This is a genomic window from Cellvibrio sp. BR (genome assembly GCF_000263355.1).
Classification (GTDB): domain Bacteria; phylum Pseudomonadota; class Gammaproteobacteria; order Pseudomonadales; family Cellvibrionaceae; genus Cellvibrio.
In genome coordinates this window covers 230,687-288,357 of record NZ_JH668200.1, presented here as the reverse complement: position 1 = coordinate 288,357, position 57,671 = coordinate 230,687, and the positions used below count along the sequence as shown (strand labels likewise).

51 protein-coding genes (1 of these 51 cut by a window edge) are annotated in these 57,671 nt (G+C 53.8%); 17 read left to right on the top strand and 34 right to left on the bottom strand.

Going from position 1 to position 57,671, the window contains the following annotated elements; all coding sequences use genetic code 11:
• The 3 genes from O59_RS01215 to prlC form a co-directional block, all read right to left on the bottom strand.
• Nucleotides 1-585 carry the 5' portion of a TonB-dependent receptor gene (locus tag O59_RS01215; RefSeq protein ID WP_007638664.1) on the bottom strand. The gene continues 2,496 nt to the left of window position 1, outside the view, so the window shows 585 of its 3,081 coding nt (coding positions 1-585); it begins with the start codon at nt 583-585; its stop codon lies off the left edge, out of view.
• 332 nt (nt 586-917) lie between these two features.
• On the bottom strand, nt 918-1,172 hold the full coding sequence (locus O59_RS01210; RefSeq protein ID WP_007638662.1) for a YheV family putative zinc ribbon protein: 255 nt from the start codon (nt 1,170-1,172) through the stop codon (nt 918-920).
• A complete protein-coding gene (gene prlC, locus O59_RS01205; RefSeq protein WP_007638660.1) occupies nt 1,172-3,244 on the bottom strand; it encodes an oligopeptidase A in 2,073 nt (690 codons plus the stop codon). The genes O59_RS01210 and prlC overlap by 1 nt, the downstream gene beginning before the upstream one ends.
• A gap of 82 nt (nt 3,245-3,326) precedes the next feature.
• Between prlC and O59_RS01200 the strand changes: the two genes are divergently transcribed.
• The 3 genes from O59_RS01200 to O59_RS01190 are packed head-to-tail and all read left to right on the top strand — an operon-like array spanning nt 3,327 to nt 6,394.
• Nucleotides 3,327-3,863 (top strand): gamma carbonic anhydrase family protein, encoded by a 537-nt coding sequence (locus O59_RS01200; RefSeq protein WP_007638658.1) that lies wholly within the window; start codon nt 3,327-3,329, stop codon nt 3,861-3,863.
• Between the two features lie 12 nt (nt 3,864-3,875).
• Nucleotides 3,876-5,702, top strand: coding sequence for a diguanylate cyclase domain-containing protein (locus O59_RS01195; protein WP_007638656.1), 1,827 nt, complete (start codon nt 3,876-3,878; stop codon nt 5,700-5,702).
• 2 nt (nt 5,703-5,704) lie between these two features.
• Nucleotides 5,705-6,394 carry a fumarylacetoacetate hydrolase family protein gene (locus tag O59_RS01190; protein ID WP_007638654.1) on the top strand — a complete coding sequence of 230 codons (690 nt, stop codon included), beginning with the start codon at nt 5,705-5,707 and terminating at the stop codon, nt 6,392-6,394.
• Here the strand turns inward: O59_RS01190 and O59_RS01185 are convergent.
• From O59_RS01185 to O59_RS01145, 9 genes are all read right to left on the bottom strand, one after another.
• A complete protein-coding gene (locus tag O59_RS01185) occupies nt 6,391-7,083 on the bottom strand; it encodes a pirin family protein (RefSeq protein WP_007638652.1) in 693 nt (230 codons plus the stop codon). The two genes, O59_RS01190 and O59_RS01185, sit on opposite strands and share 4 nt — an antisense overlap.
• A 90-nt stretch (nt 7,084-7,173) precedes the next feature.
• On the bottom strand, nt 7,174-7,608 hold the full coding sequence (locus O59_RS01180; RefSeq protein ID WP_007638650.1) for a DoxX family protein: 435 nt from the start codon (nt 7,606-7,608) through the stop codon (nt 7,174-7,176).
• A 168-nt stretch (nt 7,609-7,776) separates the two neighbouring features.
• Nucleotides 7,777-8,199, bottom strand: coding sequence for a YqaA family protein (locus O59_RS01175; RefSeq protein ID WP_007638648.1), 423 nt, complete (start codon nt 8,197-8,199; stop codon nt 7,777-7,779).
• Nucleotides 8,200-8,223: 24 nt separating this feature from the next.
• Nucleotides 8,224-9,153 carry an ABC transporter substrate-binding protein gene (locus O59_RS20795; RefSeq protein ID WP_050976921.1) on the bottom strand — a complete coding sequence of 310 codons (930 nt, stop codon included), beginning with the start codon at nt 9,151-9,153 and terminating at the stop codon, nt 8,224-8,226.
• 37 nt (nt 9,154-9,190) lie between these two features.
• Nucleotides 9,191-10,021 (bottom strand): shikimate dehydrogenase, encoded by an 831-nt coding sequence (aroE, locus tag O59_RS01165; RefSeq protein WP_007638642.1) that lies wholly within the window; start codon nt 10,019-10,021, stop codon nt 9,191-9,193.
• 46 nt (nt 10,022-10,067) lie between these two features.
• Nucleotides 10,068-10,988 carry an oxygen-dependent coproporphyrinogen oxidase gene (gene hemF, locus O59_RS01160; RefSeq protein WP_007638640.1) on the bottom strand — a complete coding sequence of 307 codons (921 nt, stop codon included), beginning with the start codon at nt 10,986-10,988 and terminating at the stop codon, nt 10,068-10,070.
• Nucleotides 10,989-11,086: 98 nt separating this feature from the next.
• On the bottom strand, nt 11,087-11,656 hold the full coding sequence (locus O59_RS01155) for a Sua5/YciO/YrdC/YwlC family protein (RefSeq protein WP_007638639.1): 570 nt from the start codon (nt 11,654-11,656) through the stop codon (nt 11,087-11,089).
• A 103-nt stretch (nt 11,657-11,759) separates the two neighbouring features.
• Complete coding sequence (dprA, locus tag O59_RS01150) at nt 11,760-12,947, bottom strand: DNA-processing protein DprA (RefSeq protein WP_007638638.1); 1,188 nt, start codon at nt 12,945-12,947, stop codon at nt 11,760-11,762.
• Nucleotides 12,948-13,001: 54 nt separating this feature from the next.
• Nucleotides 13,002-14,039, bottom strand: a complete 1,038-nt coding sequence (locus O59_RS01145) for a LysM peptidoglycan-binding domain-containing protein (protein WP_007638637.1) — start codon at nt 14,037-14,039, stop codon at nt 13,002-13,004.
• 154 nt (nt 14,040-14,193) lie between these two features.
• Here O59_RS01145 and def point away from each other — a divergent pair, with 154 nt between their 5' ends.
• From def to lpdA, 5 genes are all read left to right on the top strand, one after another.
• On the top strand, nt 14,194-14,703 hold the full coding sequence (gene def / locus O59_RS01140) for a peptide deformylase (protein WP_007638636.1): 510 nt from the start codon (nt 14,194-14,196) through the stop codon (nt 14,701-14,703).
• A gap of 88 nt (nt 14,704-14,791) precedes the next feature.
• Entirely contained in the window at nt 14,792-15,763 is a 972-nt protein-coding gene (gene fmt / locus O59_RS01135) for a methionyl-tRNA formyltransferase (protein WP_007638635.1), read from the top strand.
• Nucleotides 15,757-17,058: a 16S rRNA (cytosine(967)-C(5))-methyltransferase RsmB gene (gene rsmB, locus O59_RS01130; RefSeq protein ID WP_007638634.1), complete on the top strand. Its 1,302-nt coding sequence runs from the start codon at nt 15,757-15,759 to the stop codon at nt 17,056-17,058. Before fmt ends, rsmB begins: the two co-directional genes overlap by 7 nt.
• A gap of 83 nt (nt 17,059-17,141) precedes the next feature.
• On the top strand, nt 17,142-18,527 hold the full coding sequence (gene trkA, locus O59_RS01125) for a Trk system potassium transporter TrkA (RefSeq protein WP_007638633.1): 1,386 nt from the start codon (nt 17,142-17,144) through the stop codon (nt 18,525-18,527).
• A gap of 42 nt (nt 18,528-18,569) precedes the next feature.
• Entirely contained in the window at nt 18,570-19,991 is a 1,422-nt protein-coding gene (gene lpdA / locus O59_RS01120; protein ID WP_007638632.1) for a dihydrolipoyl dehydrogenase, read from the top strand.
• A gap of 73 nt (nt 19,992-20,064) precedes the next feature.
• Here lpdA and O59_RS01115 read toward each other — a convergent pair whose 3' ends face one another.
• The 4 genes from O59_RS01115 to gmk form a co-directional block, all read right to left on the bottom strand.
• Entirely contained in the window at nt 20,065-20,448 is a 384-nt protein-coding gene (locus tag O59_RS01115) for a RidA family protein (protein WP_007638630.1), read from the bottom strand.
• Nucleotides 20,449-20,471: 23 nt separating this feature from the next.
• Entirely contained in the window at nt 20,472-22,586 is a 2,115-nt protein-coding gene (gene spoT / locus O59_RS01110) for a bifunctional GTP diphosphokinase/guanosine-3',5'-bis pyrophosphate 3'-pyrophosphohydrolase (RefSeq protein WP_007638628.1), read from the bottom strand.
• Between the two features lie 60 nt (nt 22,587-22,646).
• Nucleotides 22,647-22,898, bottom strand: a complete 252-nt coding sequence (gene rpoZ, locus O59_RS01105; RefSeq protein ID WP_007638626.1) for a DNA-directed RNA polymerase subunit omega — start codon at nt 22,896-22,898, stop codon at nt 22,647-22,649.
• Nucleotides 22,899-23,031: 133 nt separating this feature from the next.
• The gene (gene gmk / locus O59_RS01100) at nt 23,032-23,649 is read right to left on the bottom strand and encodes a guanylate kinase (protein ID WP_007638624.1); all 618 of its coding nucleotides are present in this window, start codon (nt 23,647-23,649) and stop codon (nt 23,032-23,034) included.
• Between the two features lie 199 nt (nt 23,650-23,848).
• Between gmk and O59_RS01095 the strand changes: the two genes are divergently transcribed.
• Entirely contained in the window at nt 23,849-24,070 is a 222-nt protein-coding gene (locus O59_RS01095) for a hypothetical protein (protein ID WP_007638621.1), read from the top strand.
• A gap of 224 nt (nt 24,071-24,294) precedes the next feature.
• A complete protein-coding gene (locus O59_RS01090) occupies nt 24,295-24,954 on the top strand; it encodes a glutathione S-transferase family protein (protein ID WP_040391013.1) in 660 nt (219 codons plus the stop codon).
• A 33-nt stretch (nt 24,955-24,987) separates the two neighbouring features.
• On the opposite strand, the gene O59_RS01085 is transcribed toward O59_RS01090, so the two are convergent.
• From O59_RS01085 to O59_RS01055, 7 genes are all read right to left on the bottom strand, one after another.
• Nucleotides 24,988-26,139: a TRAP transporter substrate-binding protein gene (locus tag O59_RS01085; RefSeq protein WP_007638617.1), complete on the bottom strand. Its 1,152-nt coding sequence runs from the start codon at nt 26,137-26,139 to the stop codon at nt 24,988-24,990.
• A gap of 104 nt (nt 26,140-26,243) precedes the next feature.
• Entirely contained in the window at nt 26,244-28,466 is a 2,223-nt protein-coding gene (uvrD, locus tag O59_RS01080; RefSeq protein WP_040391012.1) for a DNA helicase II, read from the bottom strand.
• Nucleotides 28,467-28,574: 108 nt separating this feature from the next.
• Nucleotides 28,575-28,973: a hypothetical protein gene (locus O59_RS01075; protein ID WP_007638612.1), complete on the bottom strand. Its 399-nt coding sequence runs from the start codon at nt 28,971-28,973 to the stop codon at nt 28,575-28,577.
• A gap of 385 nt (nt 28,974-29,358) precedes the next feature.
• Nucleotides 29,359-29,943, bottom strand: coding sequence for a hypothetical protein (locus O59_RS01070; protein WP_007638603.1), 585 nt, complete (start codon nt 29,941-29,943; stop codon nt 29,359-29,361).
• A gap of 390 nt (nt 29,944-30,333) precedes the next feature.
• The gene (locus tag O59_RS01065; RefSeq protein WP_007638595.1) at nt 30,334-31,167 is read right to left on the bottom strand and encodes a CPBP family intramembrane glutamic endopeptidase; all 834 of its coding nucleotides are present in this window, start codon (nt 31,165-31,167) and stop codon (nt 30,334-30,336) included.
• 40 nt (nt 31,168-31,207) lie between these two features.
• Nucleotides 31,208-32,767 carry a serine hydrolase gene (locus O59_RS01060; protein ID WP_007638594.1) on the bottom strand — a complete coding sequence of 520 codons (1,560 nt, stop codon included), beginning with the start codon at nt 32,765-32,767 and terminating at the stop codon, nt 31,208-31,210.
• 196 nt (nt 32,768-32,963) lie between these two features.
• Nucleotides 32,964-35,150: a di-heme-cytochrome C peroxidase gene (locus tag O59_RS01055; protein WP_007638592.1), complete on the bottom strand. Its 2,187-nt coding sequence runs from the start codon at nt 35,148-35,150 to the stop codon at nt 32,964-32,966.
• 287 nt (nt 35,151-35,437) lie between these two features.
• On the opposite strand from O59_RS01055, the gene O59_RS01050 reads away from it, so the two are divergent.
• The 3 genes from O59_RS01050 to O59_RS01040 all read left to right on the top strand — a co-directional run bounded on the left by O59_RS01050 (nt 35,438) and on the right by O59_RS01040 (nt 40,909).
• Nucleotides 35,438-35,755, top strand: coding sequence for a DUF4156 domain-containing protein (locus tag O59_RS01050; protein WP_007638588.1), 318 nt, complete (start codon nt 35,438-35,440; stop codon nt 35,753-35,755).
• A gap of 196 nt (nt 35,756-35,951) precedes the next feature.
• A complete protein-coding gene (ppk1, locus tag O59_RS01045) occupies nt 35,952-38,039 on the top strand; it encodes a polyphosphate kinase 1 (RefSeq protein WP_040391010.1) in 2,088 nt (695 codons plus the stop codon).
• 242 nt (nt 38,040-38,281) lie between these two features.
• Nucleotides 38,282-40,909, top strand: a complete 2,628-nt coding sequence (locus O59_RS01040; protein WP_007638584.1) for a cellulose binding domain-containing protein — start codon at nt 38,282-38,284, stop codon at nt 40,907-40,909.
• A 69-nt stretch (nt 40,910-40,978) separates the two neighbouring features.
• Here the strand turns inward: O59_RS01040 and O59_RS01035 are convergent, their stop codons facing one another.
• On the bottom strand, nt 40,979-41,848 hold the full coding sequence (locus O59_RS01035; RefSeq protein ID WP_007638582.1) for a YicC/YloC family endoribonuclease: 870 nt from the start codon (nt 41,846-41,848) through the stop codon (nt 40,979-40,981).
• 164 nt (nt 41,849-42,012) lie between these two features.
• On the opposite strand from O59_RS01035, the gene rph reads away from it, so the two are divergent.
• Both rph and O59_RS01025 read left to right on the top strand, forming a co-directional pair.
• The gene (gene rph / locus O59_RS01030) at nt 42,013-42,735 is read left to right on the top strand and encodes a ribonuclease PH (protein WP_007638580.1); all 723 of its coding nucleotides are present in this window, start codon (nt 42,013-42,015) and stop codon (nt 42,733-42,735) included.
• A gap of 115 nt (nt 42,736-42,850) precedes the next feature.
• Entirely contained in the window at nt 42,851-43,096 is a 246-nt protein-coding gene (locus O59_RS01025; RefSeq protein ID WP_007638578.1) for a DUF2789 domain-containing protein, read from the top strand.
• On the opposite strand, the gene O59_RS01020 is transcribed toward O59_RS01025, so the two are convergent.
• Nucleotides 43,063-43,587: a TIGR02444 family protein gene (locus O59_RS01020; RefSeq protein ID WP_007638577.1), complete on the bottom strand. Its 525-nt coding sequence runs from the start codon at nt 43,585-43,587 to the stop codon at nt 43,063-43,065. The genes O59_RS01025 and O59_RS01020 overlap by 34 nt on opposite strands.
• Nucleotides 43,588-43,637: 50 nt before the next feature.
• Here O59_RS01020 and O59_RS01015 point away from each other — a divergent pair, with 50 nt between their 5' ends.
• Complete coding sequence (locus tag O59_RS01015) at nt 43,638-45,560, top strand: ATP-binding cassette domain-containing protein (protein WP_040391275.1); 1,923 nt, start codon at nt 43,638-43,640, stop codon at nt 45,558-45,560.
• Nucleotides 45,561-45,642: 82 nt separating this feature from the next.
• Here O59_RS01015 and O59_RS01010 read toward each other — a convergent pair whose 3' ends face one another.
• The 3 genes from O59_RS01010 to O59_RS01000 form a co-directional block, all read right to left on the bottom strand.
• Nucleotides 45,643-46,206, bottom strand: coding sequence for a hypothetical protein (locus O59_RS01010; RefSeq protein ID WP_007638575.1), 564 nt, complete (start codon nt 46,204-46,206; stop codon nt 45,643-45,645).
• A gap of 191 nt (nt 46,207-46,397) precedes the next feature.
• On the bottom strand, nt 46,398-47,960 hold the full coding sequence (locus tag O59_RS01005) for a TerC family protein (RefSeq protein ID WP_198284731.1): 1,563 nt from the start codon (nt 47,958-47,960) through the stop codon (nt 46,398-46,400).
• A 25-nt stretch (nt 47,961-47,985) separates the two neighbouring features.
• A complete protein-coding gene (locus tag O59_RS01000; RefSeq protein ID WP_040391008.1) occupies nt 47,986-48,639 on the bottom strand; it encodes an exopolysaccharide biosynthesis protein in 654 nt (217 codons plus the stop codon).
• 144 nt (nt 48,640-48,783) lie between these two features.
• On the opposite strand from O59_RS01000, the gene O59_RS00995 reads away from it, so the two are divergent.
• Complete coding sequence (locus tag O59_RS00995) at nt 48,784-49,956, top strand: GNAT family N-acetyltransferase (protein WP_040391006.1); 1,173 nt, start codon at nt 48,784-48,786, stop codon at nt 49,954-49,956.
• A gap of 32 nt (nt 49,957-49,988) precedes the next feature.
• Here the strand turns inward: O59_RS00995 and O59_RS00990 are convergent, their stop codons facing one another.
• From O59_RS00990 to glnA, 6 genes are all read right to left on the bottom strand, one after another.
• Nucleotides 49,989-51,479: a methyl-accepting chemotaxis protein gene (locus tag O59_RS00990; RefSeq protein WP_007638566.1), complete on the bottom strand. Its 1,491-nt coding sequence runs from the start codon at nt 51,477-51,479 to the stop codon at nt 49,989-49,991.
• Nucleotides 51,480-51,742: 263 nt separating this feature from the next.
• Nucleotides 51,743-53,179, bottom strand: coding sequence for a nitrogen regulation protein NR(I) (gene ntrC, locus O59_RS00985; protein ID WP_007638565.1), 1,437 nt, complete (start codon nt 53,177-53,179; stop codon nt 51,743-51,745).
• Nucleotides 53,166-54,239 (bottom strand): nitrogen regulation protein NR(II), encoded by a 1,074-nt coding sequence (glnL, locus tag O59_RS00980; RefSeq protein ID WP_007638563.1) that lies wholly within the window; start codon nt 54,237-54,239, stop codon nt 53,166-53,168. The genes ntrC and glnL overlap by 14 nt, the downstream gene beginning before the upstream one ends.
• 153 nt (nt 54,240-54,392) lie before the next feature.
• On the bottom strand, nt 54,393-54,929 hold the full coding sequence (locus tag O59_RS00975; RefSeq protein ID WP_007638561.1) for a DUF4124 domain-containing protein: 537 nt from the start codon (nt 54,927-54,929) through the stop codon (nt 54,393-54,395).
• Between the two features lie 72 nt (nt 54,930-55,001).
• On the bottom strand, nt 55,002-55,676 hold the full coding sequence (locus tag O59_RS00970; RefSeq protein WP_198284730.1) for a ferric reductase-like transmembrane domain-containing protein: 675 nt from the start codon (nt 55,674-55,676) through the stop codon (nt 55,002-55,004).
• Between the two features lie 258 nt (nt 55,677-55,934).
• Nucleotides 55,935-57,335 carry a type I glutamate--ammonia ligase gene (gene glnA, locus O59_RS00965; protein WP_007638557.1) on the bottom strand — a complete coding sequence of 467 codons (1,401 nt, stop codon included), beginning with the start codon at nt 57,333-57,335 and terminating at the stop codon, nt 55,935-55,937.
• Between the last annotated feature and the right edge of the window lie 336 nt (nt 57,336-57,671).

Sequence of the window (57,671 nt, the reverse complement as noted above, 5' to 3'; positions counted from 1 at the left end):
AGCTTTGCCACCCACAGTTGCGGTCAAGCCATCAAGCTCCAACGGACGGGTGGTTTTGATGTTTACGGTCGCACCAATACCACCGGCAGCAGCATTAGCTTTACCGGTTTTATATACTTCTACGCCAGAAACAGATTCTGATGCCAGGTTCGCGAAGTCAAACGCACGAGAGTTACCACCACGAGTAGACGCATCTGCACCTGAACTACCGCCATAGGCGCTACCGCCGGGCATGATTCTTCCATTCAGGGTTACCATGTTACTGTCGGGTCCGAAACCACGCACAGTAATACGTGAACCTTCGCCGTTATTGCGGTCGATAGACACACCGGTGATGCGCTGTAAGGATTCAGCCAGGTTAGTGTCAGGGAACTTACCGATATCTTGCGAACTGATTGCATCAACAACGCCTGATGAATTGCGTTTGATATCCATCGAGCGCTCAAGTGACGCGCGAATACCCGTCACCATTACTTCTTCGAGATTGTCGTCTTGCGCTACTGCGTAGCTACCAAAGCCACCGAGCATGGTGGAGGTGATCGCAGTGGCAATGATTTTTTTGTTAAACCGTGCTTTTGTGTTCATGGAGTACAGCTCCTGGGAATTGTTATCGATTATGAAAGACCGAGGATGTAGTCAGCTTTGGCCTTTCCCGTGCCGACGGGGTTGGCCAGAAGCTCTGGTTGGCAACTCATCCTTTTCTCGTGAATAGCCCTTCTGCAGATGATGAGCCAAGGGTAGCTGGCGACATCAAGTCACTAGAATGGTTGGATACAAGTATCATATGTTCAATATGACAACAAGATAAAATGACGTCAGAAGTTGAGAAAAGTGAGGATCTGTTACGGGAATACCCAGCGTGGAAAATTATGGGAGAAAAAATACGCGCGTGTAAAAAAGAGACACGCGCCAAAAAATTATTTATCAGATTTATCTGCAGGGAATGGCAGGATGTTTACCACTTGTACTTCACTTTTTTCATCATCGGTTTGATTAACCCGCGTCTCTAATTCGCGCGTTGCAAATTTAAAACGCATTTCATCCTTGAAGCCGCAGGCGACACATTCGCGATAGTCTTTACCCTCTTCGCTGTACACCACGAGCTTGTCCATTTCCGAACAGCGCGGGCACACGGCGCCCGCTACAAAACGGCGTTTGCTGCTGTAAGCCATTAGGCTGCCTCCCCTGGAATATTGCTGGGTGTAATGCCCGAGTGACGCAACAGCGCCGCTATTTCGGGTTCACGCCCGCGGAATTGTTTGAACAACTCCATCGGCGCTTTGCTGCCACCTTGCTGCAAAATTTCTTGCAGAAAACTGGCGCCAGTTTGCGCATTAAAAATGCCCTCCTCTTCAAAACGCGAGTAGGCATCGGCCGACAACACTTCAGCCCATTTATAGCTGTAATAGCCCGCCGCATAACCACCGGCAAAAATATGGCTGAAACTATTTTCAAAGCGATTAAACGCCGGCGGTTTGATCACCGCGACTTGATCGCGCACCTGGTTTAACACCTCCTGCGCCGATTGCGGTGCAGCAGGGTTGTATTCGGCGTGCAAGCGGAAATCGAACAGCGAAAATTCGATCTGGCGAATCATTTGCAAACCGGATTGGAAATTTTTGGCGGCGAGCATTTTATCCAGCAAGGCTTGTGGCAGTGGTTCACCACTTTCATAGTGGCCGGAAATTAATGGAATCGCCTCCGGTTCCCAGCACCAGTTCTCCATAAATTGGCTTGGTAATTCCACCGCGTCCCAGGCCACACCATTAATGCCACTCACGGCGGCGACATCAATCTGGGTAAGCATGTGATGTAAACCGTGGCCGAACTCATGGAACAGGGTGGTGACTTCATCGTGGGTGAGCAGCGACGGTTTGCTGCCGACTGGTGGCGTAAAGTTGCAGGTTAAAAACGCCACCGGCAATTGCACACCGGTTGCGGTTTTGCGCCGTACGCGGCAATCGGCCATCCAGGCGCCGCCGCGTTTTTTGTCGCGCGCAAACATATCCAAATAAAAACTCGCCACTTGTGTGCCATTTTTTTCGATGTGATAAAAACGCACATCCGGATGATAAGTATCGAACTCGGCGATTTGTTTTACTTCTATGCCAAACAAACGTTTGACGATTTCAAACATACCGGCGATTACTTTTTCCGCCGGAAAATAAGGGCGCAATTCTTCTTGCGATACGGCGTATTTTTCCACGCGCAATTTTTCGCTGTAATAAGTGGTATCCCAGGCCTGTAAATCAGCACAGCCCTGCGCGGCGGCAAAAGCGCGCAACTCGGCGTAATCGCGCTCGGCAAAAGGTTTGGATTTTTGCCCGAGTTCATTTAGAAACTGGATCACCTGTTCAGTGGATTGTGCCATTTTGCTCGCCAGTGAACGCTCCGCATAATTTGCAAATCCGAGCAGTTGCGCCAGTTCGTGGCGCAGCGCCAGAGTCTCGGCAATTAGCGCGCTGTTGTCCCATTCAGCCGCAGAGGAGCCATCGGCTTTTTGGCCAGCAGCGGAGGCGCGGGTGACATAGGCGGTATAAATTTCTTCGCGCAATGCGCGATTGTCCGCATACATAATCACCGCGTAGTAGGACGGAAAATCGAGCGTGATCACATAGCCGCTGAGATTTTTTTGCGCGGCGGTTTGCGCCGCTTGGGCGAGTGCGGATTCAGGTAATCCAGCGAGCGCGTCGGCAGTATCAAATTGTTTAAACCAGGCTTGGGTGGCATCCAAGACGTTGTTGGAAAATTGCGTGGAGAGTTCCGACAGGCGTTTTTGGATCTCGCCAAAACGTTTTTTATCCGCATCATTTAACGCCACACCACCCAGGCGAAAGTCGCGCAGGGCATTGTTGATTGTCTGCTGCTGCGCCTGAGGCAACAGCGCAAATTCTTTGCTGTCCGCCAGCTGTTGGTAGGCGTTATAGAGTGCTTCGTTTTGGCTGAACTCGGTGGAGTATTCGGTGAGCAGCGCCACGCTCTCGGTATAGGCCGCACGCAGCTCATCGCTATTGGCAACCGAATTTAAATGGCTGACCGGCGCCCAGGCCTGGTCCAATTTATCACCTTGTTCTTCCAACGGTGCGACTAAAGTATCCCAACTCGGGTTGGGTAAATCAGCGAGCAATTGCTCCATCTGCGCGCGCCCTTGCGCAATCAATTCGCTAATCGCCGGGGTGACGTGTTCCGCTTTGATGGCGCTGAAGGGCGGCAAGCGGTGGGAAACTAACAGGGGATTGGTCATGCACTGGCTCCGTGAGGCAAATTCGGGCGGGGTTTGGCGTATCATACACCCATTAAAGACGAGCATTTTCAGGAGCATAACTATGGGCGCAATAAGAAGTTTCCAAGGTCAGCGACCGCAATTGGGCGCACGGGTAATGGTGGATGACGCTGCCGTGGTGATTGGCGATGTGGTGCTGGGCGACGATTCTTCCGTCTGGCCCTGTGTGGTGATTCGCGGCGATATGCACAAAATCCGCATCGGCCAGCGCACCAGTGTGCAGGATGGCTCGGTGCTGCACATCACCCACGCCAGTGATTACAACCCCGCCGGTCATCCGCTCATCATTGGCGATGATGTGACCGTGGGCCATTCGGTGTGTTTACACGGTTGCACGATTGGCAATCGCGTCCTGATCGGCATAGGTTCGACTATCCTTGATGGAGCGGTAGTGGAAGATGAGGTGGTGATCGGCGCTGGTTCACTGGTGCCGCCGGGCAAACGCCTTGAGTCAGGTTTTATGTATATGGGCACCCCGGTCAAACAGATTCGCCCGTTGAAAGAAACGGAAAAAAGCTTTTTCCTCTACTCTGCCAATAACTACGTAAAGCTCAAAAATACTTATCTCAGCGAAAGCTAATTGCAGGTCTTTATGTCTGGGTTGTTGAAGGCGGCCGCGAGTGGGCTGTTGCTGCTGGCGCTGAGCGCCACCCTCAGCGCGCAGGAGGCGCCGCCGCAAGTTCCGGCGCCTGTACCACTGCAGGTGGTGCAGGATCATCGCTTGGCGCCCTTTGCCTTTCGCGACCAGCAGGGCAATGCCCAGGGTTTGATTATCGATATCTGGCGGTTGATCGCCGCCAAACAACAGGTGCCGCTGCAGGTAGAGCTGATGGATTGGCCGGATACCATCAGCCGCGTACAAAACACGCCGGGGCTTATCCACGGTGGTTTATTGCTATCGCCCGAGCGGCGCAAAACCCTCGCTTTTTCCGCGCCGTTGTTTGAGCTGCGCACAGCGATTTTTATCCACACCAAGAAACTCGCGGGCGCTATTGATATTGGCGACCTGCAAGCTATGCCGCTGGGTGTGGTGGCGGGCGCCTATGAACAAGAGTATTTGCTCAGCCACTACGAGACCCAACCACTGAAGCTTTATCAAAACAGTGAGCTGCTGGTGCAAGCGGCGATTGCAGGCGAAGTGGACGCTTTTGTCGCTGATTATCCGGTGGGCATGTACTACCTGGATCGCTACACCACACCCGATAAATTCCGCGTGCTGACGGTGCTCTACCGGCGCTCGCTCCACGCTGCGGTAGCGCGCGACAACACCGCGCTATTGGCGAAGATCAATACTGCGATTGGCGCTATCAGCGCGGAGGAAATGACCGCACTGCAACAAAAGTGGGTCAATCACAAAGAAGTGCGGGTGTTCAATTGGAGCGCATTGCTGCTGGTGGCGCTAGTGTTGATCGCTCTCACGGCGGCGGGCTTGCTGTTGCAGACCCGCAGCCTCAATCGCAAAGTTAGCCGCCAGCGGGCGCAACTGCGCGAGCACGAACAGCAAATGGCCCTGCTCACTGACAACATGACCGACTGGGTGTGGAAAATAGACGCCCGCAATCGCTATTCCTACCTCAGCCCTTCCGTGCACAAATTGCTAGGCTACCAGCCACAGGAGCTGCTCGGCCAACCCATGGAGGTTGTGTTGCATGCCAGCGAACGGGAGCGTGCGCTGGCCGAGTTCCAACATGTCATGCGCAACGCCAAACGCTATGGCACCACCGGTGTGCGCGATTCCGTGGCCCGCTATGGCCTGCAACATAAAAACGGTGAGCTGGTGTGGACTGAAGCGGCGGTGCGTATGTTTTTTAATGCCGAGGGCGAGTTTGCGGGTGCCCAGGGCAGCTCGCGCGATATTCGCGAGCGCAAAGAGGCTGAGGACATTATCCGCCAGAGCGTCTCTACCGATGCCCTGACCCGCCTGCCTAATCGCCGCCAGCTGAATGAGCAGCTGCAAAAGGCTATGGCGGCCTGTGGTCGCCATCACCAGTATGCGGCGCTGGTGTTTATCGATATCGACAACTTCCGCTACATCAACGACAACTATGGCCACGATCAGGGCGATTTGCTGCTGCAGGAAATTGCCCAGCGGCTGTTGACCCATTTGCGCCCGGGCGACAGTTTGGCGCGTTTTGGCGGCGATGAATTTGTGCTGGTGGTGGAGCAGTTGGGGCAGGATGCTGGCACCGCCGAGCGTTTGGCGCAGGAGTTTGGCGAGCAGTTATTGGCATTGTTTACGCGGGATTTTGTGCTGATCAACCAGCGCTGCAAAGTCAGCACCAGTATTGGCATAGCGCTATTTAATGGCGAAGAGCGCAGCGCCAGCACCCTGTTAAAATTTGCCGACAGCGCCATGAATCAGGCCAAAGCGGCCGGGCGCAATCGCTGCGTTATTCACTCCACTCACACCAAGGGATAATTATGTCTGTTAGGGTTTATCAGCTGCCGGTGTTGCAGCCTAAGGGCGCATCGTTTGGCGTCAATAAAATTATCTGCATTGGCCGCAATTACGCCGAACACGCGCGGGAAATGGGCCACGACCCGGAGCGGGAACCGCCATTTTTCTTTTTCAAACCGCAGAGTGCGCTGGCGCAAAACCATAGGGATTTTATCTACCCGCATTTTTCGCAACAGGTTGAACACGAGCTGGAATTGGTTATTGCGATTGGCAAATCCGGCGCGCAGATTGCGGCTGCCGATGCCGCCGATTATGTATTTGGTGTTGCCGTCGGTTTGGATATGACCTGTCGCGACCGCCAAAAAGAAGCCAAACAACTGGGCCGCCCCTGGGAGCTGGCCAAGGGTTTTGACGGCTCGGCGCCCTGTACGGCCATCTTACCCATCACCTTCAGCGAGCTTTCGCAGTTCGGCGATTTGGTGCTAACGCGCAATGGCAAAGAAGTGCAGCGCGGCAATTGGCGCAGCATGGTGTGGTCGGTGCCGGAATTGATTGTGGAAGTGTCGCGCTATATAAAACTGGATGCCGGCGATTTGATTTTTACCGGCACCCCCGCCGGTGTGGGGCCGGTGCAACCGGGCGACGAACTGGTCGCCCGGCTGGAGGGGTTTCCCGAAGAACTTAGGCTGCGGGTGGTTGCCGCCCAAGCCTAGGGTAAATCAAACACCAGCGCTTCTACCGCCGTGGCTTGCGCCTGCATCAGCAAGTTGTCGATACGGTTAAGTTTGGCGCCGTCGCCAGCGCTCACCAATTCGCCTTCAATCAACAGCTCGCCTTTAATCACATGCACATAGTAGTTGCGCTGGCGCAGCGCGGGTAATTGCGCCGCGCCCTTTGCGTCCAGCCGCAATTGATACACCCGGGCATCCTGTTTGATCACCAAACTGCCCGCTTCACCGTCCGGGCTGACCGCCAGGGTTAAACCGGGCGTGCTGCCAAATGCCTTTTGCTGGTAGCCGGGCGCTTCGCCGTGCACATTGGGTTCAATCCAGATCTGCAAAAAGTGCAGGGGTTTGCTGTCTGACGGATTAAATTCGCTGTGGCGAATTCCGCTGCCCGCCGACATCAACTGGAATTCACCGGGCGGTAGCGTGGCGACGTTGCCCTCGCTGTCTTTGTGGGCGATTTCACCCTCCAATACATAACTGATGATTTCCATGTCGCGGTGACCGTGAGTCGCAAAACCGGCACCGGGCGTGACGCGGTCGTCGTTGATGACGCGCAGGGCGGAAAACCCCATATGGCGCTCATCGTAATAACTGCCGAATGAAAACGTGTGTTTGCTATCCAGCCAGCCGAAGTTGGCACCACCGCGTTCATGGCTGCGTCGAATACTGATCATAGGTCACCTCATTTTTCTTGCAGCGCCCCCATTGGCGCTGCGAGTTTCTTGCTGTTTCTTACAGAAATACTGTTGTAGCGATTATTGCGCTCAGTGTTTAGCGAGCAGGCGGTCAACACTGGCGCGGCCGCCGCCGGAAATCAGCAGCGAAACTGCACCGGCCAGGAGTGCCAAGCCAAATTCGTAGCCGTTGTTACTCATAAACAGACCGTTGCTGAAGTGCACGGTAAAAATGGCTACCAGCATGGTCACCGCTAATACCAGCGCGGCAGGGCGAGTGAGCAGACCCAAAATCAGCGCCAGGCCGCCAAAAAACTCCGCCGAACCAGACAGTGCGGCCATCAACACACCGGGGCCCAGGCCGATGGATTCCATCCACTGGCCGGTGCCTTGCAGGCCGTAGCCACCAAACCAGCCAAACAGTTTTTGCGCACCATGGGCGGCAAAAATAATGCCCAGTGGCAAGCGCAGTGCGAGCGCGGAAAACGAGTTATTGGTAGCGAGAACTTTGTTGATTGCAGTCATGGTGAACTCCGGGTAATTGGCTAAAGAACATTAAGGGGTGAGGTGCTGCAGAAGTTCTGTCATCGCCTCAGTTGCAACCAGAATAAGGCCTAATAATTAGATTAAAAATAGCTAAAAATAGCTTATTTTTATCGAATTTTTAGATTGTTTTGGTGTGGTCAACCCTGGTTAGAGCAGTTGCAGGCTCAGCCAGATCACCAAGGTATAGCGCAGCGCTTTACCGACGGCCACCAGTGCAACAAACAAGGGGAATTGCACCCGCATCACGCCGGCCAGCAAAGTGAGCGGATCACCGACTATGGGCAGCCAGGCAAATAGCAGGGAGTAAATGCCGTAGCGTTGAAACTGCTGCTGGGCGCGCTGCAGCTGTGCAGGGGAAACCGGAAACCATTTTTTGTGTTGGAAATGCAAGCACTGTCGCCCCAGATACCAATTGATGCAGGAGCCCAGTGTATTGCCGAGTGTGGCGACCAGCCCGAGCAACAGTGGTGAGTAGCCCTGATGCAACAGTGACACCAGCAGCGCTTCGGAGGAGAGGGGAAAAAATGTCGCGGCGATCAGGGCGGTAAAAAATAAGCTGGCATATACCATGACAGTACCGCAGTCATTAAAGAATTAAGGATTGGTTTTATTGGTAATCTGCAATATAAGGCGCTGCGGATCGCGCAACATTTCATAGCCGTATTTGAAGTTGGGCATGCTGAAAAATAATTCATCAAACGAGCCATCTGCTTGCGCCAGGCGCAGCCCGCGCTCAATGCGGTCGGCGAGTGCGTGATTATCTTTATTGACAAAAAAACAGTAGCGCACCGGGCGATCATACTTGAGCAGCAAACGAGGTTCCTGCATCAATCCCAGTGAAGCAAAGGCAATTAAATCACTTTCAATTTCATGCAGCCCGCGCGAAAAAAAATCAAATCTGTGTTTGGCGAGCATTTTAAACAGGCCGCCATAATTGGCACCGTACACCAGCGTAAAACCGTTGTCTTTCATAATGATGCCATCGGTCCAATAGGGACCGGTGCCCGTTTTAAAGCGCCGTAGCTGCGCGAGGCTTGTCACTTTGGAAAATTGTGCTTGTTTGTCTTTGTGAATTAACAGGGCGCGATAGTTGTTCAGATTTTTCAATAAATCCACCTCGACAACACGCAATTTTTCCGCGCGCTCGCGGGTGACCGATGCCCACATAGCGTCAATGCCCACGCCCGCGATCAGCATCGTTCGGTCGCGCTCTATGCCACCACTGTGTTGGTGAAAACCCAATTCAAAATCGCCATCGCTCGCGCGGGTTTTTTCCAGTGCCAAGCGCAACAGGTTTACGTAGTAAAAATAGGGTTCATGGGGCGCGGCTTTACCGCTGCCGGGCACTACCACTTTCAGCGGAGTTGTGCGGGCTTGGTTATGCCCTTCGGTTTTTGGCTCCGCGTGCGCCGCTTGAGTGAAGAAAAAAATTGCGCTCAATAGCAGCGACACACACAACAGTGCACTCTGCGGCACAGGCAGGAAAACCCAGCGGTGTGTGCATAGGCGATTGATCTTTCGCATAACACTCTGGGCTCCCGCTGTTGTTTGCTGCATTGATTTATTTTTTCTCTGCCAACTGGCGGCGCATCGCCGTAATTACCGGTACAACTTCCGGGCGAATTTGTCGCCACAAATAAAAGGCTTCTGCCGCTTGGCCGATCAGCATGCCCAAACCATCGGCAATTTGCACCGCGCCGTGGGTTTTGGCCCAGGTTAAAAAAATAGTTGGCTCGGCGCCGTACATCATATCGTAGCAACAAGCGTTGGCAGCGAGCAGGTCATCTGGCAATGGCGGCAATTCACCTTGCATACTGGCGGAGGTACCGTTAATTACAATATCAAAGTGATCACCGTGTAATTGCGCGAAACTTTTTGCGCAAATGTCACCCAGGTCGAGGAAATTTTTTGCCAGCGTTTCGGCTTTTTCCACTGTGCGATTAGCAATGACTACTTGCGCCGGTTTTTCTTCCAGCAGCGGTTGCAAAATACCGCGCACGGCACCGCCCGCCCCGAGAATTAATACACGTTTGCCTTCCAGTTCCCAGCCGAGGTTGTGCATATCGTGAATCATGCCAATGCCGTCAGTATTATCGCCAAGAATAGTGCCATCGCTCAGACGCGCTAGCGTATTTACAGCGCCGGCACGCTCCGCGCGCGCGGTACGTTTTTGCGCAAAGGCAAAGGCATTTAATTTGAAGGGCACCGTTATGTTTAAACCTTTGCCGCCCTGCGCAAAAAATTCTTGCGCCGCGCTTTCAAATTCGCCTTCGTTGACAAGTTGTTTGTTGTAGTGCATATCCTGCCCGGTTTGTTCGGCAAACTGGCGATGGATATTCGGTGACTTGCTGTGATTAATCGGGTTGCCGAATACGGCGTATAAATCGGTCATGAGTTATCCACTAAATAGTCGCAATGTGATTGACGGTAAATTATTTTTATTTCAACCAATCGCGGTGAGGGAGAAATTTTTCATAAAGTTCAGCTTCAGCACTGCCCGCTTCCGGCTGCCAGTTATATTCCCAGCGCACCAGCGGTGGCAGTGACATTAAAATCGATTCGGTGCGTCCACCGGTTTGCAAACCAAACAGGGTGCCGCGGTCGTACACCAAATTAAATTCCACATAGCGGCCACGGCGATAGAGTTGGAAATCGCGCTCGCGTTCCGTAAATGGCTGATCTTTACGCGCATTAACAATCGGCTGGTAGGCGGGCACATAACTATCGCCGACCGCGCGCATCAGCGCAAAACTGTGCGCAAAACTTTCGGCGTTGTAGTCATCAAAAAATAAACCGCCCACACCGCGTGCTTCGCCGCGATGCTTCAAAAAGAAGTAGTCATCGCACCAACTTTTAAATTTTGGGTAGAGATGTTCGCCGAGCGGATCGCATGCGTTTTTGGCGGTCTGGTGCCAGTGCACTACGTCGGCCTCGTTGCCGTAATAGGGGGTCAAGTCGTAACCACCGCCAAACCACCATACCGGTTCCGCGCCCTCTTTTTCGGCGATAAAAAAGCGCACATTGGCGTGACTGGTAGGCACATAGGGGTTGTGAGGGTGAATCACGAGCGATACGCCCATGGCTTCAAATGCTCGGCCCGCCAATTCGGGGCGGTGTGCCGTCGCCGAGGCAGGCATTTGCGTGCCGTAAACATGGGAGAAGTTCACTCCGCCCTTTTCAATTACCTTGCCGTCGGTAAGCACACGCGAGCGGCCGCCACCGCCCTCGGCGCGGGTCCAGGCGTCTTCAATAAAATCCGCGCCACCATCTTCGGCGGCGAGTGCGGTACAAATGCGGTCTTGCAGATCAAGTAGATAGGCTTTTACCGCGGCCTTATCTGGCCCATGGGAATTGCTCATAGGGGATCCTTGCGAATTGAGTGTCTAGTATAGGCGAGCCTAAAAAGGTCGCCATTCTACGCGGAGCAGTTGCAAAGGGGGGAAATCGCTTACAAAAGCTAACTGGGGCGAACAATATCACCGGTCAATAAATCGCGAATCTCGGAGGGATTTTTGCGTTTGCCAACAGCGCCAGCGGTGATTGCGGCTAATTGGTTGCCAAAGTAGCGGCGCACCTGGTGAATGTCCCGTGCCGGCTCGCGGCCTTGCGGGTTGCAGGAGGTGGAGACTATCGGCCCGCCAAAGGCGCGCGACAGGCCAGCGGCAACCGGGTGGTCGGTGACACGCAGTGCGACGCTGGTGAAGTTGCCGCTGATCCAGTAGGGAATCAACCCATTCGCAGGTACTAACCAGGTGATAGGGCCGGGCCAGCTATTTTTTAGGCGCTGGCGCTGCAGATCGTCCAAATGATCGAGAAACGGGGCAAACATCTGGAAGCTTGCCGCGACCAGGATCAGCCCTTTTTGCACGGGGCGTTCTTTGAGCGCGAGTAATTCCGTCACCGCCAATTCATCGAACGGATTGCAGCCCAAACCCCATACGGCTTCTGTCGGGTAGGCGACTACACCGCCAAAGCGCATTTGACGGGCGGCGTATTGAACGCGGGGATGAATTGACCAATCGAGCATAAGTATTACCTGTGGGCTGACTAAAAACGGGCTGCGGGTGCAGTCTGGCGCGAATCTACCCCAGCCATCGTCCAAGCTCAACCCGCAGGCAGGTTATAGCGATTCAGCAGCGCTGGTAAGACGCGCCAACCTGTTGCACCAAACCTTTGATTTCAAGGCCAATCAGCGCCGCCGACAAGCCTCCCACGTCCTGCCCTATACGCTCGGCAAGCAGATCCAGCGGCAGCGGATCGTAACCCAAGGCGTGCAGCAATTGCTGTTCTTGCTCGCTGAGTGAGGGCGATTCCGTCGGGGTATTTTTTTCATTCGATGGGGACTTGGTGTTGCGGGTGGGTGGAGCGGCGAAAAGCTCTTCCTGCTGCAGGTTATCGCGCAGCTCCTGACGCTTGTAGCTGATTAAACCGGAAAGTTGATCGACTATGTCTTGCGCGGTTTCCACCAGGGTTGCGCCCTGGCGGATGAGTTGATGACAGCCCCGCGCCAGCGGGTTGTGGATGGAGCCGGGAATCGCAAACACCTCACGGTTGTGTTGCAGTGCGTAGGATGCGGTGATTAATGAGCCGCTTTGCACCGCCGCCTCAACCACCAAGGTGCCGCCACTGAGGCCACTGATAATACGGTTGCGCTGGGGAAAATGACTGGCGTGGGATGAAGTACCCAGCGGGAATTCGCTGACCAGCGCGCCACCGCCATCGACAATCGCCTGTGCTAATTGATGGTGGCGCGATGGATAAACCCGGTCTATGCCGGTGCCCATCACCGCAATGGTAATACCACCTGCTGATAGTGCGCCGCGATGAGCAGCGGCATCTATACCCAAAGCCAAACCGCTGGTGATCGCCAAGCCGCAACCGGCCAGATACGCCGCAAAGCGCTCAGCATTTTCATTGCCGCCCCCGCTTGGGCTGCGGCTGCCCACTATCGCCAGCTGCGGCAAACTCAGGCAATCCGGGTTGCCGCGCACAAACAGCAGTGGCGGTGGTTTGGGGATTTCACGCAACAGGCGCGGGTAGCGCGGGTCATCAAATAGTAGGCAATGCAGTGAAGGCTGTTGCTCCAGATAAATCATATCTGCCGCCAACAGGCGGGCTAAATGACTCTGCTGCGGGTTGGCCTGAAAGTCGGCAAGTGCCTCAATGGCCAGCGGCTTGAGGTAGGGCGCGAGGCTGCGAGCCGGAAGGCTCAGTAGTTCCTGAGGGCTGGTAAATTGCTCCATTAACTGCCAGTAGCTGGCGGTTCCGGTATCGGGTAGGCGTAAAAGGAGTAAATGGGCGGCGAGAGGGGAAAGCATTACATCATCCTTGAGCTATGCTGCCCACTGGGGGGCAGCTCTATATATTACAGATTAGGGGTTGCGCACTTTATCCCTGACAGACAGTGGGCGGTCAGATTCCAATACCAATGCAAAACTCATTTTTTCAAAGGTGCGGAATACCATCAGCAAGCCGGCACGTTCATCGGGCAATGTAACTTTGCCGCCGCGCACCCGGTCACTCACTACTTCGCCCGCTTTAAAAATGGCCATTACATTGCCAATTTGCAAGCCTTCGCGCTCACCCTTGTTGATCATAACCACGTTGAACTTGCCCACTTGGGTTACACCGCCTTCAACGGCAATAATTTGGGCTTCAATTTCTGAGTCGGGCGCGCTCGGAAAGAAAATAGAGTCGACTGAACGGTCTTCGCTAGGCAACAGGTTGTCGCCGGGGCGAACTTCTTCGTAGGTGCGCACTACATCCAGCGTCGCTATATCGCCGGTCATTTTATTGACAGCTACTGTGCCTATACCTTGGGCATAAACACCTAGGACTTCTTTGGTGACTGGATCTTTGAAGAGCTGGCCTTTGCGATATACACCGTAGTTGGTGTAGTTGGCATCGAATTGGCCGCGTGCATAGGCGCGATCGCCGGCGCCTACAATCAGGTGTTGCTGCTGACCTGCGAGCATATAAGGTGAGGCTTCCAGCACACCGGGCTCAACAATTCGGCTGCGCGACAGGAAGGCATCAATTTTATCGAGTGGAATAGCGCTGATGGCTTCATCCATCTGCTGAACGCGGATGCTGGGGCTCAATTTGGTTGCGCCGCCGGGAACCATTTTCATAGTGCGTTCCAGCGTCAAACGCGGTTGGCCATCCAGGTAAATCAACTTGATCAGGTCACCCGGGAAAATCAGGTGGGGGTTTTCAATCTGTGGATTAACGTGCCAAATCTCGGGCCACATCCAGGGGCTGTTCAAAAAGGTGCCGGAAATATCCCAGAGGGTATCGCCTTTTTTGACCGTGTATTCGTCGGGGTGACCAGTCTTAAGCAGGGTGTCATCAGCCCAGGAGAAGAAGCTGATCAAAGAGGCGGCCGCAACGGCCAGTAATATTTTTTTCATAGAAACCGATCCTGTTTTATTCGGTCCTGAGGCAGATAGACGTATAATAATAAGTTAAAGTCCATGCTGTTTCCGTGTGCACCGCATAAATCCTGTGCGATCATCATGTTAGCAGCGGTTATTACCTTTTTACTAGAAGTTTGTCACAAACACTATGGCCTTGTTACCTATCCTTGAATTTCCCGACCCACGGCTGCGCACTGTCGCCAAACCCGTCACAGAAGTGGATGATAAAATCCGTCAATTGGTCGACGATATGTTCGAAACCATGTACGACGCGCCCGGCATTGGTCTTGCTGCATCGCAGGTGAATGTGCACAAGCGTGTTGTGGTTATAGACGTGAGTGAAGACAAATCCCAGCCGCTGGTATTTATCAACCCCGAGATTGAGGTGCTTGATCCGGAGTTGAGTGAATACGACGAGGGTTGTTTGTCGGTGCCCGGTTTCTATGAAACTGTGGTGCGCCCCAATCATATCCGTGTCAAGGCGCTGGATCGCGACGGCAAACCTTTTGAGATAACCCCTGAGGGGCTGCTTGCAGTCTGTATCCAGCACGAGCTGGATCACCTCAATGGTAAGCTGTTTGTGGATCACATCTCGCCCTTCAAGCGCACCCGCATCCGCGCCAAGCTGGAGAAAAAACACAAGGCTGAGGCGCGCTAAGCGTGCGCAGCAGATAAAGGCGCTACGGGCGCCTTTTTTATTTTCTATCGTTATCGATTTAAACGCTTTGTAATTCGACAGGTTATTCATGAGCCAAGGTTTACGCATTATCTTCGCAGGCACGCCCGAGTTTGCCGCCGAGCATTTAAAAGCCCTGCTGGGCAGTCGCCATCAGGTGATTGCGGTCTATTCCCAGCCGGATCGCCCGGCCGGGCGCGGCAAAAAACTCAGCGCTAGCCCGGTGAAGGAAGTTGCACTCGCGCACGATATTCCCGTCTACCAACCGCTCAATTTTAAAAGCCCCGAGGCGGTTGAAGCGCTGGCCGCGCTGAATGCCGATTTGATGGTGGTAGTTGCCTACGGATTAATCCTGCCCCAGGCGGTGCTCGCTGCTCCGCGCCTCGGCTGTATTAATGTGCACGCTTCGATCCTGCCACGCTGGCGCGGCGCCGCGCCCATCCAGCGGGCCATCGAAGCGGGTGATACGCAAACCGGCGTGACCATTATGCAAATGGATGTGGGGCTGGATACGGGCGATATGCTGATTAAGGCTTATTGTCCAATTTTGGCTGAAGATACCGGCGGCAGCCTGCACGATAGGCTCATCACCCTGGGTGCCCCGGCGCTGATCGAGGCGCTCGATTTGATTGAGTCCGGAGCCATTAAGCCGGAAAAACAGGACGACAGTTTGAGCAACTACGCGCCCAAACTCAGCAAAGAGGAGGCGGCACTCAACTGGCAATTGTCCGCCGTTGAGCTTGCACGCAAGGTGCGCGCCTTTAATCCCTTCCCCGTGGCGCACACCAAACCCGCAGGTGCGAGCGACGATCAACGTATGCGTGTTTGGGCCGCTAGAGCGTCCAATACCAACGCCAATGCCGCACCCGGCAGTATCACCCAGATCAACTCCGAAGGATTATGGATCGCCTGTAAAGAGGGTCAACTTGTGCTCGAAATGCTGCAATTGCCGGGGAAAAAAGCCATGAGTGTCGGTGAGATACTGCGCGGCCATCCCGATTTGTTTAGCCTTGGCCAACAATTGGAGCAGCCAGTATGTTAAGTGTGCGCGCTGCGGCGGCGCAGGTAATCGCCCAGATACTGCAGGCCAAAGGTTCACTTTCCAGTCTTTTGCCCGCAATTTCCGCGAAAATCCCCGACAATGACCGCGCATTACTGCAAGAGCTGTGTTTTGGCACCTGCCGTTTTTACCCGCAACTGCAGGCCTATACCGAGTGCCTGCTGGACAAACCCCTGCGCACCAAAGACAGTGATGTGCAGGCTCTGCTGCTGCTCGGTCTCTACCAGCTGCTGCACACACGCATCCCCGACCACGCCGCGATTGGTGAAACGGTGGAAGTCACACGCCATATCAAAAAGCCTTGGGCGACCAATCTGGTCAATGGTGTGTTGCGCAGCTTCCAGCGTGATAGTGGCAGGATTACTGAATTTCTTGCTGAAAACCGCGCTTTTCAAAGCAATCACCCAGCCTGGATGGAGGCTATGCTGAGCAAATGCTGGCCCGCGCAATTTGCGCAGTTGATCGCCGCCAACAACCAGCATCCACCGTTTAGCTTGCGTTTGAATACCCACAAGATCAGCCGTGACAACTATTTAGAATTGCTGCGCGAGATCAACATCAGCGCTAAACCCACCCAGTACAGTCCCTACGGCATCACCCTGGAGCAGGCCTGCGACCCGCGCAAACTGCCCTATTTTGCTGAAGGCTGGTTGAGTGTGCAGGACGAAGCAGCGCAATTGAGCGGTGATTTACTTGAATTGTCGCCCAATTTGCGGGTGTTGGATGCCTGCAGTGCCCCTGGTGGCAAAACCGGGCACTTGCTGGAGCTGGAGCCGAGCCTGCATCTGACCGCCCTCGATGCCGATGAGCGGCGCCTGACTCGCGTGCGCGAAAATCTGGCGCGCCTGGGAGTGAGCGCCGAGGTTGTCTGCGGCGATGGCACCACACCTAATGATTGGTGGGATGGCGAACTTTTCGATCGCATCCTGCTCGACGCCCCCTGCTCCGCCACCGGTATTGTGCGCCGCCACCCCGACATCAAAGTGCTGCGCACCCCGGAGGAGCTGGATAAACTCGGGGAGCTGCAGGCCCAGCTGCTGAAAAGCCTCTGGTCACTGCTCAAACCGGGCGGCATTTTGCTCTACGCCACCTGTTCGGTGATGCCCAAGGAAAATACCCGTGTGATTGAAGCATTTATTGCGCGCCAACAAGACGCAATCTGCGACGAGCTGATGGTCGAGTGGGGGCTAAGCCAGCCCTGCGGCAGGCAACTGCTGCCGCAATTGGATGGTCACGATGGTTTTTACTACGCGCGCCTGCGCAAGGCAGATAAATAACTGGATACCCTAGGCAGCTCGCGGCAAAAGTGCGCAGCGAAGGCTAGACTTGGCGACAAATTGAGGCAGGTAACAGGCACTTTATGAAAATTATTATTCTTGGCGCCGGGCAAGTTGGCGGCAGTTTGGCGGAACACCTGGCGAGCGAAGCCAACGACATCACCGTGGTGGATACCGACGAGGCGCGCCTGCGCGAACTGCGTGACCGGCTCGATATCAGCGTGATCACCGGCGAAGCCTCGCACCCCGACATACTCGAACAGGCGGGGTTGGGTGATGCCGATATGCTGGTGGCCGTAACAAGTGACGACGAAATCAATATGATCGCCTGTACGGTTGCCGAACACCTGTTCCACACGCCCACCAAGATTGCGCGGGTGCGCGCTACCTCCTACCTCACCCAGCAAAAGCTGTTTGATTCGGGCGCCATTCCCATCGATGTATTGATCAGCCCCGAGCAGTTGGTATCCGAGTATATTTTCCGCCTGATTGAGCAGCCCGGCGCCCTGCAGGTGCTCGACTTTGCCGAGGGCAAGGTGCAATTGGTGGCGGTTAAGGCTTATCACGGCGGGCCGTTGGTCGGACAAGAGCTGCGCTTTTTGCGCGAACACATGCCCTCGGTGGATACCCGGGTTGCCGCCATTTATCGGCGCAATCGCGCCATAATGCCCACCGGTACCACGGTGATCGAAGCCGATGACGAAGTGTTTTTTATCGCCGCCAAAGCCGATATTCGCGCAGTGATGAGCGAATTGCGCCGCCTTGAACTGGCCTATAAGCGCATCACTATTGCGGGCGGCGGCAATATTGGCCTGCGCCTCGCCAGAATGCTCGAAGGCCGCTACAACGTACGGGTTATCGAGTACAACAAAATGCGCTGCATCCGTCTCTCGGAACAGCTGGAGCGGGCGATTGTGATTCAGGGCAGCGCCTCGGACAAAGACCTGCTAATGGAGGAGAGCATCGAAGATACCGATGTATTCCTCGCACTCACCAACGACGATGAAGCCAACATCATGTCCTCCATGCTCGCCAAACGCCTTGGCGCACGCAAGGTGATGACACTGATCAATAACCCCGCCTATGTGGATGTGGTACAAGGTGGCGATATCGACATTGCCATCTCGCCGCAAACCACCACTATCGGCAGCCTGCTCACCCACGTGCGCCGCGGCGATATAGTGAACGTTCACTCACTGCGCCGCGGGGCGGCTGAGGCGATTGAAATTATCGCCCACGGCGACGCCAAGTCATCCAAGGTGGTCGGCAAGGCGCTGGAAGATATAGATCTGCCCGAAGGTGCCAACATAGGTGCGATTGTGCGCCAAGGGCCGGACGGCGACGAAGTGGTTATCGCCCACGACGATGTGGTGGTGCAATCCGGCGACCACGTCATAGTGTTTCTGTTGCAAAAGAAACATATTCGCGATGTAGAAAAACTCTTTCAGGTGGGTTTCAGTTTCTTTTAAGCTCGCCCTCTTACCTATTTCCCTCGTCCAAAGGAGCAGCACATGACCGTCATTAAAACCCAACTCGTTGTACTCGGCAGCGGCCCCGGCGGTTATTCCGCCGCCTTCCGCGCCGCTGACCTCGGCCTGGAAGTCACCCTGGTCGAGCGCTATTCCAGTCTCGGCGGGGTGTGTTTGAATGTCGGTTGTATTCCCTCCAAGGCACTGCTGCATGTCGCTGAGGTGATGAACGAATCGCGCCATGTCAGCAATCTCGGCCTGACCATGGGTCCGGTAAGTTATGACCTGGACAAGGTGCGCGCCTATAAGGATTCGGTGGTCAGCAAGCTGGTGTCCGGGGTGGGTGCCATGGCCAAAGGCCGCAAGGTGCGGGTGGTAGAAGGTTATGGCAGTTTTACCGGCGCCAATCAATTACAAGTGGTCAAGGGCGATGAAACTACCCTGATCGACTTCGATCACGCCATTATCGCCGCCGGTTCGCGCAGCGTAAAACTGCCCTTTATCCCCGAAGATCCCCGCATTTTTGACTCAACTGGGGCCCTCGAGCTGCGTTCGGTACCGCCGCGCCTGCTGGTGATTGGCGGTGGCATTATCGGTTTGGAAATGGCCACTGTATACGAAGCCCTAGGCAGTAAAGTGACGGTCGTAGAGTTTGCCGACCAACTGGTGCCCGCCGCCGACAAAGACCTGATTGCGGTCTATAACAAATACACCAGCGGCAAATTTGAAGTGCTGCTGTCCACCAAAGTGGAAGCTGTAACCGCTAAGCCTGAGGCGATTGAAGTAGCCTTTAGCGGCGCCAATGCCCCCGCCGAACCCCGTCAGTTTGACGGCGTATTGGTCGCCGTCGGGCGGGTGCCTAACGGTAAATTGATCGGCGCGGAAAAAGCCGGGGTTAATGTGGATGAGCGCGGGTTTATCGCCGTCAACCAATACCTGCAAACCAATGTGCCGCACATTTATGCGATTGGTGACATCATCGGCCAACCCATGCTTGCGCACAAAGCCACCCACGAAGGCCATGCCGCCGCCGAAGGTGTTGCCGGTCATCCACACGCCTTTGACCCTATGGCGATCCCCTCCATCGCCTATACCAACCCGGAAATCGCCTGGGTCGGCCTGACCGAAAAAGAAGCCAAACAACAGGGGCTGGACTACAAAACCGCCGTTTTCCCTTGGGGCGCCAGCGGCCGCGCCATAGCCGCCGACCGCAGCGAAGGCAAAACCAAACTGATTTACGACGCCAAAACCGATCGCCTGCTGGGTGCCGGTTTGGTGGGTGTGCACGCCGGTGAACTGTTGGGTGAACTGACCCTGGCGCTGGAGTTTGGCGCGAGCGTGGAAGATATCGCCCTCACCATCCACGCCCATCCGACTCTACACGAGTCCGTCGGTTTGGCGGCGGAATTGGGTGCAGGCACGATTACGGATTTGCCTAATCCCAAGGCGACACTGAAAAAGTAAATCGGTTGTCTGAGCAACAAAAAGGCCGATCAGAGCAATCTGACCGGCCTTTTTATTAAACGGTTGTGATGAGTTAAATCACCATAATCCCATCTGCTTCAATCAGTGAAGCGCGTGGTAATTGGTTGATGCCGATAGCGGCTCGCGCTGGATAGGGCGGTTGGAAATACTGGCCCATGACTTCATTCACGATTGGGAAGTTGGCCAAGTCGGTGAGGTAGATGTTGAGTTTGACTATGTCTTTCAAACTGCCATCGGCGGCTTCACACACGGCAGCGAGGTTTCTGAAAACCTGATGGGCTTGGGCAGCAAAATCGCCTTCCACCAATTGCATGGTTTTGGGGTCGAGCGGAATTTGGCCGGAGAGGTAAACGGTGTTGTTGACTTTCACCGCCTGTGAATAAGTACCTATAGCGGCGGGAGCGTTATCGCTGTGGATAATGGCTTTGTTGGTCATGGGGAAACCTTAATGGTGAGTGATTAATTTTTAGAGCGATTCACGCGAATCACAAAACTCAGGGTACGGATGCGGCGCATGATGTTGGCGAGATGGATGCGGTTGTGTACGCCGATACACAGGTGGATCACGCTGTTGTGAGCGTCGCGCTCGTGCACGTTGATGTGCTCAATACTTGCGCCCTGTTCGGTGATGCGGGTGGCGAGGGTGGCGATAATGCCGCGCTCGCTTTCCACTTCGACGCGCACGTCCACCAAAAACTCACCGCTGACGGTAGCAGCCCAGTTAACCTGGCTGATTTTATCGGGGTAATTGCGAATCTCGGCGATATTGCGGCAAGTGTCCTGGTGAATCACCAAGCCTTTACCGGAGCTGACATGGCCGATAATCGGGTCGCCGGGAATCGGGCGACAGCAGCGCGCGAAGCTGATCATCATACCTTCGGCGGAATCGATGGTAATTGCCGAGTTAGCAGAGCCGGAGCGCGGCTTGAGTTCGGCATCCGGCTGCAGCAATTTCACCAGCGAATAAACCACTTTGTTGCCCAGGCCAATCTCTTCATAGAGTTTATCCATGGACTCCAGTTGCGCGCCGCTCAGCAGTTTTTGCTGCAGCTCCTCGGGCAAATGTTCCAGGTCCAACTGGATTTCGCTCAGGGCGCGGCTGAGCATGCGTTTGCCCAAGCTGACCGATTGATGATGGCGCTGGTGTTTCAGGTAGTGACGAATCGCTGAACGCGCCTTGGCTGACACCGCAAAATTGAGCCAGCTGGGATTCGGCTGCGCGCCCTGGGCGGTGATAATCGCCACCTTTTGCCCGGATTGCAGCGGCTGCGACAGGGGCGCCATGCGATCATTAATGCGGCAGGCAACGCAGGTATTGCCGACATCGGTATGCACGGCGTAGGCAAAATCGACCGGTGTGGCGCCGGTGGGCAGCTCGACAATTTTGCCTTTGGGGGTAAATACATAGACCTCGTCGGGAAAGAGGTCTATTTTCACGTTCTCGATGAATTCGAGGGAGTTGCCGGCATTTTTCTGCATTTCCAGCAAACCCTGCACCCATTGGCGCGCGCGGTTGTGGCTGGCGTTGACGGGTTCGTCACTATTGGATTTGTACAGGAAATGGGCGGCGATACCGCTGTTTGCCATTTCGTCCATTTCTTTGGTGCGGATTTGTACTTCTATTGGTACACCATGCATGCCTACTAACACAGTATGCAGCGACTGGTAACCATTGGTTTTGGGGATGGCAATGTAATCCTTGAACTCACTGGTTACAGGTTTGTAGAGGTTGTGCACCACGCCCAGCACGCGGTAGCAGGTGTCTACCGAGTCCACCACAATGCGGAAGGCGTAGACATCCATAATCTCTTTGAAGAATTTTTTCTTTTGACGCATCTTTTCGTAGATGCTGAATAAGTGTTTTTCCCGGCCAATCACAATGGCGTTGATGCTTTCTTTTTGCAGGCGTTTTTCAAACGAGGTCTGGATTTGTTCGACTAATTCTTTGCGGTTGCCGCGCGCGGTTTTGAGCGCCGCTTGCAAGCGGGTGGCGCGCAGCGGATACATGCAGTAGAAGCTGCGATCTTCCAGCTCCAGGCGCACCTCATTCATACCCAAACGGTGGGCAATAGGGGCGTAAATTTCCAGGGTTTCTTTGGCAATGCGGCGCTTTTTGTCGGGCGGCATAGCGCCCAGGGTACGCATGTTGTGCAAACGGTCAGCGAGCTTGACCAGTATCACGCGCAGGTCATTGGCCATGGCCAAGGCCATCTTTTGAAAGTTTTCGGCTTGTTTTTCGGCGTGGGATTCAAATTCGATCTGGGTCAGTTTGGATACACCGTCCACCAAATCCGCCACCGCATCGCCAAATTGACCGGAGATTGCCTTTTTACTGATGCCGGTATCTTCAATCACGTCGTGCAGCATGGCCGCCATCAGGCTCTGATGATCCATGTGCATGGTCGCTAAAATGTCGGCAACCGCGAGAGGGTGTGTTATGTAAGCTTCGCCACTGCGACGTTTTTGGCCGTCATGGGCTTGTTCGGCATAGAAGTAGGCGCGCTTCACCAAATTGATTTGGGAAGGTTCCAGATAAGACGATAGCCGGTGGCTTAAAGCCTCTATGGTTTGCACGCCCTTCTCCAGACAGAATTGCCGCTATGGAGTATAGCGGCGACTGGCATGATCAAAATCTTAGATATCGTTCTCGTACACGCGCTCGGGTTTTGGCTGTGGCAGCGTGTCTTTCTCCAGCAGAATGCTGGCATCGATAAAACCTTCTTCAATTTCGCGCAGGGCGATAACGGTAGGTTTATCGTTTTCGGGCGCCACGTGTGGCTCTTTACCACCGATTGCCAATTGACGCGCGCGCTTGCTGCCAACCATAACCAGTTCAAACCGGTTATCAACGTGATCCAAACAATCTTCAACGGTAATACGTGCCATAACTTTGTGTGCTCTACTTGGTGTGATCTATAGGCGCTTGGGGTGGACAGGCAGCGGGGCTGCAGTCCGGTCGGCTATTATGCGTCAGCGGTGGCACCTATGCCAACCGCACTGGGCACATTTAAACCAATAACTAAGCCAATAACTCCTTTAATAACTGGCTATGGCGCTCGCTTTGGCGTGCCAGGCGGATATGTTGGCTGGTAATCAGCGCCTGGAATTGTGCCAGCGCCACGGTGAAGTCGTCGTTGATGATCAAGTAGTCCGCTTCCACGTAATGCGACATCTCGCTAATCGCCTCGCTCATCCGCGCATCAATCACCGCCACATCATCTTGACCGCGACCGGTCAAGCGTTGACGCAAACAGGCCAATGACGGCGGCAGGATAAACAGGCTCACTGTGCCTGGCATCAAACGACGCACTTGCTCGGCGCCCTGCCAATCGATTTCCAGAATCACGTCGATGCCCTGCTTTAGCGTATCCACCACCCACTGCTGCGATGTGCCGTAAAGGTTGCTAAACACTCGTGCATGTTCCAGAAAGGCGCCCTGCTCCAGCATGGATTCAAATGTCGCGTGATCAACAAAATGGTAATTCACCCCGTCAATTTCACCGGGGCGCATAGGGCGAGTGGTGTGCGACACCGACACACAGACTTCGGGATTGGATTTTACCAGTGCGCTCACCAAACTGGTTTTGCCTGCGCCAGAGGGGGCAGAGACGGTATAGAGCGTGCCGAGGTTGGCCATAAGAGAACCTGTTTATAAAAAGGTGGGGCGAAAAAATGATTAGGGTTATGGAGGGAAATTATGGCACAGCCAGCGGCAACTCACAGCTGCCAAGCGATTCGCTGCACACCGCAGCGGTGAAAGCGCGTTGTAACAGGCATAAATCCCGCAACAACTGTGGCATAGTAATCCACACTACCACCCATCGCACAGGCGCCCCATGTTACGTCAACTGCTTTCCATCACCCAAACTGCCGAGCGCCTGCGTGTGCGCCCTGAATATGTGCGTGAGCTGGTTGCCAAGAAGCGGCTTGAGTTTATTCACGGTGAACAGTTGGATGCGGCGCAGGTAGAACAGCTTGCCAAGCTGATGGAAAAATTGCGCAAAAATGGCATAGCCACATTGGTAGAAATTTGCGCGCAGGATGACAAGCCGGAGTAACGCAAAAAAATAGTGAATAAAGTCGATGCCTAATTGCACTTTGAGCGGCATTGCAAAAGTCTTTCAAGAAACAACGTCATAGTAGCTGTTCTGCCGCAACTCCTCCCCTGAAAAAAATAATCGCTCCCTGTCGATTTCCCTGCGGACCGTTCGACTAGAAGGGAGCGCTCCTTTCTGATTAAACGGAGCGTTACTCTCTATCTTCCCAACTCAGGAGTTTCGCTATGCCTCTGCAACTTTTTGCCCATCCTTTTTCTTCCTATTGTCAGAAGGTACTGATTGCGCTCTACGAGAACGAGTTGCCATTTCAATTCCGCTTGTTGGGCCCGGATGAACCTGAGACGGGGGCGCAGTTTCAGGCCTTGTGGCCGATACGGAGAATGCCGGTGTTGCTGGATAACGGCAGGACGGTGGTTGAGTCGAGCATTATTATCGAGTACTTGGGGCTGTATCATCCGGGTATGGTGCGGTTGCTGCCCGGGACGGTAGAGGCGGCGCTGGAGGTGCGAATGATGGATCGTTTTTTTGACAATTATGTGATGACACCGATGCAGAAGTTTGTATTCGACAGTCTGCGGCCGGTGGATAAGCGCGATGCTTACGGCGTAGAAGAGGCGCGGGTATTGCTGGAGCGCGCTTATGCTTGGTTGGATGAGACCTTGGCTGGGCGTACCTGGGCGGCAGGGGAAGCGTTCAGTTTGGCGGATTGTGCGGCGGCTCCGGCATTGTTTTATGCCGATTGGGTTCACCCCATTGCCGAATCATTCGCGTGGGTACGGGCTTATCGGCAGCGTTTGCTGGCGCGGCCGTCAGTCGCTCGGGTGGTTGACGAAGCGCGGCCGTATCGGGGTTTGTTTCCGTTGGGCGCGCCGGATCGCGACTGATCCGGTGCTAGCTCGAAAAGAATATCGTCAGGTTTACTGCCGCTGTTGTTCGCGCACCTGATAATAGGTTTGCTCGGAAATTTTTTGATAATCCGCCGAGTCATCCATAAAGGCTTTGTAGGATTCGTAAACCTTTTTGAATTGGGGATCTTTTGCTGCCTGCTGCGCGTAAACCTCTTGGGAAATTTCGTAAAAGCGTGTTAAAACTTCATCGGGCAATTTGCGAATTTCCACGCCCTGCTGCTCCACCAATTCTTTTAAGGCGCGACTGTTGTTGGCGGTGTAGCTGTCAAACATGTCCTGACTCATGGCGCGCGCGGCGTAAGTTACAATCGCCTGCAAATCTTTGGGTAAATTTTCAAATGCCGTTTTGTTGATGATTAATTCCATCGACGGGCCCGGTTCATGCCAGCCCGGATAGTAATAATATTTGGCGATCTGCTGGAACCCGAAGGCTAAATCATTTTCTGGCCCCACCCATTCGGCTGCATCAATTACACCGGTTTGCAAGGCGGTATAAAGTTCGCCGCCGGGAATATTGACTGCCGTGCCGCCCGCCAGATTAAATACCTCGCCTGCAAGGCCGGGAATGCGCATTTTTAAACCGCGCAAATCCTCCACCGAATTAATTTCGCGATTAAACCAACCGGCCATTTGTACGCCGGTATTGCCTGCCGGGAATGGAATTAAATTGAAGGGGGCGTAAAGTTCACGCCACAATTCCAAACCACCGCCGTGGTTGATCCAGCCATACAATTCTTGTGCATTCATACCAAAGGGCACAGAGGTAAAAAATTGTGCGGCGGGCACTTTGCCGCGCCAGAAATAACTGCCTGAGTGGCCCATCTCCACACTGCCGGATGAGACCGCATCAAACACGCCCATCGCGGGTACTAATTCGTTGGCGCCATAGACATGGATTTGCAAACGCCCGCCCGACATTTCATTAATCACGCGCGCTACATTTTCCGCGCCCACGCCCAAACCAGGGGTATTTTTCGGCCAGGAGGTGACCATTTTCCAGTGGTAGGTTTGTGTTGATACCGAATCGGAAGCGGGGTTGTTATGTGTTGTAAGTGTTTGGGGTTTGGCTTTTTCCAGCACCAGTGCAGCAAAAACAGCCGCCAATGCGGCGACTAATACAACGATAACCAAGGGGTACCAATTTATTGTTTTGGTGTTCATAGCCTTTGTCTTATCCGTGATTGAACAATACAAAATAAATCATTATTTATTATCAACTCGCAGGGCGCTTTTGGGGAGCGCCCTGCCGGTTTTATGTGGCCTGCTTATAGCCCCGTCAATTTCGCGTATTGCATCACCAGGCGCTTGATGCCAGTGTCGGCGAATTTAATTTGAATCACGGCGTTGGGGCCCGAGCCTTCAAATTGCAAAATAACACCTTCGCCAAACATGGGGTGAGTCACGCGCTGACCGAGGCGGAAACCGGTGTCTTCGCCAGTGTCATACATGGGTTGGCGATTGGACGGTTGGGTAAGTGGGCGTTTAACGCTCACCGGGCGGGTAACTGCGGTTTTTAAACGCACTTCTTCGATACAATCTTCAGGAATTTCTTTCACAAAACGGGACACCGCGTTAAAGGTTTCATTGCCGTACAAGCGACGGGTTTCAGCGTAACTAATAAATAACTTTTCCATAGCGCGAGTGATGCCCACGTAACACAGACGTCGCTCTTCTTCCAATCGATCCGGGTCGTCCGCCGACATTTTATGCGGGAACAAACCCTCTTCCACACCGGCTAAAAACACCAGTGGAAATTCCAGCCCCTTGGCCGAGTGCAGGGTCATTAATTGCACTGCATCTTCAAATTCATCGGCCTGGGTTTCACCGGCATCGAGTGCCGCTGTATCTAAAAATTGTTGCAGGGGTGAGAGCTCTTCATTCTCTTCTTCCGCATCAAAGGCGCGGCAGGCGGTAATTAATTCCTGCAAGTTTTCGCCGCGCGCCTGGCCTTTTTCGCCTTTTTCATTTTGATGGAATAGCAACAAACCGGTGTCTTCTATCACCATTTTGGCGATTAAATCCAAGCCCGGCGTATCGCCGTGAATATCAATTTCGTTGGCATCCTGCGCGAGTTTGTTAATCAAACTTAAAAAGGATTGCAGCGCATTGCCCGCGCGTGCGGTGAGGACTTTATTGGCGAGCATCTGCTCTGCAGCTGTCCACAAGGAGCAGCCTTGTTCGCGTGCAAACAGGCGAATATCGTCCACGGTTTTTCCGCCAATACCACGCGTCGGGGTATTAATCACCCGTTCAAAACCGGCGTCATCGTGGCGGTTGCTAATCAAGCGCATGTACGCAATTGCATTTTTAATTTCGAGGCGATCATAAAAGCGCTGGCCGCCGTAAATGCGATAGGGAATTGCCTCGCGCAATAAAGCTTCTTCCAATACCCGCGACTGGGCGTTGGAGCGGTACAAAATCGCGATAGTTTTTTTCGCGTGGCCTTTGCGCGCCCAATCCTGAATCCGCTCGACAATAAAACGCGCTTCGTCCTGTTCGTTGTAGGCGGCGTAGAGCGAAATGGGATCGCCTTTGTCGCCGTCCGTCCACAGCTCTTTACCGAGGCGGCCGTAGTTGTGTTTGATCACCGCGTTGGCGGCTTTGAGAATATTGCCGGTGGAACGGTAATTTTGCTCGAGGCGATAAATGTGGGTGTCGGCAAAATCCTGCGAGAAGCGCTGGATATTTTCGATTTTTGCGCCGCGCCAACCGTAAATGGATTGATCGTCATCGCCCACCGCGGTCACGCGCGATTCTTTGCCCGCCAGCATACGGAGCCAGGCGTATTGCACTGAGTTGGTGTCCTGGAATTCGTCCACCAAAATAAACGGAAAGCGCTGGCGATAGTGTTCAAGGATGTGCGGTTTGTTGAGCCAGAGTTCGTGGGCGCGCAGCAGGATTTCGGCAAAATCTACCATGCCACCGCGCTGGCAATCCTCTTCGTAGGCGCGATAAATCTGCAGCATAGTGCGCACAAAAGGATCGGCAGTTTCCTGAATGTGGCGGGAGCGCAGGCCTTCGTCTTTTTGTGCGTTGATGTACCATTGCGCCTGTTTATGCGGCCATTTGTTTTCGTCGAGGTTGAGCGCTTGGTAAATGCGTTTGATCAGGCGCAGCTGGTCGTCGCTGTCCAAAATCTGGAAATTCTGTGGCAGGTCAGCGTCCTGCCAATGGGCTTTGAGCAGGCGATGGGCCAGCCCGTGGAAAGTGCCCACCCACATGGCGCGGCTGTTGATGTATTGATTGTTCTGATTGAACAGTTCATCCAACCGGCTGCGCATTTCACGCGCGGCCTTGTTGGTAAAAGTCACCGCCATGATCGAATAGGGCGACATCTGCTCCACCTGAATCAACCAGGCAATACGGTGCACTAGCACGCGGGTTTTACCGCTGCCCGCACCAGCGAGGATCAGCTGGTTGGTTGCTGGCGCCGATACGGCTTCGCGCTGTTCGTTGTTGAGTTGATCGAGGAGGAGGGAAACGTCCATAACCTGAGCCAGTAAATGCATGAATGCGGGGATTTTACTGGCTAGATATACATATGACTATCTTTGTTTTGATCCAGTGCGCAGGTTTCCGTGATTGCGTCGGCTAGCTTACTTGTTATTCACGTTTTTGGCGCGTACTAACCACACGGTCACCAGCGCGGCCAAGAGTAGCATTATGGGCAGGGATTCAGGCTGGCGCTCGTCACGGCTATGGGGTTGGGCGACGTAAAAACCGGGGGTTGCCGCCGGTGCCGCGGGGGTAGTCGCTGTAGCAATACTGGCGGCGGCGACCACGGCGGCATCTAAGTAGCCGTCATTGTTTGCGACAGCTACTGTGTGGGGTTGTATGGAAAAACAATCAACTCGGGTGTCTGTATCAGGGGTGGCCAAACAATCCGCATAGGCGGCGTAGCTGTGGGTCGAGATCAAGGCCGCAAGGCTAAATAGCAAACCCAAGGCTGTGCGGGCGGCAACTACAAAAGCCATATTGTGATACTGGTGAGCCATGTCCGTTTTCCTGCTGGTGCGGTGGTATTTGTGAATGTAGCAGCTAAAAAGAGTGATGCAAGTCACGTTTTTGTGGCTTGATGAGCATGGATTTTAGGTTAAATGTAAATTTAGGCGCCAAGTTGTTGATTTTGTTGAAACACTTGCGCCCCTGACAAAAAACATCCTTATCGCCAGCTATAAGCAAATACATGCAAATAAAAAAACGATCCAGCAATCAGGTCGTACCGACTATTGATGCGGACCGCCAAATCGTCGCAACGGATAATCAGGCAAGGCAGAAAACCGGTTTGGCGGGCATAAAAAAACCGCCGTAGGGGTACGGCGGTTTGGGTGACTAAAGTATCAACATTTACGGGCAATCAATCCTTGCGGTAAACACCCATTATTCGGTTTGGGTGGTGCGTGCACGCGACAGCCCCAGGAACGCCAAACCAATCAGCATCAGTACAATAGAGCCAGTGTCGGGAACCCGGGTCACGGCGCCACGCACGTAATAGCTGATGTGGGAAACGTCCTTAATCTTATCATCAGGTTTCATATCAAACTCGGGTTCACGGAAGGGTGACTCCCATGTCCCGCCGGTAGCGCCGTCAGCGGCCAGATAACCCACCAAGGTAGTGCCCGCGCCGTCCTTGAATATCAGCATCAGGTTGCTGTAGTTGTCCCATACGCTGGCATCCACTGCCCAATTGCCACTTTGGCCTGAATTATCGTCGTATTCGTCTTTATCCAAAAACAGCCAGTCGTCGAAACTAAAAAATTCCTCAGCATTTACTGTTATTGGATCGGTGTTGAGGAAGTCTTGAGTCGCGCTGGTGCTCCTTTCACAGTCGGTGGTATTGGTGACGAGCGCCAAGGTACTTGCATCACAGGCTACAGTGCCCGCCTGTACAGAGCCACATACCAGCGCGCTGACCAAAGCGAGTGTTGCCAGTGGTAAAACGGAAAAGCGATTCCAAGTGTTCATGATTAAATTCCTTCCGCTAGTTGATTGAACGTTCAAGCTAAGCTGTGATTTATCTCACACTTTGGTTTAGCAATTTACGCGCCATATAAATGATTGTTTTGCGGGTTAGGTTAAGCCTCTGTATTGGTGGGGTTTTTATTGCAATATGAAGGAGTTAGCAAAAAAATTGGCGCGTAACTCGACAAAAAAATCGACGTCGAAATCAGCATTAAAGACTGGGGTTTTTAACGCCAAAAGTGATCAAAAACGGTTTTCAGTGTGAGGGTATCTAAGGCGTGAATCGCTTAGCATAAAAACAGCTCAAAACGGCGCTTTTGCCATTGATCCGCGATGGCGATGGGTGCGTAGGGTGAGGGTGAATCTGTAAAAAAAACCGGCACGGCAGGCCGCTTACCAAAGTTCGACCGGCCACTGCCCTTTGCGCAACAAGGCGGCTATATCCATGCTCAAGGCGACACCGGCATGTACCAAAACCCCGCCCCAAATAGAGCGCGATTGCAGTGCCAAAATACCGAGGAAGAGGCCAAATAAAATCGCCCCCGTTGCCTCCAGCCAGAGTTTGGGGAAGTGAATCATCAGGTAGGGGACACACATCACCCACACGGCATTGGCGCCAATTGCCGGGCGCAGGGCGTTCACCATAAATCCACGGAAAAAGAATTCCAGAAAGATGAACTGGCTTATATACAGCAGTTCCCACAGCAGGAAATCCAACCAGCTGCGCCCGGCCTGGTTGTAAAAGGGGTAATGGTTGACGAAGTCCTCGCCCAGGCTGACCAGTACCACAAAGACCAGAATCGGGCTGAGTAGCAGCAAATAACCGCGCCAATGCTGGCCGACTTGATTCCAGCGCCAGCCGAAATCGACCATTTTTTCGTTGAACAAAAAACGGATCACCAGCCAGGGAATAACAATAAACGCAAACAGGTGGCAGCCAGTCCACCAGATATAACCCGCCAATTCCAGCCAGCCGCTGGCCTCCAGCGCGCGTAGGTAATAACCCGCATCCTGCAATTGCCATTGCCCCAAGCGGGCAAGCAGCTCGTGCAAATTTACCGAGTAGCGGCTGTAGTTGAGGATCAACAGGCTCACGCTGACACAGGCCAGCACCGTAAAAACCCGGCGCAAAGCCGCGGGACGGCTCAATTGGTAGGAAGGTGATTCGGCATCGATGGTATCCAGCGCCTGCAAAATGCGGCGCGGGTGCAAGTTGGCCAGTGCCATAGTTGTCCCTCGGCGATAGCGGTGAAGCCTTGAGTCGCGGTTATTGTTTTTTGGCGCGGGCCGCCTGTTGTGCGCGCTCGTGCATATCTAAAAATTTGAAGATTACATCGCGCGCCAAACGGGTTTCCGAGTTGGAGAGGAACACCATGCCGATTTGCAGCTCGCGGTTAAATACCATCTCGGTGCGGAAGCCTTTGACGTGGCCGCCGTGATGTACAAAGTTTTTGTTGCGACCGTAATCAAATACGCGCCAGCCCAGCCCATAGGCGGTATTGCCCACGGCTTTGCGCACGCCGTAGTAGTTCTGCTCGGGTGTGTTTTTGGTGACTCGCGACTGAATGGGTTTGAGCACGGCGAGTGGGAGGGCATCCTGACGGCGACCTACTTGCCCCAGCAAAAACTTGGACATATCCACAATACTGGCATTCACCCCGGCAGCCGGGGCAACTTTGTACCAGTTGGCCACCACGGCCGTGGGCACCCAGCGGTTGCCATTGGCGATATGCGGCGCGGCGCGGTTGGGCGAGGCGTTGTAGCTGTTCAAACCGTAGGAAGCGCTGCGCATCCCCAAGGGTTCAAATATTTTTTTGCCGACGTAGGACTCAAAACTCATGCCCGATTTCTGTTTGATCATATCCCCCGCGAGGCTGTAGGTGACATTCTGGTAGGCGTAACACTTGCCGGGCGGGCAAACGAAGTTCACATAACGCAGGCGGTTCACCACATCGGCATAGCTCATGTTTTGGTCGATATAGTGGCTGTAAGTGTGGCGCGGCAACCCCGATGATTGGCTGAGCGCATGGCGCAGGGTCAGCTGCTTGCCGTATTTGGCATTTTTAAAGCTGACTTTAGGCAGTACCGAGGTAATGGTGGTATCCCAGCTGATACCACCTTCATGCACCAGCACGCTGGCGGCGGTAGCGGCTACGGGTTTGGAGAGGGAGGCCAGACGGAATACCGTATCGGGGGTGACTTTCTCGCGGGTGCCCGCGCGGCGCACACCGTAGCCCTGCAGGGATTTAATCTGCCCGCCCGAGACGACCACAATCGCCACGCCCGGTACAAAGGGCGCAATTTTCTTCGCCACATAATCCTCAAACTCTGCCACAAACGCCTCGGGGTGGCCGCTTGGGTAGCGCGGTGCTTTGATCGGCGCGGTAGTCACCAGCGGAATGTTCACGGCAGGTTCGGGCGCCGGTTTTGGCTGTGCGGTTTTGGCAACGGCCGGTGTGGTACTGGCCGGCTTGGCGGCTGCCGATGAAGTCGGAGGTTTGGTGGCAAGGGGAGCCGCGGGGCGACTGGAGGCCTGCGCTTGGGAGGCGGCAACCTGGGCTCTGGGAAGGGTGAGCGGAATGGGAACCGGTTCTGGCGCGGCAACACTGGAGGCTGCCGCCGATGAGGCTATTGGGGCGGGCGCCGTCTGGGTGAATTGGGTGGTTTGCAAGCCGTGGGCGGATGGCTCTGCCGCCGTGGCTACAGCGCTGGCGCTGGCACTACTGTGCTGCTGGAAGGGCAGCGCTATGGGCACAGTCACCCGCTTGGTGCTGGCCAGGGTGGTCGCGGACGCGAGCGCCAGCAGCAGCGCAACCAGGGGTGGCATGCTCGGCAGGCGGAGATTTTTACAGCGCTTACTGATGGTTAACAACATATGCCGTCGGGCAACTCAAATTAGGGTAATCCACATACAACAACGCCACCCTGCTCACGCCCGCCGCAAGTGCCGGGCGTGAAGAGAGTGGCGTTATCGTTCCTTTGACCAGTGCAGTAGCAACAAAGTTTTGGCTAGCGCACCTTAACTACAAGGTTTTTATGTATTCGACTAAATCCCAGCGCTGGTTTTCCGTCAGCGGTTCCTGCTGCTGACCTTTAACCGGCGGTGAGTGGATGGTGCCGTATTCGTGACCTGAATTAAAGTCGCCGCGCTTGTCGGCCTTGAATTCAAAGCCGGGGTATCCCTCGCTGCGCAGGCCGATTTTGATCGGGTCAAACTCGCGGCTGCCCACCATAAACTGATTGGGGCGGTATTCTCCGTCCTCCGGATCACCCGGGCGCTTCACTGGCAACAGCAGGTCGTAAATACTGGGCACTGAGCCATTGTGCAGGTAGGGCGCCGTCGCCCAAATGCCATTCAAGGCTCGCGCTTTGTAGGATAGCAGCGATTGATAGGGCGCCGCGGTAGTATCCGCCAGATAGTTGCCGGATTTTACACTGGCTTTGATTTCATTATCAAAAAAGGATTTGGCCATTAAATAGAGCCAGTCCAGGGTGCGGCGCGGCAGCCACTTATCCGGGTCGGGTTCGGTGGCCACTTCACCCATGGTGGCGGCAGTCAGAATCTGCACCACTGGCGCGCGGTCTTTAAGTACCAGTGAACCCACACTCTCACTTTGATAGGTGTTTTTAAAGTTACCGGAATAGCCCGTGTAATTAACGCTGTTTTCGGCCATGGCCCGGTCAGTGCCCACCACATCGATATTGGACATGTCGGCCACCAGGATGCGATCCCGGTCGGTGCGATCCGCCACTTCATGGCAGGACTCACAATACTCGGCATAGAGTTTACGCCCGCGGCGGACCTTGGCGTAGTCGATGCGCCACTCGGGCAGTGCGCCAAATACCGCATTGGCCTTTTGCTGCTCCGGGTTTTTGGTGTGGGTTTCAATCGTCGGCCAGACCGGTGAGGTCAGGCTTTTAAGGTGCGATTCGAGACGCGACAGGTTCACCATATCAATCGAGGAGGAAAAGTCGATTTGGTAACTTTTGCTGCGCTGACCGGTGAGCAGGGACGACAAGGTCCAGCCGCGCTTGTGGGCGGTCCAGTCCAAAATGCCGAACACACCAATCACTTCCCCGGTATTGCGCCCAAGCGGCCCCATGCCCGCATTGCTCGCCAAGCCATTCCACTGCACATAGTCAGACTGGGCGATGTCCCATAAAAAGGGGTAGCTGACGGGGGCGTTAGGTTCATTGAAAATCAGGGCTTTGATGCGCTCCATATCCACCATGCCGAGGCCAGGGTAGCCGTCATCGGTAGACATCAAGCGCTCGATAATTTTGGCAAACTGTAGGTCGCCAATAATGGTCTCGCTGATCTTGTACAGCACCTTGTCCACCTGTGCGGCGGTCATGAGGTTGGTGTCGCCATCGGCTTTGGTGGCGCCGATGAGTACATCGCGCAACTGTTTGCGGCTGATCACATGTTCCAGCACCCGGTTGTAGATGCGCCCAAAGGCATCGAGGCGCGCATAACCGTAGTCGACACTGGAGTGGTTAATAGTGTTGTAGAGGTTAATTTTGCGGGTCCAGCGTTTGAGGTCGCTCTGCACATCCTCCGCGCGGCTGTAACTGTTATTCAGCGTCAACACCTGCTGTACAAAGCGCTGGTTTTTTTCCGCGTCGGTGAGTGCGCGGGTCATGCTTTTTTCCAGCTCGGTGAGAAACCCCACCATATCAGCTAGCGCCGGGCCACCGTCGATCCGGATAGCCGTACCTTGGTAGTTAACCTGACCCGTGTGGCAGGCGGCGCAGGTAAACCCGACGTAATCCTTGCCTTTATAGCTCTCTTTGACAAAGCCGACCGGCAGGCCGTCGGGGTTGAAGAACGTGGGTTTTTGCGGCAGGTAGCGGTATTTGTCGATCAGGCTATTGGCGCGAAACGGCTCGTTGAATTCGGCCTGTTCCAGGGCGATAAAAAAGTCGTAGGGAATCAGTGCCGAGCCCTGGGTGGTGTTGTAGTACCAGAGGCTGTCGTTGGCGCTCCAACCCTGATCCAGGTAGATGGGGGTGGAATAGTTCTCGCCAAACGTGCCGTTTTCTACCGCCAGCGCACCGCGCACCGGGTCGTCGTCCCATTTTTGGTAGAGTTTGCCAATGGCAAGAGTGATTGACATAAAAAACCCCAGCACTGCCAACAGCTTGATTAGCCGCCACAGATTTTGCCGGTTGAACAGGTGATGACGGGCACCTTGCGGTGATGAACCCATGGGTAAACTCCTCTTTAGGGATTGTCCTATCGCTGAATCTGATTATTGGTCGTGCAACACGGGGGTGACGCATATTAGTCACAGCGCGGCAGCGGGGCCAGATGCGCTAGCGCTAAAGATACTACTGCCGATAGCGATTGCCCAAATTTATTATCTTTGATGCCACAGGCTTGCGCGCGGCAAGGCTTGCAACCCTGACGCGCTGGCATTAGTGTAGCCGCGAGTTTTTGGTCGTTGGCTAGTATCTGACCAGCGACTACCCCACCATCACTTGCGAGGATCTGCTTATGAAAAAAATGTCTCTGTTGGCTGTTGCCCTGGTATCACTCACCAGCGCCTGTACTTGGGTGAAAGTAAATGAACAAGGCAGCAATGTGGCGGTTGCCAACGCCGCTAACGTGCGCAGCTGTGAAAAAGTCCGCACCGTGAACGTAAAAGTGAAAGATAACTTTGTTGGCTCTATGAAGCGCGACCCTAACAAAGTGGCCACTGAGTTGACCAACATGGCACGCAATGAAGCCAGTTCATTTGGTGGTGATACCATTGTTCCCGCTAGCCTGGTGAACGATGGCCGCCAGAGTTTTGATGTATACAAGTGCAACTGATGCGCCGCTGATTCCTACCAGTGGATCAGTCACCAAGGCCTGCAGGTGCAGGCCTTGTTTTTCCTTCCCGCCGCTATTTTTCATTCTCGCCTAACGGCCCCGCCGCAGCGATTCTTTGCTAGTGTTACAACAGGAACACTACTGTCTTATTTCTGTCACACAATTGCCATAATCTGGCGCAACTTATTGGCTTCACATGAATCGTGTTACGAGGTACAAGGTGGATAACGCCTATTTCAACCGCGAGCTGAGCCTGCTCGAATTCAACAAACGTGTTTTGCATCAAGCCTATAACCGCAGTTTGCCACTGCTGGAACGGCTGCGATTCCTGTGTATTTTTTCCACCAATCTCGACGAATTTTTTGAAGTGCGCGTGGGTGGTCTGGTAGAAATTCTGGAGCGCAATGCGCCCCCAACCCAAGGGCCGGACGGCCTGACCCAAACCCAGACGCTGAATGAAATTTCTGTGCGCGCCCATCAATTGGTGGACGAGCAGTACCGCATTCTGAATGAAGAAGTGGTGCCGGCGATGCGCGAAAACGGCATCTCTGTGCTGCGCCGCGACGAGTGGACGCCAGAGCAAATTGTGCATTTAAAGCAGGTGTTTCTATCCGAAGTGCTACCGGTACTCAGCCCCATCGGCCTGGACCCGGCGCACCCCTTTCCGCGCATCCTCAATAAAAGTTTGAATTTTATTGTGCGCCTCGACGGCAAAGACGCGTTTGGGCGCAACTCCGGCCGCGCCATAGTGCAGGTGCCGCGCTCGCTGCCACACATTGTCGAATTGCCCAAAGAATTAGTCACCCAAGGGCGCGCATTTGTTTTTGTCTCCTCCATTATTCATTTTTTTATGGGCGAGATTTTTGTGGGCATGACGGTGATGGAAAGTTACCAGTTCCGCCTCACCCGCAACTCGGACATTTTTCTCGATGAGGAGGAGACCGATGACCTGTTGCGCGCGGTGCAAGGTGAACTTGCCTATCGCCAATATGGCGACGAAGTGCGCCTGGAAATTACCGACACCTGCCCCGGCGAGCTGGAGCAGTTTTTATTGCAGCGCTGCGAAATTAAAGAGCGCGATTTGTATCGCATAAACGGCCCGGTGAATCTCAATCGCTTCGCCGATTTATTTGATTTGATCAAAACCCCGCAACATTATTTCAAACCTTTTGTGCAGGCCATGCCCAAACTGCCCAAGCGCAACAATTCGTATTTTGAAGTGTTGCAGAAGCAGGATATGTTGCTGCATCACCCCTTTGATTCGTTTCAGTGTGTGGTGGATTTTTTACGCGAGGCCGCAGCCGACCCCCAAGTGCTGGCGATTAAACAAACGCTTTACCGCACTGGCTCCAACTCACCGATTGTGGATGCCTTGGTTGCCGCTGCCAAAGCGGGCAAAGAGGTGACCGCGATTGTGGAATTGCGCGCACGTTTTGATGAAGAACAAAACGTGGCACTGGCCGAGCGTTTACAGCGTTTTGGTATTCACGTGATTTACGGTGTGGTCGGTTTTAAAACCCACGCCAAAATGATTTTGGTCGCGCGCCGCGAACAGACCAAACTGCGTTATTACGTGCATTTGGGCACCGGCAACTATCACCCGCGCACCAGTAAAATTTATACCGACTATGGTTTGCTCACCTCGGATAAAGATTTGGGTGAAGATGTCTACCGCGTATTTTTGCAATTATCCAGCATGGGCAAAGCGTCCAAAATGGAATCGCTGTTGTATGCGCCATTTACTCTGCACAAAGGTATGGTGCGGCGGATTCGCACCGAAAAAGAAAATGCCGAGCAGGGCAAACCCGCCCATATCATCGCCAAAATGAATTCACTTTATGATGAAGAATTGGTGAACGAATTGTATGCGGCCTCGCAGGCCGGCGTGAAAATTGATTTGATTGTGCGCGGTGTATGTCAATTGCGCCCCGGCGTAAAAGGGCAATCGGAAAATATTCAGGTGCGCTCGATTATCGGCCGGTTTTTGGAACACCATCGCGTGTTTTATTTTGAAAATAACGGCAACCCGGAACTCTACTGCTCCAGTGCCGACTGGATGGTGCGCAACATGTTTCATCGCGTGGAAACCTGCTTCCCGATCAAACACAAAAAAATCCGCGACCGTATTTTGGAAGACCTGGATTTATACCTGCGCGACAATACCCACGCCTGGATTCTGCAAGAGGACGGCAGCTACCTGCCCACCCAACCCAAACAGGGTGAAGAGGCAATTGATGCCCAGGCGATCCTGTTGGAGCGCTGGTCGGCGCACGTCGCGAGTTGATTTAACTTTATCCTCCGCATTACCCGCTGATTGGCTGATTCCAAAGCCAGTCAGTGGTAATTTTTATTTGTAAAAATCACTTCAATACACAAAATCCTGTGCATGCCCAGTTCACATTTTGCACAATTTGTGGCGCTGAAAATCGGTCTGGCGTACAACAGCGCTTCGCTATAAATCAGATTTATATAACCTCGACAAGCCCTTGCGGCACTCCTAATAATCAATAAGTCGAGATTACAGTCATGGAACAAACACAGTCACAGATCGCCCCGTCGCAGCCCATCCATTCACCCACTATTGATCCACCGTTGCCTTCGCGCCGATTGCCTAAAATACTGCGGAATTGTGTATGTGCCGGCCTTATCGGGCTTGCGGCGGCGCCCGTTTTTGCGGCGCGCCAAGCGGAATATCTGGATCGCGGTGTCGTTGCCCTGCCCGCAGGCAATGGCGTGTTTATCAGTTGGCGCATGCTCGGCGATGACCCGGCGGCGGTTGGTTTTAATGTCTATCGCAACGGCAGCAAAATCACCGCCACGCCCATTACCAACAGTACCAATTACCTTGATAGCAGCGGCACCACCAGCGCGGCCTACACCATTCGCCCGGTAATAAACGGCGTCGAATATGCCGCTAACGCTGCCAAAGCGACCTGGTCAAACCCCTATCTGGCAGTGAATTTGAACCGCCCGAACGGTGGCACCACGCCCAGCGGTGAGGCTTACACCTATTCCCCCAATGACTTGAGTGTGGGCGATCTGGACGGCGACGGGCAGTATGAAATTGTCGTGAAATGGGACCCCTCCAACGCCAAGGACAACTCCCAAAGCGGTTACACCGGCAATGTGTTTATCGACGCCTACGAGATGAACGGCACCCAGTTGTGGCGTATTGATTTGGGCCGGAACATTCGCGCCGGCGCCCACTACACGCAATTTATGGTGTACGACCTGGATGGCGACGGCAAAGCCGAAGTGGCGCTGAAAACCGCCCCCGGCACCCGCGACGCTGCAGGCACAGTGCTTGGCGGCAGCAATGCCAACACCGATTACCGCAATAGTAGTGGTTATATTCTCAGCGGCCCTGAATATCTCACCGTATTTAACGGCCAGACCGGTGTCGCCATGGCAACGACGGATTATTTGCCCGCGCGCGGCACGGTCAGCAGTTGGGGCGATAATTACGGCAACCGGGTGGATCGGTTCCTCGCTGGCGTCGGCTACCTGGATGGCACCCGCCCCAGCCTGATCATGGCGCGCGGTTATTACACCCGCGCGGTACTCGTCGCCTGGGACTGGCGCAACGGCCAACTCACCCGCCGCTGGACATTTGACAGCAACACCAGCGGCAATGGGGCCGCCGCGGGCCAAGGCGCCCACAGCCTCACTGTGGGCGATGTGGATCAGGACGGCAGGGATGAAATCGTCTATGGCGCCGCCACTATTAACGACAACGGCACCCTGCTCTATTCCACCGGCCTCGGCCATGGCGATGCGCTGCACTTGAGCGATTTCCTGCCCAGTCGCCCTGGCTTGGAGGTGTTTATGGTGCATGAATCGCCCAGTAGCTACGGCAACCACGGCGTGGAAATGCACGACGCCAAAACCGGCCAGATCATCTGGAGTTTTCAGGGCGGTGGCGATATCGGGCGCGGCGTGATTATGGACATAGACCCACGCACCCCGGGTGCCGAGAGCTGGGCCAGCACCGGTGGTATCAATTCGGCCAGTGGTAGCCAAATCACCAGCAGCAAACCGGCATCGATCAATTTTGCCGCCTGGTGGGATGGCGACCTGCTGCGCGAACAGCTCAATAACACCATGATCGACAAGTGGAATTACAGCACTAACAGCAGCTCGCGCCTGCTCACCGCCTACAACTATGGCGCGGCCTCCAATAACAGCACCAAAGCGACACCTGGGCTTTCGGCCGACCTGTTGGGCGACTGGCGTGAAGAGGTGATCTGGCGCCACGAAAACAACAGCCAACTGTTGATCTTCTCCACCAACACTATCACTTCCCATAAGCTGCGCACGCTAATGCACGACAGCCAGTACCGTACCGCCATCGCCTGGCAAAACGTAGGTTACAACCAGCCGCCGCACCCCGGTTTTTTCCTCGGCGATGGTATGGCGACACCGCCTGCACCGGATCTGTATTTTGTCGGCACCAACCCCAACGCTGGGCCGGTAAGTAGCGGCTCATCCAGCAGTTCAAGTTCTGTGGCGCCCGTAGCGGTCACCCTCGGGGGCAGCGCCGGCAATGGTCAAGTTGCGCTCAGTTGGTCTGCGAGCGGGACGATTAGTGCGATAGAAATCTACCGCGACACCGATGCCGACCCCGCCGGGCGCACGCGCATCGCATCGCTCGCCGCCAGCACCCGCAGCTATACCGCAACTGATCTCAGCAATGGCACAGCCTATTGGTTCTGGGTGAAATACACCGCCAATGGTGTGTCATACAATTCCAATGCCTTCAGCTCTACACCCACTGCTGGTTCCAATAGCAGTGCAGTCGTCACCAGCAGTGCAGTTTCCAGCGTCGCCTCAAGTTCGGCTTCCAGTGCAGTGAGCGGGGGCAACTGCAGCTACATCGTCAGCAACAACTGGGGTTCGGGTTTCACCGGCACCATCCGCATCACCAACGCCGGCACCAGCGCAATCAACAACTGGAATGTGAGTTGGAACTACAGCGGCAGCACGCGCATCACCAGCAGCTGGAACGCAACCCTCAGCGGCAACAACCCCTACAGCGCCACCCCCGCCGGCTGGAATGCCAGCATTCAACCCGGCCAGTCAGCAGAGTTCGGTTTTCAAGGAACCCACTCCGGCACGGCAGAAATCCCCTTGGTAACGGGTTCAGCGTGTAATTAATTGTCTCGCCCAATAAAAAGGCCGATGGTGTTTTCCATCGGCCTTTTTATTGGGTGTGCGACAAAAAATTTATTCGATATTTTGGATCTGTTCCCGCATTTGCTCAATCAGCACCTTCAATTCCACCGCTGCTTGGGTGGTATCGCTCACAATACTTTTGGATGAGAGTGTATTGGCTTCGCGATTTAATTCCTGCATCAAGAAGTCAAGGCGGCGGCCTAAGGAATCGGTTTGTTTGAGGCTGCGTTTGACTTCGATGACGTGGGTGTCCAGGCGATCCAATTCTTCGTCCACGTCGGCTTTTTGCGCGAGTAAAACAATTTCCTGTTCCAGGCGCTCCGGGTCTAACTCCACTTGCAGGGCGCTGAGTTTGGCTTGCAGTTTTTCGCGCTGTGCGGCGAGGATTTCGGGCATGCGCGCGCGCACTTTTACCACTTGTGTGGAGACGCTGTCCAAGCGGCTGAGGATCAGCTGTTCCAGTTCTGCGCCTTCGCGCGAGCGGTGTTCGATTAACCCTTCCAGTGCGCTGTCAAATAATTCGAGCGCGGCCTGGTGCATGGCGTCGCGGTCCAGCTCCTGCTTTTGAATCACACCCGGCCAGCGCAAAATTTCCAGCGCATTTACTGGCGCTGCAACATCGCCCAGCAAGCCGTTGATTTGTTGTGCAGCTTTGGTGAGCTGCGCGACTTTGGTGAGGTTCAGGCCTAATTCGTTTTCACCTTCCTGTTCCCAGTGCACGTTCAAACTGGCTTCGACTTTACCGCGCTGCAGCGCTTTACGCATGGCGTCGCGCAGGTGCGGTTCTATTTCGCGGAAATCCTCGGGCAGGCGGAAGCTGGGTTCAAGGTAGCGGTGGTTGACGCTGCGAATTTCCCAGACGAGGGTTCCCCAGGGAAGTTTGGCTTCGCGGCGTGCGAACCCGGTCATACTGCGTGGCATAGTAAATCCTCTAAAGGCGCGGGCTGGGCGATCAATGCTGGTCTTGTCGGCCCTTGAGCTGGTAGAGTTCCCGCGTAAATTAATTGTCATAACCGATGCGGGATCTTATCACAGCCGCCCGCTTTACCTTTTAAAGTTCCCTTTTTGCAGTAAGGATTCAAGCCATGCAACGCCCTAGCGGTCGCACTCCCGACCAGTTACGCCCAGTTCGTATTACCCGCCATTACACCAAACACGCTGAAGGTTCTGTGTTGGTGGAATTTGGCGATACCAAAGTGATTTGTACGGCCAGTGTGGTCAATTCAGTGCCACCATTCTTACGTGGGCAGGGGCAGGGTTGGCTCACCGCCGAATACGGCATGTTGCCGCGCTCCACCGGCACGCGTATGGATCGCGAAGCCGCGCGCGGTAAACAACAGGGGCGCACGGTGGAGATCCAGCGTTTGATTGGCCGCTCGCTGCGTGCCGCGGTGGATTTAACCGCGTTGGGTGAAAACACCATTCATATTGATTGCGACGTTATTCAGGCCGATGGTGGCACCCGCACCGCGTCCATTACTGGTGCCTGGGTCGCACTGGCGGATGCGATTAACTTTCTCAAAGCGCAAGGCAAGGTGACGGGTGAGCCGCTCAAACGCGGTATTGCGTCTATCTCAGTAGGGATTTACCAGGGTGTGCCGGTGGTGGATTTGGACTACCCCGAAGACTCCTCCGCCGACACTGATATGAACCTGGTGCTGGGCGATGATGGCGGTATTATCGAAATTCAGGGCACTGCCGAAGCCGAACCCTTCAATGAGGCGGAATTTGCTGCCATGTTGAGCCTGGGTAAAAAAGCCATTGCGGAGTTGCATGCCTTGCAAAAGCAAGCATTGAGTGCCGGTTAATGACGAAGTGATAAAAAGGGTGCGCTCTGTACGCTCCTTTTTTTATGAAAAAACAATTGAACGTTTCCCCGAAAGGGGATTCATACTTTAAGGGATATAACACGGAGGATCTTTTATGAATCAACAACCCATGGGCATGCCGGAACTCTTTTCCCAGCTGGGCTTGGATAATGACTACGCGGATATCGCGCAGTTTATCCAACATCACCCTTTACCCGCCGATATACGCCTTGCCGATGCCAGTTTTTGGACACCATCCCAACGCGCCTTTCTGCGTGAAAGCTGGCAGCAGGATTCCGACTGGTGCGAGCTGGTCGATCAACTGGATCAAATGCTGCGCAAAACGCCAGTCAAACACTGAACCAGGGAATCTATTGCGCCGCGCTTTACACCCGCGTCATCCAGATAGCGGCGCAAATTCCTGCCTTCAAATTGTGTGTTCCCAATAGCCATCGGTTTTAGGCCGTTAGGCTGTTGCAACCACTGCTGGGTCAGGTCTTGTAATTGCATTTGCAATTGCTGCTCGGCGGCCAGCTCGGCTTGTTTGATATGTTTGCGCACCCCCTCAATCACTTCGTTCTGAATACCAAATTCCGCCTTCATGCGCTTGCGTAAATGGCGCAAAGGCACCACGTAATGATGATCCCAGCCGCGAGTGCGGCGTTGGGCTTCGTGCAGATGGGCATCGTCCAGCGCCAGCCCTTTGCATTCCAGCCATACACACCAAAGCAATAAATTCACATTGATGCCCTGCTCATCCTGCAGGCGTAAACAGGTATCTGCGATGTCGGGTTGCGCATAGAGGGCGAGGGAAAAATCCCACAGGGAATCGAGTTGGGCAGGTGTGGGCATTGCAGAATCCGCTAGCAGGGGTTTAGGGCAAGTCTGCTAGAATGCGCGCCATGATTCAATTACAAAACGTCTCCGTTCAGCGCGGCACTAAATTCCTGTTGGATGGTGCTGACCTCACTATTTACCCTGGCCAGAAAGTCGGTTTAATCGGCGCCAATGGCACAGGCAAATCCACTTTATTCCAACTGTTGCTCGGCCAATTGCACAGTGATACCGGCTCCCTGGATATCCCCAAGCAGTGGCGCGTCGCGCATATGGCGCAGGAGGTTGGCCATACCAGCCGCAGTGCGCTGGATTACGTGCTTGATGGCGACAGCGAACTGCGCCGTTTGGAGCGCGCCATTGCCACCGCCCTGCAAGACCCGGAACACAACGGCGAAGCCTTGGCACATTTGTATAGCGATATGGAAAATATCCACGCTTACACTGCGCCGTCGCGCGCGCAGCAATTGTTAAACGGTTTGGGTTTTGCCCCGGGTGATGACCGGCGTCCGGTATCGGATTTTTCCGGTGGCTGGCGTATCCGTTTGAACCTCGCGCAGGCGCTGATGTGTCCATCGGATTTACTCCTGCTCGATGAGCCGACCAACCACCTGGATTTGGATGCAACCCTGTGGCTGGAAGAGTGGCTCAAACGCTACGCCGGCACCTTGATTATCATTTCGCACGATCGCGACTTTCTCGACAATATTGTCGATCGCATTGTAAATATCGAAAAACAAAAACTCGATAACTACAGCGGCAACTATTCCGCGTTTGAACGTCAGCGCGCGGAAAAGCTCGCACAGCAACAGGCGAGTTTTGAGAAGCAACAAGAGCGTATTGCCCACGTCGAAAGTTATATTCGCCGTTTCCGTGCGCAGGCGACTAAAGCGCGTCAGGCGCAGAGCCGGATTAAAGAGTTGGAGCGCATGGAAAAAATTGCGCCCGCCCATATCGATTCGCCGTTTACCTTTACGTTTAAATGTCACGACAAAATGTCGGTGCCGTTAGTGCATATCGCACGCGCTGATATTGGCTATAAAAATGATCAGGGCAACAAAGTTATTTTGAATAAAGTCGAGCTGAGCATTCGCGCGGAAACGCGTATCGGTTTGCTCGGCCCTAACGGCGCGGGTAAATCCAGTTTGGTAAAAACCCTCGCCGGTTCGCTGCCGTTGCTGAGCGGTGATCGCACTAACGGCGAACATTTCAAGCTGGGTTATTTTGCGCAGCATCAATTGGAAGCGCTGGATATTAATGCCTCCGCCGCGCTGCATATCCAGCGGTTAGCGCCTATGGCGCGCGAGCAGGAAATTCGTGATTTCCTCGGCAGTTTTGATTTTCACGGCGACCGCGCGTTTGAACCTATCACCCATTTTTCTGGCGGTGAAAAAGCGCGTTTGGCGCTGGCGATTATCGCGTGGGAAAAACCTAACGTCTTATTGCTCGACGAACCCACCAACCATTTGGATTTGGAAATGCGTCACGCACTCACCATGGCGCTGCAGGAATTTGAAGGCGCGGTGATTGTGGTATCGCATGATCGCCATTTGTTGCGCAACACCGTCAATGAATTTTGGCTGGTTGCCGATGGCAAAGTTGAAGAGTTTGACGGTGATCTGGAGGATTATTACCAGTGGATGCAACAGCAAAAAACCACGGCGGCTGCGGTCGAAAAAGAAAAAGTCATCAGTGCAGAGGGCGGTGATAAAGTTGATAAAAAAGCCCAGCGCCAACAGTCCGCAGCGCAACGCGCGCAACTAAAACCGCTCACCAATAAATTGAAAAATCTGGAAGCGCAGCTGGAAAAACTCCAGAAACGATTAAGTGAAATTGAAAACCTGTTAGGCGATAGCAGTATTTACGATGATAAAAATAAAACAAAATTGCAGGAGCTGATTGCCGAGCAGGGAAAGCTGCAAACGCAACTGGAAGAAACCGAAGAAAATTGGCTGATGATCAGTGAAGAGCTGGAGGCGGCAAACCAATAACAGTCATTTTTTTCCAATAAAAAAGCCGACAAAAATGTCGGCTTTTTTATTGGTAGCACAGTCCAGAATTTACCCTGGAGAATTAAAAATTCATGCGCACGCCCAACGCAATTTCTGAGGCTTCTGTACCCAAACCAACATCCGCGGTTGCAGCAAAGTTGCGTGCGAACCAGTAGGCAATGCCACCACTTAATACGGTGTTGCCATCAAATGCGGTGTGGTGGGCCAGTTGTGCTTTTGCTTCCACTTGTTGATTGATAAAACCACGCAGACCAACGGCAGCAACGATGCCCGAGTCGCTGTCATAATGATCAATATCAACATTTTCTACACTCAAGGTACCGTACAAACTTGAATCGGCGCCAAACAATGTGTGGTAACCAATACCCACGCTCAGTGCTTCAGCACCACAGCGGCCATCGCTCAGGTCACTAAACGAACCCACGGCAAAAAAATCGCTGTTCAATTCCAGGCTGCCGCTCAGGCGCAAACCGTCTTGATCACAGTTGCTGTCATCAATGTCCTGATTAACAAATTGCAGTGCGGCGTAGTTGTAACTGATAGGCGAATTTGCCAACACATTTACGCTGCCGAATAAACCTGCCGCTGCGATAACCAAGCCCATCTTTTTGATTGATGATTTCATAAAAATTCTCCAGTAAGGTCTTCAAGGGTGATACTAATCTGCGCAAATGAACAATAACTGAATGTTCCTCGGCACTAATTTTGTGGCGGCATTATCTGCAGATTTTGTGCGCCAGTCGGTGCGCTGGGTCTCGTACGATGACACATTTTTCATCTTATTTAGCCCATGCACAGCGAGTGACGGTTTTTTACTCAATATCCAATTTGCGGTGTGCCCAGATCGTTGACGAGCGGTGTGGCACACACCTGCAGAATGCGGCGGCCTTCCATACTTTTGATTTGAAATTCATAACCCGCGAGCAAAATTTGTTCATCCACCACGGGCACATGCTGCAGTTGTTCGAGCAGTAAACCCGCGAGGGTAAAATAATCGCCATCGCCGCGATCCAGTTTAATGTGCAACAGCTCTTCCACTTGATCGAGGGCGATACTGCCGTCCAGCCACCAGCTATTGTCGCGCGCGACCGCGAGCGGTTGGTCGTTGGTATCGGCTAATTCACCGGCAATCGCCGCGAGCAAGTCGCCGGTTGTGACCAGACCTTTAATGCTGCCGTATTCGTCAATCACAATGGCGAGCGGCAAAGGCTCCTGACGCAGCATTTCGAGCACTTTGAGCGCACTGGTGCCTTCGGGTACCGCGAGCGGCGAGAGTGCCAGTTTGGCCAAGTCGAGCGGTTGATTGTCGAGTGCGGCGGTGAGTAAATCGCGGCTCTGGACTACGCCCAGCAGGTTGTCCAGTTCGTCGCGGGCGACCAATAGGCGGGTTTGCGGGGTGGTTTTCAGAATCTCCAACAGTTCTGCCGGGCTGGCGTTGGCATCCACCCACACAATATCGGGGCGCGGCGTCATGAGTGATTGTACCGGGCGATCTGAGAGCTGCAGCACGCTGCGAATCATGCTGCGCTCGCTGTGTTCAAAGGCGTCATCTTCACCGCGATGGGCGGTCATGCCGGCGATATCCTCGCCCACTTCGTCCGCATCGCCACGGCCACCCAGCAGTTTCAAGACTGCTTCAGCGGTTCGGTCGCGCAAGGGGCGTTCGCCAATCAGGTGGCGGGTGCGGTTGGAGCGCGCTAACTGGTTGAAAACCTCAATCAATATAGAGAAGGCGATAGCGCCATACAGGTAACCTTTGGGGATGTGGAAGCCGGCACCTTCGGCTACCAGGCTGAAACCAATCATCAGCAGGAAGCCCAAACAGAGCATCACCACGGTGGGGTGACGGTTGACAAAATCGGTGAGCGCCTTGCTTGCTACGATCATGATAATCATGGCGATAACCACCGCAATCATCATCACTTCCACGTGTTCAACCATGCCCACGGCGGTAATCACGGCATCGAGCGAGAAGACAGCATCCAGCACAATAATTTGCGCGACTACCGCCCAAAAGGCGGCGTGAACCTGACCTTTGCGTGCGGTGATGGCCTTACCTTCCAGGCGCTCGTGCACTTCGACTGTGGCTTTAAAGAGGAGGAATATTCCGCCCAGCAACAGGATTAAATCGCGCCCGGAGAGGGATTTATCAAAAATACTGAACAGCGGTTCGGTAAGTGTCACCAGCCAGGAGATGCCCAGGAGCAACAGCAGGCGCATCAGCAATGCCAAACTGAGGCCGATAACCCGCGCCTTGTCGCGCTGGTGCGGGGGAAGTTTGTTGGCGAGAATGGCGATAAAGATCAGGTTGTCGATCCCCAGCACAATCTCAAGCACGATAAGGGTTAAGAGTCCCAGCCAGGCGCCGGGATCAGCCATCCATTCCACGTTTATAGCCTCAGAATTAAAACATCCGCTCGATAACCAGCAGGGTAGTTTTAAAAATCACCCATGCCAGACCACCCAGCAGTACCCAACTTGCAATGCCCAGTGCGATACCGGTAAGTACACACACACCATCGGTTTCAATCAGGCCGAGGGCAATAAATAATATCCCCAGGGCGGGCATGAGGTTCCCCAAGGGAATCGGCAGGGCCAGCAACAGTGCGAGCACGGCACAGAAAGCACCTAGCCAGCGCTCGGCGTTACCCGCCGTGAGAAAAAGAATGCGCGGTTTCATGAGCCGCTCAATACGCTTTAGCCAGGGCACTACCTTGTTAATCAGTGCTTTGAAATCGGTGGTGGCCAGTGAACTATTGGCAATCCAGCGCGGTAGATATACCCGTTCATGCCCCAACGCCATTTGCACCGCCACAAATAACAGTGGCAGGCCGGTAATCGTTGAAACACCGGGAATACCCAAAATGGGCAGTGAATTGGGGAGGGCAAAAATCAGCAGAATAAAACCGAAGGAGCGCTGGCCGAGGGAATCAGTGATATCACTAACTTTTACTCTCTCGGCACTGACGTTGGCGGCAAAATCCAATAGCAAGGAGGATAAACTGACACTTGAATGACGTAGCACTGGCAGCCCGGGGTCGGGATCAGACATAGACATTGAGTAACCAATAGTGACTAAAGTGCGCCGATTCTACTGCACTCATGGTGACAATGACCAGCAAGCCTATTTGTGGTTGCGTAACTTTACCGATGGTGGCCTGAATCTATAAGGTTGCCTTTCCCTTGCGATGGAGCCACTGGCGTGCAAATTCGTTTTATCAGTTCAATCCTGTTGGTGGATGCGGGCAGCTGGAATAGGCTTTGCCCGCCGGATTACCCCTTTGTCCGCTATGAGTTTCTCTGTGCGCTGGAGACCAGCGATTGCACCTCTGCCCGCAGCGGCTGGCAGCCGCACCATCTGCTGGTGGAGGCCGATGGGTGTTTGATCGCTGCCATGCCGGGTTACATCAAAACCCACTCTTATGGCGAGTATGTATTCGATTGGGCCTGGGCTGACGCCTATCGCCGTCACGGTTTGGAGTATTACCCCAAGTGGATTAATGCGGTTCCTTTTACTCCCTGTTATGGGGCGCGTTTGTTGTGCGCGCCTGAGGCGTCGCTAGCGGAGCTGCTTGCGCAGATTGCCCACGCGCTCAATGCTGAGTGTGCAAGCCAAGGCCTTTCCGGTTGGCACTGCTTGTTTCCCGATGGCACCATGAGTGAGCAGTTGCGCACCCAGGGGTTGATGCAGCGCCTGGGGTGCCAGTTCCATTGGGTTAATCAGGGGTATGTCGGGTTCGAGGATTTTGTCGCCAGTATGAGTGCACGCAAGCGCAAAAATATCCTCAAGGAGCGTCGCCAAGTGCGGGAGCAGGGGTTTGTGTTTGCAGTAAAAACCGGCAGCCAGCTTGACCCTGCCGATTGGGAAACATTTTACGCCCTGTATCGCACGACTTATCTCAAACGCAGCGGTCACAGCGGCTATTTGACGGAGGACTTTTTTCGGCAGTTGGGCGCCAGCATGAGCGAGAATCTGGTGCTGATTAGTGCCAGCAAAAGTGATGACCCGCAGCAGCGTACCATCGCCGCCTCACTGTTTGTGCGCGATAGCTCCACGCTTTATGGTCGCTACTGGGGTTGTTTTGAGGAGTATCAATTCCTGCATTTTGAAACCTGTTATTACCAAGGTATTGATTACGCCATTGCCCAGCAATTGCAGCGCTTTGATGGTGGCGCGCAGGGGGAGCATAAAATCGCACGGGGATTTGCGCCGGTGCTGACCTATTCTAACCACTGGATTGCAGAGCCCGGTTTTCGCGCTGCGATAGCGCAGTTTGTGGCGCAGGAGGCCGAAGGGGTTGTGCAGTATGCGGCCGAGGCTAGTGCACTTTTGCCGTTTAAAAGCATTGACCAGAACGACAAAATGGCGCCTTGAGGCGCCATTTTGGGTAGGGACGAGCCCTGTAGCTAGACTTTGAAACTGTCGATTTGTTTTTTCAGTTCGCTGGTTTCGTTGATCAGCTGGCTGCCGCTGTGGTTGACCACCTGCGCGTTTTCCACCACGTTTTCAGACAAGCCGTGAATCGCCGTAATGTTTTTACTCACCTCATTAGCGACAGAACTCTGTTGATGGGATGCTGTAGCGATTTGGTGGTTCATGTCATTAATAGTGCCGATATTGGCGCGAATTTTACCCAGCGCTTCACCCACTTTTGATGCGGTGTCGATGGTTTCGCGCGCCGAGGTGGTGCTGGTGTGCATCGCCTGATGTGCTTCATCGGCGGCGCGTTGCAGCTGCACAATAATGGATTCGATTTCCTCGGTGGACGAGCGGGTTTTCTGGGCGAGTGAGCGCACTTCATCGGCTACCACCGCAAAACCGCGGCCCTGTTCACCCGCGCGCGCAGCCTCAATCGCCGCATTCAATGCAAGCAGGTTGGTCTGTTCAGCGATAGTGCGGATTACTTCCATCACCGAGCCGATATTCACTGAGTTGTTTTTCAATACCTGAATTTTCTGCGCGGTGGATTCGATTTGTCCGGTCAGGCGGTTCACGTTTTCCAGCGATAAATTCACAATGGTATTGCCCTCTTCCGCCAGGATACTGGTGGCGTTGGTGCGCTCGGCAGTTTCACCGGCATGGCGTGCAATTTCAGTCGCCGAGGCGGACAGCTCTTCTACCGCGGTGGCGACTAACTCAATCTCACGCAACTGTTGGGAAGTGGAATTAACGGTACTTTCGGTCGCGCGGCTCATGGTATTGACGTTGGCGCGCACCTTGTCATTTACCTGCACCACGTTGCGGATGATGTCGGCAATATGCTCCATCACCCGGTTGAAGTTGTGTGCAAGGGCGGCAATTTCATTCCCGCTATCGGTGGGCAAGCGACGGGTCAGGTCGCCACCACCGTCGGCAATAGTGGAGAGCGAGCGGGTCACTTCATACATGGGTGCCAGCACCATGCTGCGCACCAGGAAGTAAACCGTCAGCAAGCTCACCGCCAGCAGGGCGATAACGGTTAACGAGTTGGTTTGAATTTGATCGGCTAAGGCATCAGTCATGGATTGACTGCTAAAGGTAATGTCGTAGCTGCCAATGGTATTGCCGCCATACACAATAGGAATGGCTTGGCGGACTATTTTCCCTTCGCTGCTATCGTCGTCGGCCGCTTTAGCCAATGCCTTGCCGCGGTGATCCACAACATTGACAGAGGTGATGAGGGAGGTATTCACCAGCGATTTGGCAATCGCCTCGATTTGTTGGAAATCATAAGCAAACACTGCTTCCAGAATGGAGCTGTTGGTGAGCTCCACCATGGCCGCTGTCTCGCTATCGAGTTTGTTTTGCAGGTCGCTGGCGGCAATGCGGTAGTTAACAAAAATTACCAGCAGCGCAATGGCTGTCATTACCAAAAACAAGAAGGTCATTAATTTTGTAAGTAAGGATTTTTGTACCATGGTTCCCCCCGAATTAATTCGGTTTATAGCGCTTATTGTTGTTTGAGCCGTTGTGTAATCACTATTGCGGCTTCTGGCCAGGAATCTTGAGCGGCTGGGTTCCGCTGCCTTGGTCATGATCGCAATGTTGATAAGTGTTGTGAGTATAGACACAGCTAACAGAAGCTGCGCGCACAGGAGGGGAAAAGTAAGAAATGATTTAGGCGCCAACCGGGTTGGCGCCTACTGGGGGAATACAATCGCGTCAGGTTGAGCGGTTGAGCTTAATCTTCACCGTCGCCATCCGGGTCGTTGCCTCCTGCCATACCCAACTCTTTGAGTTTACGGGTGAGGGTATTGCGCCCCCAGCCGAGCAGGTTGGCGGCATCGCGCTTGCGTCCGGCGGTGCTTTTCAGGGCGGTCTCAATCAGTGCGCGCTCAAATGTAGGTACAGCTTCGCTGAGCAGTTGGTGCTGGCCGCGCGCCAGCGCTTGGTCGGCCCAGTGACGCAGTGCCTTTTCCCAATCGTCAGCCGGAGTGGAGACTTCTTTGTTGTCGAGCAGCTCTGGTGGCAAGTCTTCGATATGCACTTCGCGCCCGGACGCCATCACAGTGATCCAGCGACAGGTATTTTCCAGCTGGCGCACGTTGCCTGGCCACTGCAGGGTGCAGAAATACTCTTCGGTTTCCGGCAGCAGCACCTTGGGGTCAACATTTAATTCAGTCGCCGCTTTGTGCAGGAAGAAGCGCGCCAGCTTGGGAATGTCTTCGCGGCGGTTGGCGAGTTTGGGGATATGGATGCGGATAACGTTGAGGCGATGGAACAAGTCTTCGCGGAAACGGTTGTCTGCGACCAGGGTTTCCAGATTCTGGTGGGTGGCAGCGATAATGCGGACATCCACCTTTACAGGTGTGTGGCCGCCCACGCGATAGAACTCACCGTCAGCCAATACGCGCAATAAGCGGGTTTGGGTTTCGGCGGGCATATCGCCGATTTCATCGAGGAACAACGAGCCGCCATTGGCCTGTTCAAAACGCCCCTGGCGCTGTGCGGCAGCGCCAGTAAACGCGCCTTTTTCGTGGCCAAATAGTTCGGATTCCATCAAATCTTTGGGAATCGCCGCCATGTTGAGGGCGATAAACGGTGAGTTGCGACGGGGGCTGTGGCGATGCAGGGCACGTGCCACCAGTTCTTTACCGGTACCCGATTGACCGTTGATCAGCACGGTAATGTTGGATTGCGACAAACGGCCAATGGCGCGAAATACTTCCTGCATCGCCGGTGCTTCACCGATGATTTCCGTATTGGTTTCCAGCGCTGTCTCGGTACCGTGATCTGACTTTTGCTCCTGGGCATGGGCGAGGGCGCGCTGGGTCACGGCAACGGCATCATCCACATCAAAAGGTTTGGGTAAGTATTCAAACGCACCGCCTTGGTAAGCAGCGACGGCGCTATCCAGATCCGAGTGGGCGGTCATGATGATGATCGGAATTTGCGGGTGGGTCGCATGCAGGTTGCCGAGCAGGGTCAGGCCGTCGGTGCCGGGCATGCGAATATCGCTGATGATCGCATCGGGTGCATCGCGATTGAGCTGGCTCATGGCGCTGTCCACCGACTCAAACAAGCGCGTCTCTATATGCGCTTGCTGCAGGGCCTTTTCCAGAACCCAGCGAATGGAGCGATCGTCATCGATAATCCAGACTTTATTAGACTTCTGCATGGTAGGTTTCCATTGGTAAGTAAAGCGAGAAGCGGGTATTGCCCGGCTCGCTATGGCACTCGATGAGGCCATGGTGCTGATGAATGAGATGTTGCGAAATGGTCAAACCCAAACCCGTGCCCTCGGCGCGGCCGGAAATCATGGGGTAAAAAATGTTTTCGATCATGTGCTCGGGTATGCCCGGGCCATTGTCGATAATGTCGATGCGGCAAATCAGGCCGTGGTGTTTGCGGCCAATGGTGTATTGGCGCTGGATACGGGTGCGCAGTTGGATCACGCCGTTATCCACCTGTGCCTCGGTAAGCGCCTGCATAGCGTTGCGCACTATGTTTAGCAGCGCTTGAATCAGCATCTCCTTATCACCTTGCAGTTCAGGAATACTGGGGTCGTAGTCGCGCACGATTTTGATCGCGTCGTCGCTTTCGGCCTTGATGATATTGGCCACCCGCTCAATCGCCTCGTGGATATTGAGTGACTGCCATTTGGGTAATTGATTTGGCCCAAGCATGCGATCCACCAGATTGCGCAGGCGATCTGCTTCATCAATGATGATGCTGGTGTATTCGGTCAGGCTGCTATTGGGCAGTTCACGCGCCAGCAGTTGCGCCGCGCCGCGAATGCCACCCAGCGGGTTTTTGATTTCATGAGCCATACCCCGAATCAGGTTGCGGCTGGTCTCGTGGGATGAGGTCAGCATCTCCTCGCGGCTGATGCGCAATAGGCGGTCGATCGGCTGGATTTCAATAATTAACCCATCGTGATTGCCAAAGGGGGTTACGGTGTAATCCACCGTCACCGAGCCACCGCTGAGCAAGCGCCATTCCGCATGGCGTTTGGTGTAATGATTGGCTTGGGTTGCCGCCATTTTAAGTTGGCGGTCAGTTTCATCGGACTCGTAAAAGAAATAGGTGATGGGTTCGCCGGTATTGCTCTCGCAGCTCATGGCCAGCAAGGCTTCGGCGGCGGGGTTCATATGGCAAATCAACAAGTCCACATCCACCAAAATAATGGCGGTACTGAGGCTATCCAATATGGGCTTGTAGATATTGTGCGAGTTCACCGGCTTTTGCTCTCCTGAACGCCCTGACAATGGGCAACTAGGCTATTGCAAAAACCAAACCAAGTTAGCAATCGGCATGATCCCGCAAATTTAGCCTGAAAAACTATCCATAATGGTGAATAGCGGGAAAATCATAGCACCAAAATGGTGCGCTTATTTGGGGGTGGGCTTTGGTGGGGCATTCTTTTTGATAACAGGGCGTATTACGTTAACAATCACCGGTGCCGATGTGCCCAATGATTGCCCATTCACGTCGATCGCTTCGACAACCAGGGTGTGGGTGCCGCGCGGCACATCCTTCACGATGATATTGTTCATCGTGGTCTCCTCCAGTAGTTCACCATTCATAAAATACACCAGCAGGTGACCCTCCCGGAGGGCAGGCTGAAGTACGGTGGCAATGGCCAGATCGCGCTGGCCAACCGGAATAGTGACATCGGAGCGGGGGCTAATAATCTCAATCCGGTAGTCCACCTGCGCCGGGCGCGAGTCTACCGAAATGGCTGGTGATGAGTTGGGGAGTGGCTGGGCGCCGGGTACGGTATTGATCTCGCGCAGTTCCAGCTTTTCGGCATTGTCGGTTTTGGGTTTGTCGGTATAAACCGTGCGGCCATCCTTATCGACGGTTTTGTAAACTTCCGCTGTAGCCAGCGGAGCAATGAGTATTAACAAAAGCCACCAGATGCGCATTGCACTCTCCCATTAGGTTGATTTGCCCTAGGTTACTCGCGCTGCGCCCAAAGAAAAAGCCCGTCGCGCGCTTTAGCCGCTACGGTGAGTCAGTTCGGTTTGGCTGCGTCTGTTGGCTTGCGCCAACTTGCCGACAAGACGGATTGCCACTGCAGCGCAGATGATGCCAAACGGTAGCAGGTACCAATCACTCATGGGAATGCGCTTGAAATTAGCAAAGGCGAAAACGGCGACGATGATCCACATGCCTACTGAATGCAGCCTTTTCCAGCCTTTTGGTCCCATGAGTTTTGCAGGTGTTTTGAACGAGGTGATCGCCATTAACACTATAAATACATAGGCCAATGTGCCGGGGATATTATCGATAACAGACCTTGCTGGCCAAAATCCTGTATGCAGCTGTCCATAGAAATAGATCAACACAGCGTGAACAAAATGGGAAAAAGCAAAGGCTAAACCAATAAAACGCCGTTCACGCACCAGAGCTTTGGTGAAGGGGGATGGTGTTAGTACGGCGAAAGCAGAAGCCGTAAATGCGGCGATGAATAACACGAAAGAGGAGCGCGCTGTAGCGCGGATTGCACTGCGTAACCCCTCTAGCAGATCCGGCTGCATCGCTACCGCCAGGCTGGTCATAACGAGGATTAATACAGCGCTTACATGGAAGAGTTGCCAGCCTTTATACATCTGGCTTGAGAATAATCTCTGAATGGTCATGCCGATAGCGAAGCGGGTAAGTTGGCTCATTGCATCGATTCCTTTTAAGGTTAATGGTTAAGCAAGATCAGGCGCTAGAGGTTTTTTTGTGTCAGTAAGGGCATTATCTAGCAATAATCAGTACGAATTGATGCATTTTGTGTTTAATATTTGATAGATCGTATCGAAGGTGGTCAGGCGTATATCGATCTGGTGTAGAAGCGGCTAAAAAGCGGGTAAGAAAAAACCCGCAAGCCAGGCTATGCGGGTTTTTGAGGTCTGACGAGGCTGCCTAAGCAGCCCTGACTTTTACACTGAGTAGTAGAGTTCGAATTCTACTGGGTGCGGAGTCATGTTGACGCGTTGGATCTCTTGTTTCTTCAGGTCGATGTAAGCATCGATGAAGTCTTTAGAGAACACACCGCCAGCCAACAGGAAGTCATGGTCAGCTTCCAAAGAGGCCAAAGCTTCTTCCAAAGATGAACACACTTGTGGGATTTCTGCTTCTTCTTCCGGCTCCAGATCGTACAGATCTTTGGTCGCTGCTTCGCCCGGATGAATCTTGTTCAGAACACCGTCGATACCGGCCATCAGCAATGAAGCGAAGCACAGGTATGGGTTAGCAGTTGGATCAGGGAAACGGGTTTCGATACGCTTGGCTTTCTCACCAACAGTGTAAGGAATACGGATAGACGCTGAACGGTTACGAGCAGAGTAAGCCAGCATTACTGGCGCTTCAAAGCCTGGAACCAAACGCTTGTACGAGTTGGTAGAGGCGTTACAGAAAGCGTTCAATGCTTTAGCGTGCTTGATGATACCGCCAACGTAGTACAGAGCGGTTTCGCTCAAACCAGCGTAAGCGTCGCCCGCGAATTGGTTTTTACCGTTCTTGGAGAAAGACTGGTGAACGTGCATACCTGAACCGTTATCACCGATCAAAGGCTTCGGCATAAAGGTTGCGGTTTTACCGTATTGATGAGCAACGTTGTGTACGCAGTACTTCAGGATCTGTACTTCGTCCGCTTTCTTAACCAGAGTGTTAGCGCCTACACCGATTTCACATTGGCCAGCGTTAGCAACTTCGTGGTGATGGATTTCGATTTCCAGGCCCATGGCTTCCATGGCGTTACACATAGCGCCACGGATGTCGTGCAGTGAGTCTACTGGAGCAACGGGGAAGTAACCGCCTTTTACGCGTGGCGCGTGGCCGTGTTTACCTTCAACGTCGTCACCTGATGACCATGCCGCTTCTTCGGATTTGATTTTGTAGAAAGCACCGCCCATTGAGCTGTGGAAGTGAACGCTGTCGAAGATGAAGAATTCTGGCTCCGGGCCAAACAGGGCTACATCGCCCAGACCGGTAGACTTCAGGTACTCTTCAGCGCGCAGACCGATAGAGCGTGGGTCGCGGTCATAACCTTGCATGGTGGCTGGTTCAACGATGTTACAACGAATGTTGATGGTTGCTTCGTCGTAGAAAGGATCCAGAACGGCAGTTGAATCGTCTGGCATCAGGATCATGTCTGAGTCGTTAATGCCTTTCCAGCCAGCGATAGAAGAACCGTCGAACATTTTACCGTCAACGAAGAAACTGTCGTTTACAACGTGGGCAGGGAAAGTTACATGCTGCTCTTTACCTTTGAAATCGGTGAAGCGCAAATCAATCCAGCGAGCTTCGTGTTCTTTGATCAGGTCTAAAGTCTTAGACATTGAATGCCTCCAAGTGTTATAGCCCGAAGGCTACGGATTGTGAAAAGTTATAACTACCAAGATAACCGGCCAAAGGTCGTTTACCTGAAAATTTTCCCCACTTCATCCGGACTCGCGACTCATTTAGGGGAGCGGGGCAAGACTAGGGTGTCAGAAAAGGGGCAAAATATATGCCATTTAAATAAAATAGCAACACACCTTTAAAAATAAGGCTCTTGGGGTGATGGCCACCTGAAAAATATCGCCATAAGCACTATTTTGGTGCGGTATTTTTGTTAAATGATCTATTGTGGTGCGATTGTGTGTTGTGTTGAATAGTGTCGCCATATTAGCATC

What these genes read in the sequence shown, in the direction of transcription:
- O59_RS20795 (WP_050976921.1), bottom strand. Translation starts at nt 9,153, where the DNA reads ATGCGAAAGATCAATCGCCTATGCACACACCGCTGGGTTTTCCTGCCT.
- O59_RS01180 (WP_007638650.1), bottom strand. Translation starts at nt 7,608, where the DNA reads ATGACTGCAATCAACAAAGTTCTCGCTACCAATAACTCGTTTTCCGCG.
- gmk (WP_007638624.1), bottom strand. Translation starts at nt 23,649, where the DNA reads ATGGCCAACCTCGGCACGCTCTATACCGTCTCTGCCCCCTCTGGCGCA.
- rsmB (WP_007638634.1), top strand. Translation starts at nt 15,757, where the DNA reads ATGTTAAGTGTGCGCGCTGCGGCGGCGCAGGTAATCGCCCAGATACTG.
- O59_RS01070 (WP_007638603.1), bottom strand. Translation starts at nt 29,943, where the DNA reads ATGAACACTTGGAATCGCTTTTCCGTTTTACCACTGGCAACACTCGCT.
- O59_RS01210 (WP_007638662.1), bottom strand. Translation starts at nt 1,172, where the DNA reads ATGGCTTACAGCAGCAAACGCCGTTTTGTAGCGGGCGCCGTGTGCCCG.
- O59_RS01050 (WP_007638588.1), top strand. Translation starts at nt 35,438, where the DNA reads ATGAAAAAAATGTCTCTGTTGGCTGTTGCCCTGGTATCACTCACCAGC.
- glnA (WP_007638557.1), bottom strand. Translation starts at nt 57,335, where the DNA reads ATGTCTAAGACTTTAGACCTGATCAAAGAACACGAAGCTCGCTGGATT.
- O59_RS00975 (WP_007638561.1), bottom strand. Translation starts at nt 54,929, where the DNA reads ATGCGCATCTGGTGGCTTTTGTTAATACTCATTGCTCCGCTGGCTACA.
- O59_RS01015 (WP_040391275.1), top strand. Translation starts at nt 43,638, where the DNA reads ATGATTCAATTACAAAACGTCTCCGTTCAGCGCGGCACTAAATTCCTG.
- O59_RS01085 (WP_007638617.1), bottom strand. Translation starts at nt 26,139, where the DNA reads ATGAACACCAAAACAATAAATTGGTACCCCTTGGTTATCGTTGTATTA.
- O59_RS00990 (WP_007638566.1), bottom strand. Translation starts at nt 51,479, where the DNA reads ATGGTACAAAAATCCTTACTTACAAAATTAATGACCTTCTTGTTTTTG.
- O59_RS01075 (WP_007638612.1), bottom strand. Translation starts at nt 28,973, where the DNA reads ATGGCTCACCAGTATCACAATATGGCTTTTGTAGTTGCCGCCCGCACA.
- rph (WP_007638580.1), top strand. Translation starts at nt 42,013, where the DNA reads ATGCAACGCCCTAGCGGTCGCACTCCCGACCAGTTACGCCCAGTTCGT.
- O59_RS01065 (WP_007638595.1), bottom strand. Translation starts at nt 31,167, where the DNA reads ATGGCACTGGCCAACTTGCACCCGCGCCGCATTTTGCAGGCGCTGGAT.
- O59_RS01195 (WP_007638656.1), top strand. Translation starts at nt 3,876, where the DNA reads ATGTCTGGGTTGTTGAAGGCGGCCGCGAGTGGGCTGTTGCTGCTGGCG.
- O59_RS01095 (WP_007638621.1), top strand. Translation starts at nt 23,849, where the DNA reads ATGTTACGTCAACTGCTTTCCATCACCCAAACTGCCGAGCGCCTGCGT.
- hemF (WP_007638640.1), bottom strand. Translation starts at nt 10,988, where the DNA reads ATGAGCAATTCCCATGGGCCAGATAAGGCCGCGGTAAAAGCCTATCTA.
- O59_RS01025 (WP_007638578.1), top strand. Translation starts at nt 42,851, where the DNA reads ATGAATCAACAACCCATGGGCATGCCGGAACTCTTTTCCCAGCTGGGC.
- fmt (WP_007638635.1), top strand. Translation starts at nt 14,792, where the DNA reads ATGAGCCAAGGTTTACGCATTATCTTCGCAGGCACGCCCGAGTTTGCC.
- O59_RS01020 (WP_007638577.1), bottom strand. Translation starts at nt 43,587, where the DNA reads ATGCCCACACCTGCCCAACTCGATTCCCTGTGGGATTTTTCCCTCGCC.
- dprA (WP_007638638.1), bottom strand. Translation starts at nt 12,947, where the DNA reads ATGCTTTCCCCTCTCGCCGCCCATTTACTCCTTTTACGCCTACCCGAT.
- trkA (WP_007638633.1), top strand. Translation starts at nt 17,142, where the DNA reads ATGAAAATTATTATTCTTGGCGCCGGGCAAGTTGGCGGCAGTTTGGCG.
- O59_RS01035 (WP_007638582.1), bottom strand. Translation starts at nt 41,848, where the DNA reads ATGCCACGCAGTATGACCGGGTTCGCACGCCGCGAAGCCAAACTTCCC.
- uvrD (WP_040391012.1), bottom strand. Translation starts at nt 28,466, where the DNA reads ATGGACGTTTCCCTCCTCCTCGATCAACTCAACAACGAACAGCGCGAA.
- O59_RS00970 (WP_198284730.1), bottom strand. Translation starts at nt 55,676, where the DNA reads ATGAGCCAACTTACCCGCTTCGCTATCGGCATGACCATTCAGAGATTA.
- ntrC (WP_007638565.1), bottom strand. Translation starts at nt 53,179, where the DNA reads ATGCAGAAGTCTAATAAAGTCTGGATTATCGATGACGATCGCTCCATT.
- O59_RS01145 (WP_007638637.1), bottom strand. Translation starts at nt 14,039, where the DNA reads ATGAAAAAAATATTACTGGCCGTTGCGGCCGCCTCTTTGATCAGCTTC.
- O59_RS01115 (WP_007638630.1), bottom strand. Translation starts at nt 20,448, where the DNA reads ATGACCAACAAAGCCATTATCCACAGCGATAACGCTCCCGCCGCTATA.
- O59_RS01005 (WP_198284731.1), bottom strand. Translation starts at nt 47,960, where the DNA reads ATGGCTGATCCCGGCGCCTGGCTGGGACTCTTAACCCTTATCGTGCTT.
- O59_RS01190 (WP_007638654.1), top strand. Translation starts at nt 5,705, where the DNA reads ATGTCTGTTAGGGTTTATCAGCTGCCGGTGTTGCAGCCTAAGGGCGCA.
- rpoZ (WP_007638626.1), bottom strand. Translation starts at nt 22,898, where the DNA reads ATGGCACGTATTACCGTTGAAGATTGTTTGGATCACGTTGATAACCGG.
- ppk1 (WP_040391010.1), top strand. Translation starts at nt 35,952, where the DNA reads ATGAATCGTGTTACGAGGTACAAGGTGGATAACGCCTATTTCAACCGC.
- prlC (WP_007638660.1), bottom strand. Translation starts at nt 3,244, where the DNA reads ATGACCAATCCCCTGTTAGTTTCCCACCGCTTGCCGCCCTTCAGCGCC.
- O59_RS01090 (WP_040391013.1), top strand. Translation starts at nt 24,295, where the DNA reads ATGCCTCTGCAACTTTTTGCCCATCCTTTTTCTTCCTATTGTCAGAAG.
- O59_RS01185 (WP_007638652.1), bottom strand. Translation starts at nt 7,083, where the DNA reads ATGATCAGTATTCGACGCAGCCATGAACGCGGTGGTGCCAACTTCGGC.
- aroE (WP_007638642.1), bottom strand. Translation starts at nt 10,021, where the DNA reads ATGACCGATTTATACGCCGTATTCGGCAACCCGATTAATCACAGCAAG.
- O59_RS01010 (WP_007638575.1), bottom strand. Translation starts at nt 46,206, where the DNA reads ATGAAATCATCAATCAAAAAGATGGGCTTGGTTATCGCAGCGGCAGGT.
- O59_RS01040 (WP_007638584.1), top strand. Translation starts at nt 38,282, where the DNA reads ATGGAACAAACACAGTCACAGATCGCCCCGTCGCAGCCCATCCATTCA.
- O59_RS01055 (WP_007638592.1), bottom strand. Translation starts at nt 35,150, where the DNA reads ATGGGTTCATCACCGCAAGGTGCCCGTCATCACCTGTTCAACCGGCAA.
- O59_RS01155 (WP_007638639.1), bottom strand. Translation starts at nt 11,656, where the DNA reads ATGCTCGATTGGTCAATTCATCCCCGCGTTCAATACGCCGCCCGTCAA.
- def (WP_007638636.1), top strand. Translation starts at nt 14,194, where the DNA reads ATGGCCTTGTTACCTATCCTTGAATTTCCCGACCCACGGCTGCGCACT.
- O59_RS01060 (WP_007638594.1), bottom strand. Translation starts at nt 32,767, where the DNA reads ATGCCACCCCTGGTTGCGCTGCTGCTGGCGCTCGCGTCCGCGACCACC.
- lpdA (WP_007638632.1), top strand. Translation starts at nt 18,570, where the DNA reads ATGACCGTCATTAAAACCCAACTCGTTGTACTCGGCAGCGGCCCCGGC.
- O59_RS01000 (WP_040391008.1), bottom strand. Translation starts at nt 48,639, where the DNA reads ATGTCTATGTCTGATCCCGACCCCGGGCTGCCAGTGCTACGTCATTCA.
- O59_RS01200 (WP_007638658.1), top strand. Translation starts at nt 3,327, where the DNA reads ATGGGCGCAATAAGAAGTTTCCAAGGTCAGCGACCGCAATTGGGCGCA.
- O59_RS01175 (WP_007638648.1), bottom strand. Translation starts at nt 8,199, where the DNA reads ATGGTATATGCCAGCTTATTTTTTACCGCCCTGATCGCCGCGACATTT.